The sequence below is a fragment of the Streptomyces sp. NPDC020681 genome, from assembly GCF_044334895.1.
Classification (GTDB): Bacteria; Actinomycetota; Actinomycetes; order Streptomycetales; family Streptomycetaceae; genus Streptomyces.
The window spans coordinates 115344-173014 of record NZ_JBIRTX010000011.1 but is presented as its reverse complement, the minus strand read 5'-3'; the positions used below and the strand labels follow the sequence as shown (position 1 = coordinate 173014).

General features: G+C 67.4%; 32 protein-coding genes and 7 pseudogenes (2 of these 39 cut by a window edge). 13 read left to right on the top strand and 26 right to left on the bottom strand.

The window, feature by feature from the left end; all coding sequences use genetic code 11:
- The 5 genes and pseudogenes from ACH4YL_RS25285 to ACH4YL_RS25265 form a co-directional block, all read right to left on the bottom strand.
- On the bottom strand, window positions 1-252 hold the beginning of the coding sequence (locus ACH4YL_RS25285; protein WP_398509706.1) for a hypothetical protein. 273 nt of this gene lie to the left of the window's left edge; 252 of the gene's 525 nt are visible here — the first part of the coding sequence; its start codon is at window positions 250-252; its stop codon lies off the left edge, out of view.
- Window positions 189-1718, bottom strand: a complete 1530-nt coding sequence (locus tag ACH4YL_RS25280) for an NAD(P)/FAD-dependent oxidoreductase (RefSeq protein WP_398509705.1) — start codon at window positions 1716-1718, stop codon at window positions 189-191. The genes ACH4YL_RS25285 and ACH4YL_RS25280 overlap by 64 nt, the downstream gene beginning before the upstream one ends.
- Before the next feature lie 422 nt (window positions 1719-2140).
- Entirely contained in the window at window positions 2141-2371 is a 231-nt protein-coding gene (locus ACH4YL_RS25275) for an anti-sigma factor family protein (RefSeq protein ID WP_398509704.1), read from the bottom strand.
- Complete coding sequence (locus tag ACH4YL_RS25270; RefSeq protein ID WP_398509703.1) at window positions 2358-3038, bottom strand: RNA polymerase sigma factor; 681 nt, start codon at window positions 3036-3038, stop codon at window positions 2358-2360. The genes ACH4YL_RS25275 and ACH4YL_RS25270 overlap by 14 nt, the downstream gene beginning before the upstream one ends.
- Before the next feature lie 219 nt (window positions 3039-3257).
- Window positions 3258-6562 (bottom strand): annotated as a pseudogene (locus tag ACH4YL_RS25265) (S8 family serine peptidase).
- A gap of 461 nt (window positions 6563-7023) precedes the next feature.
- On the opposite strand from ACH4YL_RS25265, the gene ACH4YL_RS25260 reads away from it, so the two are divergent.
- The 4 genes and pseudogenes from ACH4YL_RS25260 to ACH4YL_RS25245 form a co-directional block, all read left to right on the top strand.
- A complete protein-coding gene (locus ACH4YL_RS25260) occupies window positions 7024-7578 on the top strand; it encodes an RICIN domain-containing protein (RefSeq protein WP_398509702.1) in 555 nt (184 codons plus the stop codon).
- Between the two features lie 237 nt (window positions 7579-7815).
- On the top strand, window positions 7816-9279 hold the full coding sequence (locus ACH4YL_RS25255; RefSeq protein ID WP_398509701.1) for an amino acid permease: 1464 nt from the start codon (window positions 7816-7818) through the stop codon (window positions 9277-9279).
- 103 nt (window positions 9280-9382) lie between these two features.
- Entirely contained in the window at window positions 9383-12241 is a 2859-nt protein-coding gene (locus tag ACH4YL_RS25250; protein ID WP_398509700.1) for an AAA family ATPase, read from the top strand.
- A gap of 13 nt (window positions 12242-12254) precedes the next feature.
- Window positions 12255-12470, top strand: a pseudogene (locus ACH4YL_RS25245) (acyl esterase); the annotation flags it as partial.
- A gap of 34 nt (window positions 12471-12504) precedes the next feature.
- Here ACH4YL_RS25245 and ACH4YL_RS25240 read toward each other — a convergent pair.
- From ACH4YL_RS25240 to ACH4YL_RS25215, 6 genes and pseudogenes are all read right to left on the bottom strand, one after another.
- Window positions 12505-13107 (bottom strand): annotated as a pseudogene (locus tag ACH4YL_RS25240) (amino acid ABC transporter permease); the annotation flags it as partial.
- Window positions 13028-13399, bottom strand: a pseudogene (locus ACH4YL_RS25235) (amino acid ABC transporter permease); the annotation flags it as partial. The pseudogenes ACH4YL_RS25240 and ACH4YL_RS25235, both read right to left, overlap by 80 nt.
- A 10-nt stretch (window positions 13400-13409) precedes the next feature.
- Window positions 13410-14318 (bottom strand): glutamate ABC transporter substrate-binding protein, encoded by a 909-nt coding sequence (locus ACH4YL_RS25230; RefSeq protein WP_398509699.1) that lies wholly within the window; start codon window positions 14316-14318, stop codon window positions 13410-13412.
- Window positions 14319-14338: 20 nt separating this feature from the next.
- A pseudogene (locus ACH4YL_RS25225) lies at window positions 14339-15083 on the bottom strand (amino acid ABC transporter ATP-binding protein).
- Window positions 15084-15212: 129 nt separating this feature from the next.
- Complete coding sequence (locus ACH4YL_RS25220) at window positions 15213-15656, bottom strand: DUF6278 family protein (RefSeq protein ID WP_398509698.1); 444 nt, start codon at window positions 15654-15656, stop codon at window positions 15213-15215.
- Window positions 15657-15746: 90 nt separating this feature from the next.
- Entirely contained in the window at window positions 15747-16160 is a 414-nt protein-coding gene (locus ACH4YL_RS25215; RefSeq protein ID WP_398509697.1) for an ATP-binding protein, read from the bottom strand.
- A gap of 137 nt (window positions 16161-16297) precedes the next feature.
- Here ACH4YL_RS25215 and ACH4YL_RS25210 point away from each other — a divergent pair.
- Both ACH4YL_RS25210 and ACH4YL_RS25205 read left to right on the top strand, forming a co-directional pair.
- Window positions 16298-16537: pseudogene (locus tag ACH4YL_RS25210) on the top strand (Scr1 family TA system antitoxin-like transcriptional regulator); the annotation flags it as partial.
- A complete protein-coding gene (locus ACH4YL_RS25205) occupies window positions 16534-16761 on the top strand; it encodes a DUF397 domain-containing protein (protein WP_398509696.1) in 228 nt (75 codons plus the stop codon). The pseudogene ACH4YL_RS25210 and the gene ACH4YL_RS25205, both read left to right, overlap by 4 nt.
- Here ACH4YL_RS25205 and ACH4YL_RS25200 read toward each other — a convergent pair.
- The gene (locus tag ACH4YL_RS25200; RefSeq protein WP_398509695.1) at window positions 16742-19789 is read right to left on the bottom strand and encodes an amino acid adenylation domain-containing protein; all 3048 of its coding nucleotides are present in this window, start codon (window positions 19787-19789) and stop codon (window positions 16742-16744) included. The two genes, ACH4YL_RS25205 and ACH4YL_RS25200, sit on opposite strands and share 20 nt — an antisense overlap.
- 248 nt (window positions 19790-20037) lie before the next feature.
- Between ACH4YL_RS25200 and ACH4YL_RS25195 the strand changes: the two genes are divergently transcribed.
- A complete protein-coding gene (locus ACH4YL_RS25195; protein WP_398509694.1) occupies window positions 20038-22899 on the top strand; it encodes an ATP-binding protein in 2862 nt (953 codons plus the stop codon).
- Between the two features lie 107 nt (window positions 22900-23006).
- Here ACH4YL_RS25195 and ACH4YL_RS25190 read toward each other — a convergent pair whose 3' ends face one another.
- Complete coding sequence (locus ACH4YL_RS25190) at window positions 23007-23447, bottom strand: LuxR C-terminal-related transcriptional regulator (protein WP_398509693.1); 441 nt, start codon at window positions 23445-23447, stop codon at window positions 23007-23009.
- 175 nt (window positions 23448-23622) lie between these two features.
- On the opposite strand from ACH4YL_RS25190, the pseudogene ACH4YL_RS25185 reads away from it, so the two are divergent.
- Window positions 23623-24669: pseudogene (locus tag ACH4YL_RS25185) on the top strand (SGNH/GDSL hydrolase family protein); the annotation flags it as partial.
- Window positions 24670-24764: 95 nt separating this feature from the next.
- Window positions 24765-25289 carry a CAP domain-containing protein gene (locus ACH4YL_RS25180; protein ID WP_398509692.1) on the top strand — a complete coding sequence of 175 codons (525 nt, stop codon included), beginning with the start codon at window positions 24765-24767 and terminating at the stop codon, window positions 25287-25289.
- 56 nt (window positions 25290-25345) lie between these two features.
- Here the strand turns inward: ACH4YL_RS25180 and ACH4YL_RS25175 are convergent, their stop codons facing one another.
- A complete protein-coding gene (locus tag ACH4YL_RS25175; RefSeq protein ID WP_398509691.1) occupies window positions 25346-26554 on the bottom strand; it encodes a hypothetical protein in 1209 nt (402 codons plus the stop codon).
- Between the two features lie 446 nt (window positions 26555-27000).
- Window positions 27001-27657 (bottom strand): hypothetical protein, encoded by a 657-nt coding sequence (locus ACH4YL_RS25170; protein WP_398509690.1) that lies wholly within the window; start codon window positions 27655-27657, stop codon window positions 27001-27003.
- Window positions 27658-28014: 357 nt separating this feature from the next.
- Between ACH4YL_RS25170 and ACH4YL_RS25165 the strand changes: the two genes are divergently transcribed.
- Both ACH4YL_RS25165 and ACH4YL_RS25160 read left to right on the top strand, forming a co-directional pair.
- Entirely contained in the window at window positions 28015-30153 is a 2139-nt protein-coding gene (locus tag ACH4YL_RS25165) for a hypothetical protein (RefSeq protein ID WP_398509689.1), read from the top strand.
- Window positions 30154-30454: 301 nt separating this feature from the next.
- On the top strand, window positions 30455-33604 hold the full coding sequence (locus ACH4YL_RS25160) for a lonely Cys domain-containing protein (RefSeq protein WP_398509688.1): 3150 nt from the start codon (window positions 30455-30457) through the stop codon (window positions 33602-33604).
- 63 nt (window positions 33605-33667) lie between these two features.
- On the opposite strand, the gene ACH4YL_RS25155 is transcribed toward ACH4YL_RS25160, so the two are convergent.
- From ACH4YL_RS25155 to ACH4YL_RS25120, 8 genes are all read right to left on the bottom strand, one after another.
- On the bottom strand, window positions 33668-36526 hold the full coding sequence (locus ACH4YL_RS25155; protein WP_398509789.1) for an AAA family ATPase: 2859 nt from the start codon (window positions 36524-36526) through the stop codon (window positions 33668-33670).
- Between the two features lie 190 nt (window positions 36527-36716).
- Window positions 36717-37046 carry a hypothetical protein gene (locus ACH4YL_RS25150; protein WP_398509687.1) on the bottom strand — a complete coding sequence of 110 codons (330 nt, stop codon included), beginning with the start codon at window positions 37044-37046 and terminating at the stop codon, window positions 36717-36719.
- A 310-nt stretch (window positions 37047-37356) separates the two neighbouring features.
- Window positions 37357-40206 carry an AAA family ATPase gene (locus tag ACH4YL_RS25145; RefSeq protein WP_398509686.1) on the bottom strand — a complete coding sequence of 950 codons (2850 nt, stop codon included), beginning with the start codon at window positions 40204-40206 and terminating at the stop codon, window positions 37357-37359.
- Between the two features lie 111 nt (window positions 40207-40317).
- Entirely contained in the window at window positions 40318-41532 is a 1215-nt protein-coding gene (locus tag ACH4YL_RS25140) for a pyridoxal-dependent decarboxylase (protein ID WP_398509685.1), read from the bottom strand.
- Window positions 41533-42476: 944 nt separating this feature from the next.
- Window positions 42477-43469 (bottom strand): RimK family alpha-L-glutamate ligase, encoded by a 993-nt coding sequence (locus ACH4YL_RS25135; protein ID WP_398509684.1) that lies wholly within the window; start codon window positions 43467-43469, stop codon window positions 42477-42479.
- 96 nt (window positions 43470-43565) lie between these two features.
- Window positions 43566-43766 carry a ubiquitin-like protein Pup gene (locus ACH4YL_RS25130; RefSeq protein ID WP_398509683.1) on the bottom strand — a complete coding sequence of 67 codons (201 nt, stop codon included), beginning with the start codon at window positions 43764-43766 and terminating at the stop codon, window positions 43566-43568.
- A gap of 388 nt (window positions 43767-44154) precedes the next feature.
- On the bottom strand, window positions 44155-45594 hold the full coding sequence (locus ACH4YL_RS25125; protein ID WP_398509682.1) for an amino acid permease: 1440 nt from the start codon (window positions 45592-45594) through the stop codon (window positions 44155-44157).
- Window positions 45595-46241: 647 nt separating this feature from the next.
- Complete coding sequence (locus tag ACH4YL_RS25120) at window positions 46242-46697, bottom strand: hypothetical protein (RefSeq protein ID WP_398509681.1); 456 nt, start codon at window positions 46695-46697, stop codon at window positions 46242-46244.
- Between the two features lie 830 nt (window positions 46698-47527).
- On the opposite strand from ACH4YL_RS25120, the gene ACH4YL_RS25115 reads away from it, so the two are divergent.
- Together ACH4YL_RS25115 and ACH4YL_RS25110 are read left to right on the top strand one after the other, a co-directional pair.
- Window positions 47528-49792, top strand: coding sequence for a BTAD domain-containing putative transcriptional regulator (locus ACH4YL_RS25115; RefSeq protein ID WP_398509680.1), 2265 nt, complete (start codon window positions 47528-47530; stop codon window positions 49790-49792).
- A gap of 120 nt (window positions 49793-49912) precedes the next feature.
- A complete protein-coding gene (locus ACH4YL_RS25110; protein WP_398509679.1) occupies window positions 49913-51004 on the top strand; it encodes a type VII secretion system-associated protein in 1092 nt (363 codons plus the stop codon).
- Between the two features lie 135 nt (window positions 51005-51139).
- Here ACH4YL_RS25110 and ACH4YL_RS25105 read toward each other — a convergent pair whose 3' ends face one another.
- From ACH4YL_RS25105 to eccCa, 3 genes are all read right to left on the bottom strand, one after another.
- A complete protein-coding gene (locus tag ACH4YL_RS25105; RefSeq protein ID WP_398509678.1) occupies window positions 51140-54451 on the bottom strand; it encodes a right-handed parallel beta-helix repeat-containing protein in 3312 nt (1103 codons plus the stop codon).
- Between the two features lie 123 nt (window positions 54452-54574).
- Window positions 54575-55777, bottom strand: a complete 1203-nt coding sequence (locus tag ACH4YL_RS25100; RefSeq protein WP_398509677.1) for a S8 family serine peptidase — start codon at window positions 55775-55777, stop codon at window positions 54575-54577.
- Window positions 55774-57671, bottom strand: partial view of a type VII secretion protein EccCa gene (gene eccCa / locus ACH4YL_RS25095; protein WP_398509676.1) — the 3' portion only. 2080 nt of this gene lie beyond the right edge of the window; the window shows 1898 of its 3978 coding nt (coding positions 2081-3978); its start codon lies off the right edge, out of view; its stop codon occupies window positions 55774-55776. Before eccCa ends, ACH4YL_RS25100 begins: the two co-directional genes overlap by 4 nt.

The following is a 57671-nucleotide window of genomic DNA, read 5'->3' as shown; positions in this document are numbered from 1 at the left end:
GGGGCCGAGGAACCACCACAGGAACCCGTACGCGAGTCCCCAGAGCAGCAGCTCCTGCTGGCGCGCCACGAGCACCCCGAAGATGGCTCCGATCACGGCCGCGATCAGCAGGTGGACTGCGAAGCCCAGAGCGGGTGAATCGGCGCGGACGAGGGCGGCGACGGTGGGCAGGAAGCCGATCTGCGCCATCACCGCGCCGAAGACCAGACCTCCGACGAGGCCGGCGAGCGCTCCGAGTGCGGCGTTACGCATGACGGTTCTCCTTCACAGGAACAGCGGTTTCCAGCCTGGTTCGAGGGCTCGGCGCCGGCCTTGGTCGACAGGGCGATGTCCCTGGGGAAGGCGAGATCGAGCGCCCAGTCGGCCATCACCCGCAGCCGCTTCTCCACACTCGGCAGCTTGCTCAGATAGACTGAGCGCCACAGCGCCCAGGCGAGGAACCCGGAGACGCGCCGGCCGAAGATCTCACCGGCCGCGGTGCGGTGCCCGAGCGAGACAAGGACCCCGAGCCCGCCGAAGCGGAACGGGGAGGGACGGCGTCCGCCGAGGACCGCGGCGATGTTCCCGGCGACCGCCTTGCCCTCGCGGAGCGCGTGCTGTGCAGTCGGCGGGTAGACGCCGCCCGTGGGGTCGGGGATCTTCACGCAGTCGCCGAGCGCCCACAGACCGTGGACTCCGGGCACCTGCATCGTCGCCTCCACGGTGAGAGGCGGCGGCATGACCTGCTGCACCAGCGGGTTGGGCCGGTTGCCCGCGGTCCAGGCCAGGGTGCGCGTGGGGATGGTCTCGCCGGAGGTCAGCGTGATGTCCTGGGCGGTGGCCGTGGCCACTCGTACGCCGAGGCGTACTTCGATGCCGCGTCCGCCGAGTTTGCGCTGTGCGTACAGACCGAGGCTCGCCGTCAGTTCCGGCAGCAGCCGCTCGCCGGGGTGCACGATCACGAAGCGGGGCTCAAGACCGTGCAGCCGCGGATAGAGGTGCAGCACGTCGTGGACGAGGTCGAAGAGTTCGGCGGCCAGCTCGGTCCCGGCGAATCCGCCGCCCGCCACGACAAAGGTGAGGAGCCGGACCTGCTCGGCCGGGTCCGGTTCGAGGTCCGCGCGCTCCAGGGCACCGAGGACGTGGTTGCGCAGGCGGGTGGCGTCCTCGATCGACTTCAGCGGGAAGGCATGCTCGCCCACGCCTGGCAGGTCGAAGTAGTACGGCACCGCTCCGACGGCAAGGACCAGCTGGTCGTACGGGACGCGCAGCATCCCCTCGCGGCCTGCGGAGACGTAGGCGTTACGGGTCTGTGGGTCGATGCGGGCCACGCGCCCGTGCAGGAAGTTGACGTGGTCGAGTCCCGCGCGTACCGGGGCGCTGACGTGTCGGGCCTCGACCGTGCTCGATGCGACGCCGACCAACAGGGGCGTGAACAGAAGGAAGTTGGAGTCGCTGATCAGCGTCACATGAGCGTCGAGCCCGCGGCCGATCCGTCGGTCCAGCTCACGCGCCGCCCCCACACCGCCGAAGCCGCCGCCGACGATCACCACATGGGGCTTGGTCCGTGCGGGCGCCGGCTTCGGTGGCCGCCACAGCGCGAGGGCGTGCAGGGTGAGCCCGGCGAGCGCGCCGGACAGGGCGGCGCCTACCAACTCTTCGAAGTGCGCGACGGCCACGGCGATGGTCCAGGACGACTTCTCGGCCTCGAGGGCGGGGGCGAGCGTGAGGGTCCACACGACCCAGTCGAGCAGACCGATAAGGAGCCCGACGGAGAACGCCGACCCGTTGCTCTGCCGATGGTCTCGAAGAGCAGGCCGAGGAAGGCCCCGAACACCACCGTGTGCACGGCCCACATCACCCACTCCGGACCGGTCACGAACGCGACGAGCGCGCCGGCGGGGAGTGCGGCGACGACGCCGTACAAGATTTTTCTGAGCACAGTCATGAGGTCTCCGGTAGCCGCATGGCCTCCACCCCGCGGGGAGTGGGGCGAAGGCCATGCGAGATCTGAGGGCTCCAGCGCCCGCTTCCGAAGAATCAGTGCGCGCAACCCTGCCGAGCGTTACAAGTCCCCTGGGAAGGAAATGGAGTCGGCTCGGTGAGAGGTCCGGAGAACTTGAGTGAGGAATATCCGGAGAAGAGGAGCAGCGAGGCGGAATTACTGTCGCTGCCAGTCCCGGAACGCGCTGAGCAGCTGCTGCCTGGCGTCCGGGGAAATGCTGTCGGGGGTCAGTTCCCCCGTGGTGGCGATGGTCTGCCGGAACTGGTCGAGATAGTGCTCGCAGCCGGAGCATTCGGCGAGGTGCTCGATGAAGCGCCGCTCGTCGTCGTCAGGCTGGGCACCATCGAGGAAGCCGGTCACCAGCTCCACGAAATCAACGCAGTCCATACCCGCCCCCTCCCGTCGCGACGTCCTGGGCACCCGACAAGTAGGCCTCCAGCTTACGACGAAGGAAGGCCCGGGCCCGATGCAGGAGTACACGTTGGTTTCCGGGCGAGATCTCAAGGAGGGAGCACACCTCCTCCGACCCGTATCCGTCGACGTCACGCAAGGTGACCACCGTCCGCAGCCGCGGCGGGAGTTCCTCCATCGCTTCAGCGATCACTCCTCGGACTTCACCGCGCAGGACGTGTTCCTCGGGGACGTGCCAGTTGCGGGGTTCCTGCCCGACGGCCCAGTGCCCGGCGTACTTCTCACCTTCCGGCCGGAACCATGTGGCGTCCGCTGTCGGCCCCTCGTCCTCCTGCTGCAGGCTGGTGAAGGGAAGGGTCTTCTTCTCTTTCACACCACGCGCCTTGGCGGTGTTGACGAGGATCCGGTACACCCACGTCTTGAAGGAGGAACGGCCTTCGAAGTCGTTGATCCCCTTGATGACCGCGAGCCAGGTGTCCTGCACCGCCTCCTCCGCGGGGGCTTTGGTCGACACGAAGGAGAGGGCGAGCCGGAGCATGCCACCCGACCAGGAGTCGAGCACCAACGCGAACGTGTCTTCGTCGCCGTCCCGCAACCGCTGGACCAGAACCTCGTCCGGCGGCAGTGGTCGCACCCCCGCCATCCGTCTCCCCCTTGCTCCACACCGATTCGAGGGCTCAGCCTAGGGCAGCCCCGGCCCGCGAAGGGACGGGCGGCCGCGACGGTAACACCTCGGTAAGACTCTGAACTCAGCGACAACAGCCGGGTTGAGGACCAAGTCCCCCGCACAAGGTCATACGAAAGGGCGGGCGCCCGAACGCGAGCACCCGCCCCTCACTCGCAACCGATCAAACGCCGCCCGCTACAGGACGACCTTCGCGATCGTCACACTGCCCGAACCGACAGCCGTGCCCTTGCCGTTCAGCACGCGCACCTCGCCGAAGAGCAGTCGTCCGGCAGGCGCGGGAACAGCGGCGACGACCTCGGCGGCAATGTCCGTGGACGCACCGTTGTCCAGGTGGAACCGCGCGGAGCTGTCGACCTTCAGCTCGCCCAGGGCCGAGGCGTAGTACACATCGAGGTAATCGAACTGTGTCCTCCCGGTAGGAACGTAGTAGCCGACGACCACGATGAAGTACTTGCCCGCACGCGGGTTGCTCAGCGAGATCTTCTCCTCGGAACTGGCGGTGAGGGCCTCGGCGAGGACCTCGCCATTGCTGTAGATCAAGGCCAGGTCGAGGTCGGCCGATCTGACCGAGGGGTTGCCGATCTTGATGTCGAGCCGTTCGGCGCCGGCCGGAACCGTGACGGTGTGGATCGACTGCCCGTTGTGAATGATGGTCGGACGCGCCTGCTTCGACGAACCCAGCGCGCCACCGACGAGCTTGCCGCCGGTGATCGGAGCAAAGTCGTTGCCGACCTTCCAGTCCACAGTGGCCGGCGTGCCGATCTTCGCCTCGGCGACGGTCTGGACCGCCGGGTCGAAGGTGACACCGAGCGCGGAGACGCCGAGCTCGTACGGGTTGTCGAGCAGCGGTGACGTACGACGGGCCTCGACCTCGATCTCCCACACACCCGGCTGCGGGTTCGTGTAGGAACGCACGTCGGAGCGGCAGGTGTTGGCCGGGTTCTCGTAGTTGGCGTAGCAGAACGGAGAGCCGGAGTCATCGACCGGGTAGCCGTAGGGGTGGATCGAGATGAAGCGGGTCTGGCTGCCCGTGTTCAGACCGCCGAGTGCGACCTCGAGGACCTTGGTCCCCTTGGGTACGGTCACGAACTGCGACTTGTGACTGTTGCGCTGCACGGAGCCGAAAGCCTTGTACGTGTACGAGGGGTTCGCCAGATCGTCCGCCGCCACGACGGTCGTCATGATCTGACGGTCGACACCTTCGGTGCGCCGATCGTCCAATTCCAGGATCGCGCTGTGTATGCCCGCAGACCTCGGCTGCGCGGAGACCTTCACCGTCCCCGGTCGAGCGGCAGCCACCCATCGTCGTCGCCGACGATACGGAACGTGCCGTCGTTGTTCTCCAGGTCCAGCTCGTGACGGACCGAGCGGCTGGAACCGGACATGCGCGTGACGGTGATGTCGTACGTCTTGGATGCGCCCGCCTTGAGGCCGCCTTCACGGTCGTACAGGCCTGTGCCGGTTCCGGGCACCTTCAAATACTGGTCGATCGCGGTGTCGACCGGCGCGGAGACCTTGTAGTCGTGGGCCGTCGCACCGTCCTCGATGGACTCCCACGCGTCCTCGATGTCGATGAGACCCGCACCTTCCTCGTGCGCCTTGACGCCGGGGATGTGGTGCGCGGTCGAGGTGAGCGCGGTGCGCAGGGTGAGCGCCGAGAGCTCGATCTTCCGCTGCTTCGCGGCCGAGAGGAGCAGCGCCGAGGCGCCCGCGGCCTGCGGGGACGCCATCGAGGTGCCTTGCAGCATCGAATAGCCGGCCGGCAGCGTGTAGCCCGCCCCGGGGACCGCGCTGCCCGGCAGCCAGGTCGGCGTGGTGTTGATCGACGCACCCGGAGCCGTCAGGGTCGGCGTGAGGCCGCCGTCCTCACGCGGACCGCGCGAGGAGAACGGCATCATGGCGTACTTCTTCTCCACGCCCGAGCCGTAGTTGGCGGCCCAGGTCTCCTTGGAGACGGTCGCGCCGATCGAGATCGCCTTGTCGGCGAGCGCGGGGTCGCCGATGGTGTTGGTGCCCGGGCCGAAGTTGCCGGCGGCGATGACGAACTGGATGCCGTACTCGTCGATGAGCCGGGTGTAGAGCACGGAAGTGGCGTCCTGGCCGTCGTTCAGCAGCTCCAGGCCGCCGATCGACATGTTCACGATGTCCACGCCTCGGTTGGTGACGAGATCGATCATGCCTTCGGTGAGCGCTACGTTCGTACAGAGGCCGCCCCATGTGCACGCTCTGGAGGAAACCAGCTTGGCGCCCGGCGCCGCACCGTTCATCCGGCCGCCGAACAGCGAGTTGGCCGCGGTGATGCCGGCGACGTGGGTGCCGTGCTCGGACTCGATGAGGCCGATGTTGACGTAGTCGGACTTGTCGCCGGCCGCGTTGTAGACGACGTCCTTGCGGATCTCCGCCACGAACGGGACGCGCTCGGTGACGTCGGTCGCCGGGTCGTCCGTGCCGAGTTAGCCGACCTGGAAGCCGTCCTTGTACGGCTTCATCGCTTCGTCGTTGGTGAAATCGGCGTCATCGTCGAGGTCGACGCGTACCGTGCCTGCGGCCGCGTCGTAGAGCACGCCCCAGCGGTCGGTGGTGTCGCCGTCGCGGTTCAGGTCGCCTTTCGCCTCGCCGTAGGTGGCCGTGGACTCCCAGAACCATTCGATCCGGTAGCTGCCCTCGGGGGCGGTCCAGGTGCGGTCGCCGAAGGTGAACGTCGGTCCGGAGACCGCGTTGTCCATCTGTCGCCAGGTGTTGTCCCCGTCGATGACCGGGTCGGTGGCGGTCACCCAATCGACGATCTTGCGCTCACCCGTGGTGGTCTTCTGCAGTGCGGGGTGGCCGAGGTCGACACCCGTGTCGAGGATGCCGATGGTCACGCCGCGGCCGTCGGCCTTCGGGTTGTCCTCGACGAATTCCACCGCGCCCGTTTCGAAGGACGGGTTGTACGGGTTCTTCGCGGGCGTCCGCTTGTCGGGCGCCGGGTACTCGCCCGGTGCCGTGTTCCCGTGGTTCCTCGCGCCCTTGGCACGGTCGCCCGCCGGCGTCGGGTCGTCCAGCTCGATCTCCCGGAGCAGGTCGACACCTTGGACCGAGCCGAGCGCGGTCACGTCATTGATGGCAGCTTCCGCGCTCGCTGTCGGGATCGTCGCGCGGACATAGCCGAGCTTGTCGTTCGTCTTGCCGACCACGGCGCCCTTGACCTCGTCGAAGGTCTTGGCCGCCTGCTCGGTCGCCCCCTCGGTGGTGGCCACCATCACGGTGACCGTCTTCTCACCCCCGACCTCGGCCTGGGCCAGCAACTTGGCATCGTCGGAGCCGAGCTTCTCGGCGGCTGCGACGCTCGGAGTGGGTTCACCGTCCGCGTAGGCATCGGCGGCGGGGGCCTGCAAGGGTCCGGCGGCGCCGAGCACCGCAACAAGCCCTGCCGACACAGCTATTCGGACCGCGCGTCTTGCACCCGGTCTTGGTGCACGCGGAGATTCGAGCGTCATGGGAATCCCTGGACATTAAGGACGAGGAGTCACGAAAGGCCGGTCATCGAATTCGAGGACCGGAGGGCCGCTCACACTGACGCAAGTGCCTGTTACTTGAGGAGAGCTTGTCCCGATACACCTATGGCGTGGCGCATTTCCGCCATACGCCATCGGTGACGGGTATGGGCAATCTCGACCAAATTACCCTCGCTCAGACCAAATTGATCAGCTGTCAGTTCACGCACATGTGCGCCCAGTGACGAATTACGGGACACGGCGCGCAGTCGCGAGGAACGAAAGCAGGGTTCCGACAAGCCCCGACAGGCGACGCACAAGAAGGCCGTGTTCGGCCGATCGCAGACAAGCGGGCAGGGGAGGCCCGTTGAACGATGACGGTTCTCTTCAAGGTCGAACTCCGGCCGCAACCGATGCGTAGTCGGCGGTGCCGATCAACCCCACGACGAGAGGATCACCCACACATGAAGCACGTCCGCCCACGGAAGTTCGGGCGTATTGCGGCAACCGCCGCCGTCGCCGCCGCGGTTGGCATTGGAATCTCGGTCACCGCCCCCGAGTCCGCCCAGGCTGCCACGGTCAGCGGCCTTATCAAGAACCACGCCACGAAGCGGTGCCTCGACTCCGATACCGCCGGCAAGGTGTACATACGCGGGTGCCAGAAGGGCAACCCACATCAGACTTGGGAAATCTCCAGCGACCCGGTCCCCTCGCACGCACGCACCGCCCCGGACGGGCGCTCGCGATTCCAGATCCGCAATCGAGCGACCCAGATGTGCCTCTACATCGCGGCATCCGGCGGCGTGAAGGGCATTCTCGGAACCTACGACTGCGCTTCGGCTCGACCCGAGACGATCTGGATCGACGGTGCCGGCACCAGCTTCAACAGCGTGCACTGGCGTGGATGGCATGGCTTTACGGGCGATCGCCCGTTCTGTGTCACCAGCTACACCCACGCGGCCACCGTCGAGCGCTGCAACTACTCGGCCGCCAAGCAGCGGTGGAGCAGGGTCGCATGACCTCAGGTTGATCCCTCACCGAGGTCCGGTGAAGGCGGTCCCGACAACGACGCGGGCGCACCAGAGCGCGCCCGCGTCGTTGTTGCGTCGTCGATCGATCGCGGCACGGGTCCGTGTCCACCGGCACGGCAATTACGGGACAACCAGTCAGAAATGGCGCAGATTCGAACTGTCATCCCTAGCCGTCCAGGCGATTGAATGCTAGGTCACAACGCCAAACTCCCTAAGGAATTGCCGATGACCTCGCAGCCACGCCTATCGAACGAAGAAGGCCACTCCCCCGTCCCAGGGGACTTCGACTCACCCCCAGGCGCCACGGCGGCTCCCGCCCCGGCCGGCGGCGGTGACGAGTTGAAGGCCGGACTCAAGAACCGCCATCTGTCGATGATCGCGATCGGCGGTGTGATCGGCGCCGGTCTCTTCGTCGGCTCCAGCTCCGGAATCGCGACCGCGGGTCCCGCCATCCTCGTCTCCTACGCGATCGTCGGCGTGATGGTCGTGCTCGTCATGCGGATGCTCGGCGAGATGGCCGCCGCGAACCCGACCTCGGGCTCCTTCTCCGAGTACGCGGACCGTGCCCTCGGCCGCTGGGCGGGCTTCTCGATCGGCTGGCTCTACTGGTTCTTCTGGGTCGTCGTCCTCGCCGTCGAAGCCACCGCCGGCGCGATCATCCTCGAAGGCTGGATACCGGCCGTCCCGCAGTGGGGCTGGGCCTTGATCGTGATGGTCGTCCTGACCGCCACGAACCTGGTGTCGGTCGCCTCCTACGGCGAGTTCGAGTTCTGGTTCGCCGGGATCAAGGTCGTCGCGATCGCCGCGTTCGTCGTGATCGGCTTCCTCGCCGTCTTCGGCATCCTGCCCGGCTCCGACAACCCCGGCGCGGGCTTCGCCCACCTCACCGACGCCGGCGGATTCCTGCCCAACGGCGCCGACGCGATCCTCACCGGCATCTTGCTGGTCGTCTTCTCCTTCATGGGCAGCGAGATCGTCACCCTTGCCGCCGGTGAATCCTCCGATCCGCAGCGCGCGGTCACCAAGGCCACCAACTCGGTGATCTGGCGTATCGCCGTCTTCTACCTCGGCTCGATCTTCGTCGTCCTCACCCTGCTGCCCTGGAACGACAAGTCGATCGTCGAGAAGGGCTCCTACGTCGCGGCCCTGGATTCCATCGGCATCCCGCACGCCGGCCAGATCATGAACGTGATCGTCCTGACGGCCGTCCTGTCCTGCCTCAACTCGGGCCTGTACACCGCCTCCCGTATGGCCTTCTCCCTCGGCAAGCGCGGCGACGCACCCAAGTCCTTCGGAAAGACGGACGCGAACGGCGTGCCCCGGGCCGCGATCCTCGCCTCCGTGGTCTTCGGATTCGTCGCCGTCTTCTTCAACTACGTGTGGCCCGAGACCGTATTCGCCTTCCTGCTGAACTCCTCAGGTGCGGTCGCCCTGTTCGTATGGCTGGTGATCTGCTGCACGCAGCTGAAGATGCGCGGCATAATCCAGCGCGAGTCACCGGAGAAGCTCGTCGTGAAGATGTGGCTCTTCCCGGTACTGACCTGGGTGACGATCGCCGCGATCTCCTTCGTGCTCGTCTACATGCTCTTCGACGATTCGGGCCGCGAGCAGGTGCTCCTCTCGTTGCTGGTAGCCGCGTTGGTCGTGGGGATCGCGGTCGTACGTGAGCGGGCCTCGGCACGACCTTGATGCGCGCCAGGCGGCAATGGGGGCCACGCTCTGTGCACGGGCGTTGTCATTTCGTTAGTCCGCTGTCTGGCTCGGCCATCGGGCTGCCCATAGGATCCGCCGTATGGACAAGAACCAGCCGCGCCCTGGCCCGATCGGTGCGATAGTCGGCCGCCCGAGCTGGGTGGGCCGGACCTGGGAACTGGGCGTGCTGGACGACATGTTGACGTCCCTCAGGGCCGGTATGGGCGGATGCGTCCTGGTCGAAGGGCCGCCCGGGATCGGCAAGACCTCGCTGGTGAGCGAGGCGGTACGGGCGGCCGATTCGGACAACGTGCTGGTGTTGCGCGGGAGCGCGGATGAATTCTGCGTCAGCCTGCCCTTTCAGTTGATCACCGAAGCGCTGCGACCGGTCCAAGGGGTGGAACCGGCGCAGGAAACCGGGTCGCTGTGGGGCGCCGGTGCGCGCGATCCCCTCGCCGCTGGCGTACAAGAGGCACTGGCACGAGTGGAGCGTGCCTGTGCCACGCAGCCGGTGGTATTGATCGTGAGTGATCTGCAGTGGGCGGACGAGGCGAGCCTGACCGTTCTTGGGTCACTGATTCGGTTGACCGCGCAGATGCCTCTGCTCCTTGCGGGAGAGCTGACGACCGGGTCGACGCGCGACGAAGTGCATCAACTCCGGCGGGCCATCACCGCCCGGGGCGCGGCGACCATCACGCTCGGGCCGTTGAGCGATGACGACACCGTCCTGCTCGCGGAGCATTTCCTGGCCGCGCCGGTTTCGGACGACGTGCGCGCACTGACGCTGGAAACGGGCGGAAATCCCTTGTTCGTACGGGAGCTGATCGCCGCCATGGTGCGCGAACGGCGCATCGGTTTGCGCGAGGGATCGGCACATCTGGTCGGCGGTGAGACCGAGGGAAGCCGGCTGCCGAGCTCGTTGGGGGCGGCGATCGCAGACAGGGTCGGATACCTGGCGAAGGACACCTTGGAGGCGCTCCGCGCAGCCAGCATGCTGGGCACCACGTTCGAAGCCGGGGAGCTCTCCACAGTGCTCGACTGGCCGGTCGAGCGGGTCATCGAAGCACTCGACGAGGCGACCGCCACGGGGGTACTGAGAGACGCCGGCATCGCGACCGAGTTCTATGCACCCCTGCTGCGGCATGCTGTGTACGCATCGATACCGCACTCGGTACGTGGCCTCCAACACCGGCATACAGCACGCAAACTCCACGAGGGCGGCTGGCCAGTGGAACGGGTCGCCGCCCACCTCGCCCTGGCCGGCGGCGTCGCCGATGAGTGGACCATCGACTGGCTGTGCGCCTGGGGAACCGCACTGCTTTACCGCGCTCCCAAGCTGGCCCGGGAGGTAATGCAGCATGCACTCGAGGCGCTCGGCTGGAACGACTCGCGGCGTGAGCCACTCGAATCGGTCCTCGCCATGGCCGCGTATCTGCGCGGCGATCCCCAGGAGAGCGAGGAACTTGCACGGCGGGTTCTGGCCCGTGCAAAGGACGTTGACCATGCGGGAGAAATGGCCTGCATCCTGGCCTACATGCTGGCGAACCAGGCCCGCACGGCTGAGGGACTCGATTTGGTGACCAGCGTCACACAACGCTGGGAACTGCCACCGGCTTGGCAGGCCCGGCTGGGCTCGTTGCACGGATTGATACTCGTGCTGTCAGGCACATGGGACGAGGCCGTCCTGAGGCGTGTGAAAGAAGCGCGGAAACTCGGCCGAGAACTGGGCGATGCCCGGGCCATCGCGTATGCATGGCATGTGCTGAGCCTGTGCTACGTGCGGCAGGACCGCTACGCGGAAAGCCGTGCCGCGATCGAGGCAGGACTGGTCGCCGCGGCCGATGATCCGCAACTCACAGACATCCGTCTCATCCTGCTGTGCAATGTGACGACGGAGTACGCCGATGCCGACGAGCTCGACCGAGCCTGGGAGAGTGCACGTACGGCCCGCAAGATCGCGATCGAGACAGGCACCACCCGACTCCATTCGGTGCTGAGCCGGACAGCGATTCTCGCGTACGACAGCGGAGCCTGGGACGAAGCACTGGCAGACCTTGAGACAGCGGGCGAAGCGACCATGGTCGAGTACCTTGCCGTGCCCCTGTACGGACTGACAGCGTTGATCAAGTTGCGTCGCGGCGAGCTGGATGCAGCACAGGTGTACCTGGACCGGATCGGCGAGCCGGGCCAATTGAAGCCCCCTGTCTCGTTCGCTGCAGAGGACATCTGGCGCGCACGGCTGATATGGGCCCACATGGTTGGGCGACAGGACGAAGTGCGATCGATCTTGCGCCGCGCGTGTGACGACGCGTTCCTGAGCGAACTGGAGGACTCCTTCAGGCTGTTGGCACCCGGAGTGCGGCTTGCTCTGTCCATGGGGAAACAGGACCTGGCAGCGGATCTGGTATCCGCGGCACACCGCAAGGCGGAGCGGGACAGCCGCCCGAGAGTGCACGCCACCGCGCTCGTGTGCCAGGGACTGTTCGACTCCGATCCCGGCCCACTGCACGAAGCGTTGGCCTACTACCGAAGCGTCGGAAGAGTCGCCAACGCGGCTGGCTGTGCCGAAGACCTGTCGGTGGTACTGGCCGGAAGCGGGGACATGGGGGGCGCGAAGGCGGCGATGCGCGAGGCGGCAGAGGGCTTCCTCGCCCTCGGAGCTGCCGGTGACCTGGACCGGGCGGATGCCCGATGGTGTGCAGTGGGCCTGCGGCGCGGCGCTCCGGGCCGCAGACAGCGGCCGACCACCGGCTGGGATTCGCTCACACCCACCGAGCAGCGCGTCGCGGAATTCGTAGCGGACGGGCTCTCCAACCCCGACATCGGCGAACGCCTCTTCTCGTCACGACGCACCATCCAGACCCATGTCACCCACATCCTCGCCAAACTGGGCCTGCGCTCACGCAACGAAGTCGCCCACGCCATCGCCGGCCGTCCGCGCCCGGCGACAGCCTCCTGACCGGCAGAAGGCCACCGTGAACAGCACGAAGCCGAGCGGCACCCTAGTCGCATCACTCCACGACGTGGGGCCGCTCGGCGTCGGCAAGCTGGTCTCCCAGGTGCCGGGCAGTTTCCACAACCAGGGACGACCGCTCTCCATCGAGCACAGCCCGACCGGCGCGCAGCTGACCTCCTCCTCTCCCGCGGCCGACCCGCCGAACGCATCGGTCCCGCTGCGCGAGAAGTGATCTCCGGCTGCTGCCGGTTGGAGCCTGCTCGTTGCTACTGCCTCCCCGGCAGCAGCGTCCCTGGTTCGGCCGGTGCGACTTCCACGGCCTCGACCTTCGGGTTGCGCTGCTGCCGTTTGGACACCCAGGTGGCGAACCAGGACAGAAGCATGCACATCCCGATGTAGATCGGCGAGATCACCATCACCACGGGGATGAACGGCAGATCGTAGTCGAGATTCGACGCGATGAGCTTGCCCGCTTGGAGGAATTCCTCGTAGGTGATCAGGTATCCGAGCGAGGTGTCCTTGAGGGCCACCACGAGTTGGCTGATGATGGCAGGCAGCATCGCCCGCACCGCCTGCGGCCCGAGCACGTAGCTCATCACCTGCGTCTTGCGCATTCCCAGTGCGTACGCGGCTTCGCGCTGGCCGCGCTCCACCGAATTGACGCCCGAGCGGAAGACTTCGGCGAGTACCGAGCCGTTGTAGAGCGTCAGTCCGGCGACAAGGGCGGGCAGCGGCTGGACCGTCAGCGCCACGAAGATGAAGAAGATCATCACCAGGACCGGCATGGCCCGGAAGAACTCCACGATCAGCGTGGAGAGCCAGCGCACCGGCCGGTGCTCCGAAAGCCGCCCGACGGCGAGCAGCGCGCCGGGAGCGCAGCGCCTCACAGATGAACGCCGAGGTGTAGCACCCGAGCGCCAGGATCGCGAACACCTTGAAGGGCAGCACGCAGCACCGCGAAGAACAGCAGCGTGAGCGGGGTGTTGCCCAGGACGGTGACCCACACGGTGCCGAAGATCCGGAAGGAGCCGACCGGCGAGACCCGGAAGGACGCCATGAGGAAGCCGAGGACGAGCGCCAGGATCGAGGCGTAAACGGTCAGTTCGACGGTCCCGAGGAAGCCCTCGCCGTAGGTGGAGAATTTTCCGTCAGTACGTTCATGCCGGCCCCCTCAGCTCGCCGGGTAGCGGTCGATGGGCGGGGGTGTGGGCGCCGGTACTCCGGACAGGCCGAGGGTCGCCTCGTACGCCTTCTTCCAGGTGCCGTCCTTCTCCAGTGTCGCGAGCGCATCGTCGATGGCGAAGCGCAGTGCGTTGTCGCTGCGCGGTACACCGATGCCGTAGGGCTCCTGAGAGAAGGGTTTGCCGACCATCTTCAGCTCGTCGGGCACCTTCGCCGCATAGCCCTGCAGAATCGCGTCGTCGGTGGTCACGGCGTCGACCTGGTAGGTGAGCAGGTTGTCGACGCAGATCGAGTAGGTGTCGTACGCGACGAGCGTGGCCTTCGGGTAGTCGGCCTGGATGCGCTGGTAAGGGGTCGAACCGGCCGCCGAGCAGACCTTCTTGCCGACCAGATCCTCCGGCCCCTTGATGTCCTCCTCGTCCTTGCGTACGAGGAGGTCCTGGCCCGCCATGTAGTACGGGCCGCCGAAGCCGACGAGCTTCTTGCGCATGTCGTTGATCGTGTAGGTGCCCACGTAGTAGTCGATCTGGCCGTTCTGCAGGGCGGTTTCGCGGTTGGCCGAGGCGATCGTGCGGAACTGGATGTCCTTCGACGCGAAGCCGAGGGATGCGCCGATCATCTTGGCGATCTCGATGTCGAAGCCCGAGTAGGTGCCGGTCGCCGGGTCCTTCTCGCCGAGATAGGGCTGGTCCTCCTTGGCGCCGACGATCAGATGCCCGCGGCGCTTGGCCTTGTTCCAGGTGCCGGAGTCGGGCAGCGAGAAGGCGCTGTCCACTTGGTACTTGGGCAGGTCCTCGGGCTTGGGGCCCTTGGTGGGCGGGCTGCCTTCCTTGCCGCACCCTGCTGTTGCAGCGAGCACGGCGAGCAGCAGCGCCGCGAGCACACGTGAGTTACGCATTCCTTGAATCCCGTCCCCCGTCAGTGCTTCAGGATCTTGGACAGGAAGTCCTTGGCACGGTCGCTCTCGGGGTTGTTGAAGAAGTCCTCCGGAGCGCGGTCCTCGACGATCTTTCCGTCGGCCACGAACACGACGCGGTTGGCGGCCGAGCGCGCGAAGCCCATCTCGTGGGTGACGACGACCATCGTCATGCCCTCACGGGCGAGCGACTGCATGACCTCGAGGACCTCGTTGATCATCTCGGGGTCGAGGGCCGAGGTGGGCTCGTCGAAGAGCATCACCTTGGGATTCCTGGCGAGTGCGCGGGCGATGGCCACGCGCTGTTGCTGACCGCCGGAGAGCTGCGCCGGGTATTTCTCGGCGTGCGCCTCGAGCCCTACCCGGTCGAGGAGTTCATGCGAGCGCTTGTCCGCCTCGTCCTTTCTTGCGGCCGCGCACCTTGACCTGGGCGAGCGAGACGTTCTGCAGCACCGTCTTGTGTGCGAAGAGGTTGAAGGACTGGAAGACCATCCCCACCTCGGCCCGCAGCTTCGCGAGGGCTTTGCCTTCTTCCGGGAGCGGCTGCCCGTCGAGGCTGATGCTGCCCGACTGGATCGTCTCCAGCCGGTTGATCGTCCGGCACAGGGTCGATTTGCCCGAGCCGGGCGGCCCGATGACCACCACCACCTCCCCGCGTCCGACGGTCAGGTCGATGTCCTGGAGGACATGAAGCTTCCCGTAGTACTTGTTGACGTCACGCAGCTCGATCAACGGATCGACGGCCATGTACGGACCTGCCCGCTTATCGCTGTTGAGTCCGCGCAAACTATTCAGCGCAATATGGGACTTAACAGTCGACACGCGCGATTCTGGCATAAACCGTATTTAGGCAAGACTGCGTTGCGGGTTCGCTACTCAGGCCTCAGAGGCCTCCGCGTACACCTGCGACAACTCCGGTGCGCCGCCCACAGCCCAGTCCAGACCTGCCTCGACGACCTGGATCTCGCGGCCGGAGCCGAGCCTGACCACGGGATGACCGCCGGGCCAGACATGCCACGTGGCGCCCGGCACCGTACGTACGACGACGGTGCCGAGGTAGAGACCGGCGTCGTTGCCGAGCCAGGGCAGCAGCTCCGGATCGTCGCGCCAGCGCGGGAGCAGCTGGTCGAGCGCCTCCGAGGAGGTGGGAGAGTCGTCGAGTTCGAGGCCGGCGCCCTCCGCCTGTGAGCGCAGCAGTGCGCATTCGGAGAGCAGCTCGGCCACGCCTTCGGGGTCTTCCTCGAAAGCGGCAGCGAGGGGTGCATCGCCGCGGTCGGCCGCGTGCTTCCTGCGCCACCTATCCACGAAAGGGATATTCATGGGCCAAGACTCGCATCCGTTGCGGCTAGGCACCACAGGGCACGCAGGCTCCGCCAAGCAAGTCAGGGGCGAGGAACTGCGCCTCACCCCTCAGATGGTGAACTCGCACCAGACGATCTTGCCGGGATCGCGCGGACTCACGCCCCACTTGTCCGCAAGCGTCGATACGAGGAGCAGGCCTCGGCCGTCTTCCACCTCACGCTCCGGCCTGAGGCACGGCGGCACGCATACGGCATCGACGCCTGGGCCGCTGTCGTGCAGCTCGATGCGCACGGCATCGGCGTGCCGGTAGAGGTGGAGCCGGAAGCCGCGGCCGGGTGGGACACCGTGCAGCAACGCGTTGGTGGCGAGTTCGCTGATGCACAGCAGGATGTCGTCGGCGCGGCCGGCCACCTGCCAGTCGGTGAGTGCTTGGCGGCCGAAGAGGCGGGCTCGGGGGATCGAGCGGCGGTCGCGGGGGTAGAACGCCTCGCGCAGGTAGGGGAGTTGAGGTTCCTGGTTCATGCGGCCACTGTCACCGTGGGTGACTATCGTGGGGCAGGGCGTCAGGTCGTACATCTTGTTTGTACGAGTTGTGTACGGGCGCGAGCGGTTGCTGTGGGGACCATACCGATGGTGTCCGTCAAAGCGGAACAAGCTCAGGACTGCAGATCATGCCCATGACTAGAGTGCCACATGCGGGACTAGCTGGCCCCATGATCCTCCTGGAGACACCCGAACACGATCACGTGGCTTACCTCGAAGTACACCGCCTTAGCTTCCCCGTGGACGATCCGGACGAGGTGAGTGTGTATCAGCTCAAATATGCGATGCTGCGTTCGCAGGCGCTTTCGACCGACCAGAGCGCGAGCCTGCTGAACGACCTCCTGGGAGAGTCATGAACTGGTTCAAGTCGAGCTACAGCAGTGACGAGGGCGGCTCCTGCATCGAAGTCGCCTACAACTGGCGCAAGTCCAGCCATAGCGGCGACGAGGGCGGCTCCTGCGTAGAGATAGCCGCCCACCCCGCCGCCATCCACATCCGCGACTCCAAGATCCCCGAGGGGCCGACCCTCACCGTCTCCCCCGCCTCCTGGACCGCTCTCGTCAGCCTTGCCGCCCGCTAGACCCCGTGGCCGGAGCAAGCCCGATGCGGGCGAGTGCGTCGACGCAGGACGACAGCAACTCCTCTGAGGCCGCCGGCTCTGGCGGGCCACCCGCAGCGGCTACCGCGTCCCACGACTTCGTACAGGACAAGACAGGCATGTTCTCCTCCAAGTAGTGCTCCAGAACCGTCAGTTGCCGCGGAGGCCACTGTTCTGTGAACAGAGGGGTGAACGGTGCGATGGGGGATTCCGGTTGGCGTGCGCAGTGATCGGCCAAACGCTCGATCCACTGCTTCAGGGGCAGCGACTGCACTTGGTAGCCGGCCGAGTTGAGGTGGTCCACCAGTCGAGGAAGCAGCGCGTAGCGCGGGTTGTTCAGGTGGAAGGCTTCGCCGATCGCCGGGCGCTGCAGGGACAGGATGACGATCGCCGAGGCCACGGTGTCCACGGGGATGAAGTCCAGGGGGAGGCCGCAGTCGGGTGCGGCGCCCACGTCCACGAAGGAACGGAACAGGCTGATGAGGAAGCTGCTCGTGTTCCAGGACCCGGTTCCGGAGTGACCGCTGATGTCATGGGGCCGGTAGATGGTCAGCGGCATTCCTCGGCTGGCCGCCTGGCGTAGCAGCTCCTCGGCGACCCATTTCGTCTCCGGGTATCCCATGTGGAGCAGTTCGGGATGGGCGGGGGTGGAGTGCTCATCCACCCGGTGTTCTCCGCGCACGCCGTGTGAGGAGAACACCGCCTGGGTCGATACGAAGTGCACGGGTGCGCTTCGAGCGGCGGCCGAGAGGCGGATGATCTCGCGGGTGCCCTCGACGTTGACACCCTTGAGCAGCTCGTAGGGGTAGAGGAAGTTCACCCATGCGCCGTTGTGGTAGATCACGTCGACGGCGTCGACCAGTTGGGCATAGCGGCCGGGGACAAGGCCGAGGCGAGCTTCGCCCAGATCGCCCGCGAGGCCGATGATGCGTGAAGCGTCGGCGTCGGACAGGGGAACCGCGTGCTGATGGGCAGCGGTCAGGATCCTGTCGTGCGCGTCGGCATCGTTCCGGGCGCGGGCCAGGCAGTAGAGGGTGGCGGACGTGCGGTCCAGGAGTTCACGGACGAGGTGTACGCCGAGGAAGCCGGTGGCACCGGTGAGGAGGATCGCCCGCGGCATGCTGCCTGTGGGGCGGGAGCCGGGGGTGAACCGCAGACCAGGGTCGAGGGCACTCTCGGCGGCAAAGTCCGGCACGGCCCGCGGGGCGAGCCGGACGCCACCTTGGGCCGACGCCTTGACCGCTGCCCGCGCCTCGGCCGCCAGTGACGACACATCCGGAGTGGCCAGCAGCGTGCGCATCAGGCGACCCACATGGCCGTTTCCGAGGCCCAGGTCTGCTGCGAGCCTTGTACACAGGCGCGCTGCCAGCATGGATGTACCGCCGGAGTCGAAGAAGTGGTCGCGGGCGCCGACACTTTCCACGTTCAAAACATCGGCCCATATGTCGGCTACACGACGTTCCATGGCATCTCGGGCAGTCACGTCTCTGCGGACCGTCTGCGCCAGTTGCCGGGCCGCAAGCGATTGCCGGTCCACCTTGCCGTTGGGCGTCCGGGGCATGGTGTCGAGTTCGACGAGGAGGGCGGGGACCATGAAACCGGGAAGTGCCTTCTCCAGTGCGCGCCGTAGCGCGAGAGGCTCCAGCTTCATCGGGGCCGTGCCCACCACATAGCCCACAAGTCGCTTGTCGACGGACTCTCCGTGGGCCACCACCACGGCCTGCTTCACGTCGGGCAAATCGGTCAACGCGGCCTCGATTTCGCCGGGTTCCACCCGGAACCCTTGCACCTGGACCTGCTCGTCAGCTCGGCCCATGAAGGCCAGCGATCCGTCAGCGTGGCGGCGCACCAGGTCGCCGGTGCGGTACATGCGCCGGCCAGGTTCTCCGAACGGGCAGGGGACGAAGCGTTCCGCGGTCAGCGTGGGCCGGTTCAAGTACCCGCGGGCGAGTCCGGTGCCGGCCACGTACAGCTCCCCCACCTCACCGTCCGGTACCGGCCTGCGGTTCTCGTCGAGCACATAGCAGTCCGTCCCTTCCACAGCGCGGCCGATCGTCGGCGGGTCAGCGGCTCGTACGGGGTCGCTGATCGTTGCGCACACGGTGGTCTCCGTGGGTCCGTACGCAATGATCATTCTGCGATTTCGCGACCACTTGGCCACCAGGCTCTGAGGGCACACCTCTCCCCCGACGGCGAGGGTACGTACGGTGGGCAGCTCGTCCTCGCGCAGCAAGGCCAGCATCGCGGGCCCGAGGAAGAGGTGCGTGACGCGCTCACGTGCGCATACCTCGGCGAGTCCCACGCCGGGCAGCGCGCGCAGCGTCGGCGCCACGACGAGCGTCGCTCCCGTCAGGAGGGCCATGCTCAGCTCCCAGAACGCCGCGTCGAACGACGGGGAGGCGAAGAGCAGAACCCTGCCGGCCGGTGAGAGGTCGAGTCGCTGCCGGCTCGTCTCTGCGAGGTTCTCGATGCCGTGATGGGTCACGACAACGCCCTTGGGTGTGCCGGTCGAACCGGACGTGTAGATCACATACGCCGGATGGTCCGGTCGCAGAGGAGCAGAGCGGTCGGCATCGCAGAGGTCCTGACCGTCCTGGCTCTCCAACCTCTCGACGGTCACACGGTCGTCCAGGACGAGTGGTCCGTCCTCCTCGCCGGCCACCGGCAGGGCGTCGCGGTATCCGCTGCTCGTGACCACCAGGACCGGACGCGCGTCGGCAAGCATGTATGCCGTCCGCTCCCGGGGGTAGTCCGGGTCGACCGGCAAGTACGCGGCGCCCGCCTTGGCCACCGCGAGCACGGCCGTCACCAGGTCGATGCCGTGCGTCAGGGCGAGGGCGACAATCCCCTCCGGGCCCGCCCCGCGCGCCACCAGCAGGCGGGCCAGCCGATTTGCCCGAGCGTTCAGCCGGCCGTACGTCAGCCTGCCTTCCGGCGAGGTCACCGCCAGGGCGCTCGGATCCCTCCGCACCTGCCGCTCGAACAGCGTCGACAGCACCGGACCCCTCACAGGGGATACCTCGCACGCATCGACAACTCGTCCCTGAATGTCCACTTGAGCCCCCAATGCTCTCGCGTGCCACATGACATATTCACGCCACGCACGCCACGGCTCGTCGACCGGATGCCTCAGTATGAGGGGCAGCGAAACGGGAGAACCCTCCTGCCGGCCGCCAGGGTTCACCTCGCCCAAGTCGACTGTGGCAATTTCAACCACGCCCGGCTCCGGTCAGTGACCTGCGTCGTACAATCCGTCGCATGGATGAGAACCGGCCACGCCCAGAATCGATCAGCTTGCCTGCTCGCAGTCAGGGCTGGGTGGGGCGGTCCGCCGAGCTGGCGGTGCTGCGCGAGCTGCTGACGTCGCTGGGGTGCGGTATGGGCGGTTGTGTCCTGGTGGAGGGATCGCCGGGGATCGGGAAGAGCGCGCTGGTGAGTGAGGCGGTGCGGTCGTCCGCTGCGGGGGATGCGCTGGTGCTGCGGGGCAGTGCGGATGAATTCTGCGTCGATCTGCCCTTCCAGATGATCACTGAAGCTTTGCGGCCGGTGCGCGGTGAGGCTTCCGCACCAGCGGCGGGATCCTTGTGGGGTGCGGGCGCACGCAATCCGCTGGCCGCCGGCGTGCAGCAGGCTCTGGCCCAGGTGGAGCGGGCGTGCGCGGTACAGCCGGTGGTGCTGGTCGCGAGTGATCTGCAGTGGTCGGACGAAGCGAGCCTGACGGTCCTGGGCGGACTGACACGGTTGACCGCGCAGTTGCCGCTGCTGCTGGTGCTGGAGTTGACGACTGGTTCCACCCGCGATGAGGTGCATCAGCTTCGTCGCGCGATCCTCTCCCGAGGGGCGGACGCCATCGCCCTGGGACCCTTGAACGCCGAGGAGACTGTGCTCCTCGCGCAGCAACTGCTCGGCCTGCCGCTGGCCGCCGACTTGCGTCAATTGACGCTGCAGACGGCCGGAAATCCGCTCTACGTGCGGGAATTGACGGCCGCGATGGTGCGCGAGCAGCGCCTCACGGTACGCGATGGCCACCTGCACCTGATATCCGATGGCACGGCCGGCGCCGCCGAGCGACTGCCGGGGTCACTGGGTGCGGCGATCGCGGACAGGATCGGACATCTCGCCAAGGACACCTTGGAGGCGTTGCGTGCGGCCAGCATGCTGGGCACCACCTTCGCTGCGGGAGAGCTTGCAGCTGTGCTCGGCTGGTCGGTCGAGCGAGTATCCCACGCCTTCCACGAAGCAGTGGAATCAGGGGTGTTGAGTGACCAGAGGGCGGACACCGCGTTCCATGCACCGCTGTTGCGACAGGCACTGTACGAGTCGATGCCGCCGACGGTACGCAGCTTGCGGCATCGACAGACGGCGGAGGTCCTCAGCGCGGGTGGTTGGCCGGCAGAACGTGTAGCGGCCCACCTCTCTTTGGCCAAGGGCACGCCGGACGAGTGGACCATCGCGTGGCTGGGTCAGTCGGGCACTGATCTTCTGTACCGGGCTCCGGAGTTGGCGCGTCAGCTGTCACAGCGTGTGACGGAAGCCATGGTCTGGGACGACGAACGACGTGAGCCCTTGGAAGCGGTGCTGGCGATGGCCGCGTTCCTGCGCGGCAAATCCCAGGACTGCGAGGCCATGGCCACCAGGGTCCTTGCCCGCACCCAGGATCCCTCACGCGCCGCGGAGATGACGTGGCTCCTCGCCTATTCACTGCTCAATCAGGTACGCGGGTCCGAGGCCATTGAGACGGTGGCCTCGGCTCCGAAACGCTGGATGCTGTCATCGGAGTGGGACGCCAGACTGCGCGCGCTGCACGGCCTGTTGCTCTACTTGATGACCGGCCCGACCGACGAAACCCGACAAGTGCTGAACAAGGCGCTGGAGTCCGGCCGCACCCTCAACGATGCTCAGACCATCGCGTATGCGTGCCATGCCCTGCGGGTGTACTACTCGGGGCTCGGTCGGCACAGCGAGAGCACCCCCTACCTCACCGAAGGCCTTGCCGCAGCGGCCAGCGACCCGCAGTTGACGGACGTCCGGCTGCTCATGCTGGTGAACAGTGTCGCGGCCTGGGAAGATCTCGACCAGATCGACCGGGCCCGGGACAGCAGGCGCACCGCACTCAAGCTCGCGATGGAGGCAGGCACCGCACGGCTCCATAACGTGCTCGTGATGAGCGCAACTGTCGCGTACAGGTTTGGATCCTGGGACGAGGCGCTCGCCGACCTCGAAGCGGCAGAGGAAGCCCCCATGATCCACTACACCACCGAGCTCGGATACGGACTCGCAGCGGTGATCAAGTCGCATCGCGGCGAGCTGGATACCGCGCGGGACTACGTGGAAAGGATCGGCGATCCGGAGAAACTTGCCCCCAGCGCCTGGATCGCGTCCGAGGACATTTGGCGTGCGCGCTTGGCAGTGGCAGACGCGGACGGTCAGCAGGAACAAGTGCTCGCGATCCTGCACCGCGTTTGCGGCGACAAGTTCCTGACCGACTTGGAGGACTCGTACCGCCTCTGGGCCCCCGTGACCCGTGTAGCCCTGCGCTTGGAGGAGCGAGGTCTGGTGGCCGGCCTCGTGGCCACGGCGACCCGCGAGACGGAACGGGACGCTCGCCCCAAGGTCCGGGCAGCGGCGCTCCACTGCCAAGGAATGTTGACCGCCGACCCGGAGCCGTTGCGCGAGGCGCTCGCCTACTACCGCCGGGTCGGACGGGTCGAATTGGCCGAGTGCGCTGAGGATTTGTCGGTTGTGCTGGCCACCGCGGGAGACACCGCGGGCGCGAAGGCGGCGATGCGGGAAGCGACAGACAGCTTCCTCGCACTCGGAGCAGTTGGCGATCTGGACCGTGCCGACGCACGGTGGCGCGACGTGGGATTGCGCCGCAGCACACGCGGCGGCCGGAATCGTGCGGCACACGGCTGGGAAGCTCTCACCCCCACCGAACAGCGGATCGCGGAACTGGTCGCCGAAGGCTTGTCGAACCCGGACATCGGCGAGCGCCTCTACAGCTCACGCCGCACCATCCAGACCCACGTCACCCACATCCTGGCCAAGCTCGTGCTGCGCTCACGCAACGAAGTCGCCCGCGCCATCGCCGACCGGCCCGAGTCGGCTGGGGTGTCCTGAGGACCGTGGAGAGGCTCGGCCCGCTGCCGGGTCGGATCAGTACGCGGCAGTGAGGGTCAGCACGAAGACCAGCGCGGCGATCATCAGGCAGAGCACGACGGCACGCATCACACCCCCGCTCGTTCGTGTCCCGGTGCGAGCAATCCCTGCTGCCACGCCAACGCGATGGCGTGGGCGCGGGTCTTGGCGCCGAGCCGGTGATACATGCTCCGCACAGTGGTCTTCACCGTCTCGATGGAAACCCCTAACTGCTCGCCGATCTCCGCGTTGGTCGCACCGGATGCCAGCCAGCAGAGGAACTCGAAGCGACGCGCTGTCAGGGTTACCGGCGGACGAGGTTCCGGGGTCAGTCGAGTGAGGAGCCTCTTGCGGTAGGCGTAGTCCACGAGCGCGGCATGCCGGTCGGTCGCGTCGATACGGGCCGCGCGTGCGGCCCGTACGAGCTCCCAGCGCACTGTGTGCACACTCAGGTCCAGCTCCTGGGCGATGGTGTGCCGGGTGTGGCCGCGGGCAAGGCCGGCGATGATCTTGATCTGTTCCGGGGTCATACGGAGGCTCCGATGTCAACGTGGGGGAAGCGCGGGTCACTTCGGTCTACGTCCCGCCGACCTCCTGTGGTTCGGAGCTGGACACCGGAGATGCGATTTCGCCCGTACGGCCTTGAATTCAGGGCGAGTTCAGGCCGAGGCCATTGACGCGCGTCCCTGCCGCCTCCCTAGCTTCATGGCGCATCCTTCGTCACGCAGCCAACGGGAGGGGACCTTCGTGCGCCCAGGTCTATGGGGTGGGGTCGTGATCCTTGCGCTGGTGGCCGGCATGGCGCCGGCGGCCGGCGCGGTCGCGGCGGAACGGAATGCTCCTCGGCCGCTTGAGCGGTTCTTCGACAATCGTGCGATCAGCGACGATTCCGCGCCGGGCGAGGCGGACTTCGACGGTTCCGGGGCGTCTCTCTCGGCTCAGGATCTGGCCGCGGCCGGCTGGACGCCCGGCCGTTCGCTCTCCGTCGACACGACGCGGCTGCGCCTGCCACGCACCGAGCCAGGCGAACGGGACAACGTGCGTGCCGATGGGCAGTCCGTACAGGTGCATGGCCGAGGCGAGATGTTGTCGTTCCTCCTGGCGGGCACGGGTGGTGACGCGAGTGGATCGGGGCGGGTTCGGTACCGCGACGGGTCCTCCTCCACGTATCGACTGACCGCACCGGACTGGCGCTCGGGGCCTCTTGCGACCAAGTCGGTGGCGCTGCCGCATGTGAACACCCCGGACGGTCAACTCACCGAGAAGGCACGCCTGTACGTGGTGTCGGTGCCGTTGACGCGCGGGCGCGAGGTGGCCTCGGTGGAGCTGCCGCGCGATCCCGGCATCGCCGATCTGCATGTCTTCGCCCTGTCCGTACGGGAGACGGCGCGCGGCTGGACGGGCAGCTGGTCCGCATCGGCGGCCGGATACACGGCGGTCGGGCCATGGACGGACCGGACGCTGCGGCTCGTGGTGCACACCTCGGTCGGTGGTCCGCGGGTGCGGATCAACCTCGCCAACACCTTCGCCGGTACGCCGGTACGCATCGGATCGGCAAGCGTGGCCGTGCAGGACGCCGGCGCAGGGGCGCGATCGAAGCCGGTGGACCTTGAGTTCGGTGGCGGGCGCGGCATCGAAATCCCCGCCGGCGCCCAGGTCTTCAGCGATCCGCTGGACTTCGACGTGCCCGCCGACACCAGTCTGCTGGTCTCCTTCCACCTGCCCGGCACGGTGAGTGCGGCACCCGTACACACACGCCACAGGGGCAACACGACTCCCGGCGCGCGACAAGGAATTCGCAAGCGCGTCCCGGAGGATTGACAGGGGTGACAACTCCAGGGGGTTCGATGGACGTGCGCCGTTGGCGTCGGGCGGACGACGCCGAGGATCAGGAAGACGCCTGGGACTCGCAGTGGGGTGGCGGGCTGCAGTTCTACGGTGCCGCGGGCGCGCCGCCGGACAACAGGCCGCTGTTCCGGACTCCTCATCAAGCGCTTGAGGACGCGGTCGTCTCGATCGTGAACCAGGAGCGGGCCAAACACGAGCTCGGTCGGCTGCGGATCGAGGAACGGCTCCGCACCTCGGCCCGGCTGCACAGCAGGGACATGGCCGAGCACGAATTCTTCAACCACGTGACTCCTGAGGGCGTCACGCCGGATCAGCGGATGGTGGCCGCCGGGTACCTCCTGCCCGCCGCCGAGAACATCGCCATCTACGGACTCGACCCGCTAGGTGTCATGCGCGCCTGGATGAACAGCCCGCCACACCGTGTGAACATCCTGCGCCCGCTGGTGCGCTGCATCGGCGTGGGGATCCATCAGGATCCCCATGAGCCGATCGCCTGGTGGACGCAGAACTTCGGCTATCTCTGAGCCGGCGCTCAAGACAAGGTTTACGCAAGGGTGTTGAGGTCCTATGTACGTGTCCGTCAGCACAAATGGCCCGAAATTACGATGCGTGTGGGGTGGATCGATGATGGCTCGGCGCCCTCGACGCGCGCGCGTCCACCGCACGCAGTGCCACGTGTGTTCCTCCGTGGGGAATGATGGCGGCGAGTAATGGTGGCAACGGCAGTGTTTCGGATGGCGGCTCGGGTGGGTCGATTCCTGGTGATCTGACGTTCACCGAGGAGGAGAAGAACACCTACTACGCGTTGTTGGGTGAGAAACCGCCGAAGGCCAGCGAGACGATGGCGTTCAACAGCAGCAATCCGATGCTGGACGCCGCGAACGCGATGCTCGAGATCGCGTACATGCTCCGCGACTCCTACGGCAAGGCCCGCGAGGGGCTGCCGCAGTCCGCGTACGACCAATATGCCGCGGCGATCGGTCAGTTGACCGGTGAGGGCGGCACCATCGACCAGCTGGAGCGGTTCAAGCGGAACCTGGTCGCGATGGCGGACGGGCAGGTCGAGCAGGCCCGCAATGTGCAGGGTACGAAGTGGCAGTTGATCGCCGAGTTGATCGCGTTCGCGATCGAGTTGTCGTTTTTGACGTCGGTTCTGGCGTTCACCGGCGGCGCGTCGATGACCGAGATCCTGCTGCTGAAGATGCGGACCCGTTTCGCGCTGCTGCTCACCGTCTGCCGGATGCTGACGCGGGCGAATGTGCTGCCGGCGTTCGATGAGGGCATTCAGGAAGTGTTCATCGAACTCTCGGTGCAGGGCGCGCAGATCAACTTGAACACCGGGCGGGCCAAGCCCAAGGGCATCGACGGCATCGACGTCGCGAAGTCGTTCGTGCTGGGTCTGGCGGCCGGGTATGTGGCGAGCGGTATCGCCGACGGCATCGCGATCGGGATCAAGAGCCTCTATAAGGACTTCTTCGACCACAGCAAGTTCGGCAGCGAGATCCTCCACGAGTTCGGCACCATTCCCGGTGAGGGCATCGGCGAGGCCACTGCCGGCTGGTTCGTGAACGGTGCGTTCGACGGCAACTGGACCAAATTCGAGAGCGACCAGATCCTGGGCGGCATGGTCAGTGCGGCCACCACCATGCTCGTCTTCGGCGCCGGCATGGCGCTCGGCGGCTACCTGTACAAGGCGCACTTCAAACCCCGCCCCCACTTCGGCTCCCACCAGCTCAACAAGAACTTCCCCTTCGGCAACGGGTTCGGCAGCGGCTTCGGAAGCAACCACAAGTCCCCCCACACCGAGCACACCGCCGGGCTGCAGGACTCGCCGTACGACCCGCCGCCCCTCTACCCCCGGCCCCCCGCGTACACCTCGCAGCCCGAGACGGTCGGACCACCCGACTTCGCGGACCTCGACCCCTTCCCATCGGAGTCGGAGGGCAACGGCAACATTCCGCCGCCGCTCCCATCCCTCTCCCCGCCCCAGACCAGCATGGACCCGAACCCATCGGGCACGGAGCCGGATCCGGACACCACCGGGCCCGACGACGGCACCCTCATCAACACCTCCACCAACATCAGCCCCACAGACTCCAACCCGAACCTCGAAGAGACGAACTCGGAGCTCAACGACGGCGTCTTCAACAGTCCTCTGCACCTCACCAACAGCCCCCACCACCGCCACTCACCAACTCCCCCCTCTCACTGCTCCATCTTCCCCAGGGCGCCACCTCACCCGATCCCGCCCACGCCTACTTCACCGCGGACGACGGCGGGCCACTCTTCGGCGACACCCCCTACGAACTCACCAGCATCGTCCCCGAGTCCACCGCTGCCGCACCTGCCACACCTGCCACCATCCCCACGACGGCACACATCACCACCAACCCCCTCCACGCCCCTGCTCAAGCGTGGATCAACACCCTCAACTCCCCTCACCTCGACCTCGGCGTCCCCGACACCCCCGAGGAATTCATCAACTGGCTCGCCCAGAACGTCACGTCGGCCGACCTCCCCACCACACACCCCCTCCTCACCACACCCACGGTCGAGCAAGCCGATCGGCTCACCGACTACGGACTCACCCCACGCCGTAACACCGAGATCTCCCCCACCGCCCTCTTCGGGGAGCTCCTCACCACCGCAACCAGCACCGCAAGCCAGACACCCGACACCAGGTCGGAAACCGGGACCGCAACCCCCGAGCCCGACCACACCAACATCACCGACGTCACCGGCCTCCCCCACCTCCTCGCCACCACCGCCGCCTCCGTCGTCGCCCGCATCCACGACCTCACCCTCAGCCTGGTCAGCACCGACTTCGCCACCGGCACCACCACCGAGACCAAGTTCGGCGCAGACCCGCTCCCCCACGCCGCTCTCATCCACGACGGCTCGGCTTACAGCACCGCCATCCCCAGCACCACCTACGGCAGCGGATACGACACCTCATACGACACCAAATCCGCTCTCGGGGAGATCGAAGCCGCCGGCCCTCTGGCTCCCGACACGTTTGCCAACGCGGCACCGGACGTGTGGGACGAGCCCTCCGCAACCGTCGGTTCGTCCCCACCAGAAGCCGGCCAGGCCGCTCAGACTGCTCCAGCCGATCCGGATCCGACCGACTCGAGCCCTCAACCGCCGTCTCCGCCGAAGTCCCTGGACTTCCTGCTGCAGGACGACACGCTCCTGCGCGACAGCAATGGCCGTCCTACCGGGCGCACTTGGGGCAGGCTGCCCGCCGACATGGCCGGCGCGGTAGACACCTCGATGCAGCACTGGTACAGGCTCGGCGACGACGGCGTCCTCTATCCGACCGATCTCCTCACACCCCCCGTCTGGGGACATCGGGGCGCATGGGTCATCGCTGCCGAAGCCGATAACGAGGGAAACCTCATCGACGCCTCCGACAACCTTCTCGGCAGGCACGAGGACATCGCCGAAACCATCTTCAACGACCCGGAGCGCCGAGAGCACGCAGCCGGACTCCCGGTCCTCTTCGCCATCGGCTACATCGCCAGAGGCAATCAGAACCTCCAACGCGCCACCGCCACACGCCTCGAAGACCCCAACTACGGCCTGTCAGGGTTCGGCGGATTGCACATGATCCAAGAGGGCGACAAGGTGACCACGGTCGTCAGTCTCGCGGACGCCGCCCCGGTGACCTCGCCACATGGAAACGTGGTCCGATTCGACGAACCCGCACATATTCTCCCCGACCAGGAGCGCGAAGCCTTCACCGCCCGCGACTCGGCGGCTACGGTCTCCCGCGGCGATGTGGCCTACACGCGCGTCGGCGACGTGGAGGACGGCACGTCCGGCCTCGTCATCGCGACCGATCTCTTGCGCGAACGAGAACGGGATGCCGCGCGAGTACTGTCCTGGCTGAGAAACGGGGCATGGCACCGGCCCACCGCGCTCGTCGAAGGAAAAGCACGCGATGCCGGGGGAGAGATTCACGTCCCGCCGCTCGACGCCGACTACCGCATGGTCATGGTCCACGGCCTGCCCGGCCTGGTGTGCGTCCCCGTGCCGCCCCGTACGCACATTTGGAGCGCCAAGGACGCCGGCCGATTCTTCGGGACCCTTCGTGAGCTCGCCGAACAGCCTGGCCATGTCCGGATCTGGCTGCGCAGCTGCTATTCGGCCACCGCAGGCGACGACCTCGGCGACTGGCGACCCCACAGTGGAGCCGAGCCGCCGCCGGTGGACGATCCGCTCCGTACCCTCGCCTTCGCCCAGGAGTTCGCCAACGTCAGCCGACGCAAGGTCATCGGCGACACAAAGGAGTCCGGAGCGACCACCGAGGGGCCGACGCTACGGCAGGGGATGAGGGGGGAGCGGGGTGAGTATGTGTTGTTCCTGCCTGAGCCGCTGGGCGACGAGCTTGACCGTCTCGCCCAGGACACGGGCCTGTACGCCACGCATGGCGATAGTGCCCGGGAGACCATGCTGGTCCTCATCCGCGCCCTGCGCCAGATCTACGGTGCGGAGGTCGCGCAGCGGGACGACTACCACGACCTCCTCAACAAGGTCGTTGCGCTGGAGCAGGCCCATGCCAGGGATGTGCTGTCGGAGCTCACCTTCCAGTTCCGTATCGACCTGTGGAATCACCTCGCCAACCACGTCAAGTGGAACGGCTTCAGCCCCGACACCCCGGACACCGCCCCCAAGGCACCCGGACCCATCGACCCCCACACCGCAGCACTCAACTGGGCCTGGACCAAAGCCAAGAAGGACCACCCGGACCCGCTGCACACCTGGACACCAGGCCTCAGCGCACTGCTCGATGCCACCGGGGCCCCCCGCCGTGACCTGCTGCCCTCCGCTCTGGGTGACTTCCCCCGCCCCGGCCGCGCCAAGAACGTCCCCATGCCGCCGGAAGTACGTAATGCACGGGCAGCATGGGCGCTGGCAGACGCCGAACTCTTCCTGCAGTCCTCCCCCCACGAACCCACCATGGCGGCCTGGGGACGACGCGTGCTCCACCTCGATCCGAAACTCTCCTGGGACCCCGCCGTCCACCGCGTACTCCTGCGCAATCTGATCGCCAAGGCATACGAACAACGCCACGACCCCGCCGACTTCGCCCTCCTGACAGCCCTCCACATCTGGCAGGACAGGTTCCGGACCACCTTCCCGCCCCTCGATCCGGATACGAGCAAGCACCTACAAGATGTCCAATGGGACCTCTCGGGCGGCGGCATCGCCCGCTATCTCGGGATGGACATCGGGCGCTACTTCCAACAGCACCCGAGCGGCGATACCGCGCCGACCGAACAAAGGCCACCCTGGTCGACGGACATCCCTGACCGTCCCCTCGTCATCAGGGCGGCACGGGATTCCACCATGCGCATCAAGGTGCGTCTCGGAGCAACCACCTAAGCCCTGGAGGAGGACGAACTCGTCCACCTCCTGGTCACCCTCGACCGGACGCTCCGCGGACAGGACCAGAAGCGCCCCTTGCTCCTCGTGATGGAGAAGCCCGGCGGCCTCCCGCAGAAACTCGCCGACGCCACCGGACGGGCACCCCAGGCCACAGCACCACCTCCAGTGGAACCTGACCGGACATCGCCTCTCCGGCCTGAACACCACCGAGTTCGTACGCCACGACCAGCAGGATGGCGTCAGCACGCAGAGCACCGAACAGGCTCCCTGGCCGACGGATGTCCAGCCGCTCGTGATCATGGCGGAGCCCAATCCGGACCAGACCATCACCGTTGACATCCGCGGAGAGACGTACACCGTCTCCGAAATCCAGCTCGTCCATCTCCTGATCAGGCTCGATTCCACCCTGCAAGGCATCCACCAGAAGCACCCCATCGTGCTCGTCATGAAGAATCGCGGCGCCCTGCCGCAGAGACTCGCCGACGCGACAGGACGCCTCGTCTACTTCTACGACGGACCCCTCACCTTCAAGCCGAACCCGAGCGGTGGCCCGTCCCGGATCCACTTCCTCGAACGCACCGACGGACGCCCGCAGGAGTGGCTCCGCGCCGCGTGGCACAACATCGAACTGGCCCCAAAGGTCAAGGGGGCGCTCGCAGCTGTAGGCGAGCCCTCCATGACCGCAGCCCCGCCAACGCCATCTACCTCAGCCCCAGCAACCATCCCTGCCAGTGGCCCACTTGCCAGTCCGGCCGCCGGCATCACGCCCGGAAAGGTCCTCCGGGAACTGCTGAGCCACGACAGGCTCCTGCACGATCCGAACAATCAACCCACCGGGCGCCGCTGGACATACAAACCGGCCGACGCGCTCAGGACCATCGACACATCAACGCTGCACCACTACACGGTGTACAACCCCGGAGGCCACCTCCAACTCTCCCGCATGGACGAGCCACCGTGGGGCACTAACGGTGCCTGGGTCATCGTCGCCGTCATCGACGAGCACGGCCGCATCCTCGGACCGAACGGCGAGAAGCTGAGCCACGAGGACATCGCCGAGACCATCGCCGCAGACCTCAAAGACCGCCCGCACCTCCCCGTGGTCTTCGCGATCCCCGGCCTCGCCAACCGCAGCCCGGGACTCCAACGCGCCACAGCCAGACGCCTCAAGGCAGCCAACTGGGCCCTCGCCGGCTCCGCCGGGCTCCGCACCAACCCCTTCAAACCCACCACCTCATCCATCGCCCTCGACGACGACCCCCGCAACGAGCAGAAGCCCGTCGGCAGCGTGATCCGCTTCGACGAACCCGCAAAGACCGTCGCCGACCAGGACGACGAAGAGTTCACTGATATTTACGGCGTCACCTTCACGCGCAAGGACGTGGCACATAGCAGGGTCGGCGACCGCCACGGCACGCCAGCGCTCGACCATGAACATGTTCCAAGCCGGACGGACACGAAGCGTCTGCAGCACTTCAGGGAATTCACGACAGAGCAGCCCATCGTCCATGTAGCCGGTGTGCCATGGCATGTCGGGGAAAGGAGAACGGTCGATCCGATCCCTTCGGCCGTCCGGATCCTCTCCCTCCACAGCGGCGCAGGCATCGCCAAGCTCACGGTCCGGGGCCGAACGACAGTTCTGAGTGCGGCGGAGGCAGGCCGCTACTTCGGCACGCTCCAGGAGTTCGCCGAACTGCCCGATGGCGTGGCCATCTGGCTGCAGGCGTGCCTCGGCGATCAGCCCGGTGAGATATCCCGGTACTTGGGATCGGCGGCTGGTCGGGGGAGCCGGCCGGTGGACGACCCGCTGCGTACCGTCTCCTTCGCGCAGCACGTCGCCAACCACAGCAGACGCTACGTCAGCGGAGCCGACCGGATCACCGGCTACGGCGATACGTTCCGAGTCAACGAATTCCTACCCGACGGCAGTGTGATCGGTGACCGCAGATGGGTGCGGCCCGAACCCACCCAAGCCAAACTCGACGCCCTGGCATGGGAATACGGGCTCCACGCCGACAAATACTCCGAAGTACCGGATACCACCCGCGAGACGGTACTCGCGCTGTTCCGCGCCCTGCGCATCCAGTACGGACGGGACATCGAGGACGACGAACCCCGCTTCAACGAACTCATGAACGGCATCGTCGCACTCGACACACTCCGCGCCTTGGACCCCCTCGGCCAACTCACCCCCTTCCGCCTCGACCTCTGGAACCACCTCGCCCGCGAAGTCCAACGGACACACCCCACCATCGACAACCCCCACACCGCCGTCCTCCGCGTCGCCCTGCGCCGGATCAAAGAAATGCGGGGCGACCACGGACTGCGCGGCCTGTCACCCTCACTCGACTCACTCCGTGGCCCAGGCGGCAACAGCACCCCGAGCAACGGGCATCTCCAGATCGCACTCGGAAAGTTCGAGCGGCCCGGGTATGAACTGGGCAAGTCGCTCCCCGAGGAGGTCGTCCGGGCCCGGGCGCTGTGGGCCCTCGCCGACGCCGAACAGCTGCTTCGTACCACCTGGGGAGCGAACATCGCAGCCTGGGGCCCTCAAGTACTGCACTTGGCACCCGGCACCCCGATAGAAAACACCCACCGCGCACAAATCGGCATCCTGATCGCCAAAGCGATCGAGCAACGCCTCCCCGCGACCAACCCCACCGTGCTCGCCGCACTCCGCGCCTGGGAGAACGGCATCGCAAGCAGGATCTACTCCGCCATCGCGTTGAATCGGCCCGGCATCGTCCACTGGAACCTGGTCCGCAAGCCGGACCCAGAGCCACAGGACGCCCACCGGGTCCTGAAGGCCGCAGCCGGTGAACTACACGATCAGCCCGCTCCGTGGGAATCGGGCGACAAGCCACTCTTCCTCTGGGCCGAACGCAACGACGACGGACAGATCCCCTTCCCCAATGTCAGCACGCACCCAAACTGGATCACCGACGACGAACTCGTCGAACTCGTCACCACTATCGACGAGACCCTCGCCGCCCACCACCAAAAGCACCCCATCGTCCTCGCCATGCCCAACCCCGGCACCATCCCCCAACGCATCGCCAACCGCACCGGCCGCCACGTCCACTACTACGACACCACCACACCCCAACCCACATGGAAGAAGGCCATCTGGCACCGCTTGACCGAGAGCAAGCCCACCCAGGCAACTACAGCCCACACGACCACCCTCGGGGAGATCGACGACGACGTATCCGACGCCGAAACCGAGGACAGCGGCTACGTAACCGGCGACGACACCGACACCTACACCCAGTACGAGGCAGAAGTCCTCCCCGAACTGTTCTCGCTCGCCGAGCTCAAGGCCGCCCAGATCTACCTGGCCCCCGAGATCGAGATGTACGCCGAGCTCGTCGCCGCCCCGCTCCCGGCCGGCGACCTGAAGCTCACCGAGGAGCAGCTCGGCCTCCTGCGCGCCAACCGCGCCCGCTAGGCACCGCCCGGCGTGGATCCTCCCGGCATCTCAGCTTGATCAGAGGCCCATGAGCCGGCCCCATCAGCCCAACGCCGCCGCACTCGGATCCCGCCCCGCGATCTCCGCAGCCACCTCGCCCCGCGACCGCAACCCCAACTTGGCGAGAATATGGGTGACATGGGTCTGCACGGTGCGCCGCGAACAGTACAGACGCTCACCGATATCGGGGTTGGACAAGCCGTCCGCCACCAGTTCCGCGATCCGCTGCTCGGTCGGCGTCAGTGATTCCCAGCCCGCGGCCGGCCGCTTGCGGCTGCCGTGCACTCCACGCCTGAGGCCGGCCTCGCGCCAGCGGGCGTCGGCACGGGCGAGCTCGCCGGCTGCGCCGAGTTCCTGGTAGCGCTCGACGGCTACGTGCATGTGCTCCTTGGCCTCTGCCAATTCCCCTGCTGAAGCAAGCAGTACGGCCAGGTCCGCGGCGCAGGAGGCCTCGTCCAGGACACGACGGGCCCGTTTGAACAGCGCGAGCGCCTCACGCATCGGCTCGGGATCTTCGTTGTACAGACCCTCGCAGTGGAGAGCCACGCCGCGCACGACGGACCGTTGGTCCTTGACGGCCTGGCGTTGCGCGTCGTCGAGCAGATCGGCGGCCACCTCTTGCTCTCCGAGGCGCAGCGCGAGGCTCATCCCGGGGGCGAGCAGCCGGTAGGCGTCCTCGACAACCGTGTGGAAATCCTCACTGCGGACGCGGTGCAGTATCGCCTTGGCTTCATCGGTCGCGCCGCGCACCTCGGCCAGCGCGAGCCGTGCCTGCCAGACGGTGCCCAGGACCATCCATCCGCTGGGGGGCAGGTCATCCGGGTTGCCGACCTGAGCCAAGTACTCCTCCGCGAGCGACAAATCGCCGCGTTGCACGCTGATGAGTGCAAGGACAGCCTGCCTCAGCAAGGTGAGGTAGGGCGCGGCCGGCATTTCACCGGCCAGCTCCAGATCAGCCAGTGCCTCGTCCCAGAGGCCGATCGAGTACGTGAAGGTCGAGCTGGCGGTGAGCACGCCGCCGAGGCGTGCCGTGCCTGCCTCCAGGGCGAGTTTGCGCATTTGCCGCAGGCGTTCGTGAGCGCGGTCGACCTCGTCGACGGAGCTCTCCAGGTGCAGGGCATTGGCCAGGAGCAGGAGTTGTACGTCGGTCAGTGCGGGGTCGGTGCCTGCGGCGTCCAGTCCGATCTGCAGCAGGCGGCGTCCCTCGTCGTACCGGTGCTCGCGCAGGTAGCGGACCACAAGGGAGTTGGTCGTGTACGCGATGGTCTGGGCGTCGCCGAGAGCGTTGCCCAGTTCCATCGCCCGCTGGAGTACCGGCAGTGACTCCTGACAGGTCAGATCCTGGTCCACCGCGGTGAGGATGAGACCGTGCAGGGCGCAGAGCCGGGCTTCCCAGACGGGGGTGAGCGCCCAGCGTTCACCGGCGGAGGTCACGGCTTCGATGGCCTCGACCGGGCGGGACTGCTGCAGCAGGGCGTAGCCGAGGATCCAGGTCATCTCGGCGGCGCGGTCCGGGTCCTGGGTATGGGCGAGTAGTCGAGTCGCGATGACCTCGCACTCCGGGAGCTTGCCGGTGAGGTAGTCGGCCATCGCGTAGATCGCTTCGAGCGTCTCGCGCCGTTCATCGCCCCAGGGCAGCGCGTCGGTGGTCCCGCGCAGCAGGCGCCTGGCCAGTTCCGGGGCGCGGTAGAGGAGCGCCGTGCCGGAGGAGGCGAGCCAGGCCAGGGTCCAGTCGTCGGCCGTGCCGCCGACGAGGCCCAGTTGTGCGGCGATCCGCTCGGCCGGCCGGCCATGGGCATCAAGTACCTGGGCGATCTGCCGGTGTCTGAGGGCACGCACCGGGGTCGGCATCGACTCGTACAACGCACGCCGCAGCAGTGGCGCCTGGAACTCGATCACCTCACCTGTGTCCCGCAGCACTCCGGTCGCCGAGGCCTCTTCGAGCGCCCCGGCGACACGCTCGGTGGGCCAGTCAAGGACGGCCTTGAGCTCGCCGGAGTCGAAGCTGGCGCCGAGCATGCTGCAGGCTCGCAGACCTTCCAGGGTGTCCTTGCCCAGATGGCCGACGCGGTCGGCGATCGCGGCTCCGAGCGAGCCCGGCAGGCGCTGCTCGGCTTCCGCTCCGGGGATGAGGTCGGCCCGCCCTGCCTCGATCGAGACGAGATCCTCCCGTACGAGGTGTGCGATCAACTCCCGTACATACAAAGGGTTTCCGCCGGTTTCCTGGCAGAGCTTGCGCAGCCGTGGGGCCAGGGTCGCGCCGAGAAGTTTCCCGCCGAGCGCAGCAGTGTCCCTGGCGGGCAGCGGACCCAGCGTGACCACGTGCGCGCCCCGGGCCAGGATCGCCCGGCGCAGCTGAAGTACCTCGTCCCGGCTCGAGCCGATGGTGAGCTCGCCGATGAGCAGTAACGGCACCTGCGCCGTGAGCCGCATGAGCGAGCCGAGCACGGTCAGACTCGCGTGGTCCGCCCACTGCAGGTCGCTCGCGATCACTACCACGGGCTGCCGGGCGCACTCCCTTTCCACCCGCGCGAGCGCTTCCTGCACTCCGGCGAGCTCGGGGCTGCGGGCGCTCGCTCCCCACAACGTGCTGACCTGCGGGGCGGGATCGACGCCGCGTACCGGGCGAAGGGCTTCTGTAATCATTTGGAAAGGAAGACTGACGCAGAATTCGTCCGCGCTTCCGCGGAGAATGAGTGCGTCGGTTGCGCCGGCGACCCGTACCGCCTCGCTGACCAAAGCGCTCTTGCCGATCCCCGAGGTGCCCTCCACCAGGACACAGCCGCCGACTCCTCTTCGGAGCGCCGTCAGAAACCGGCCGATGGACGAAAGTTCCTCGGATCTCCCCACCCACTGCGGGCTGCCCGCTGACGAGCCTCTCACCACGGGGGACCGCTCCATTCCGTCCATACCTAATCCTATTCCTGCCATCACTGCCCGGGACTTCCCGCGAGCTGACGAAACGATGACGTCGCTGCGACGCTCTTCCCGGGCAAGCGAAAGCCCCCGGCCACGGCCGGTCTCCTGACGGAAGACCTGCCGTGCTGCCAGGGGCTCTACGCCGGTCAACGTGCCTGCGGGGCTTGGCCGTTCACTGGGTGCTGTACGGAACGAGCGCGGTGGGCTTGGTGCTGTACGGAACGAGCGCGTTCGGCTGAGGCTCCTTCGCCTTTGTGCCGGTCTGCGTCTGCGTTCCGTACGGGTCGGCGACGTAGGTGCGGTAGGGCACCAGCCGCTGCGGCTTGGATTCGGTGGATCGGTCGGAGTCGAGGTCGGCGCCGGCGGGGTCGACGTCCGTCTCCGGAGTGGTGTGGTCAGTGCCGTTGCCGCCCTGTACGGCTGCGGCGGAGGTGGCACCGAAAGCCAGTGCCGAGGCGACTGCGGCGCCACCGACGAGTGTCCGCAAGAATTTCCGAGTCACGGTCGTTCCCCTCCGGGGGTGAGGTAAGGCGTGGGGAGTGACGAATCACCTGCACGGTACGGAGATCAACACAAGTCGGCAAACCGCGAGCACCCAAGACAACAGGCGAGAGGGGTCATTCCCACATGGCTCTGGTCTGCACCATCCCCGGCAGAAGCCCGGTGCCCTCGTACCGCGTCAAACAAGCAAGTGCGGCCAATTATGACAGGGGCACTTCATCGTGCGATTGCGGGTCGAACCAGGCACGAAAACGGCCGACATGGGTCCGGACGGTGGGGCATGAACAGGACATCCGGCGAGGCCGAAGCGATCAGCTCGCGGCCTCGCCGGCCGACCGGTCCGCGCGCATACGGGCCACCTCGTTGCGCGAACGCAGACCCAACTTGGCAAGAATGTGCGTGACATGGGTCTGCACGGTGCGCCGCGAGGTGTGCAGCCGCTCGCCGATGTCGGGATTCGACAGGCCTTCCGCGACCAGCTCTGCGATCCGCTGCTCGGTCGGCGTCAGCGACGCCCAGCCACTGGCGGGACGCTTCCGGCTGCCCTGCACGCCACGGCGCAGGCCGACTTGGCGCCAGCGCGCGTCCGCCCTGTCAAGCGCACCGGTCGCGCCCAAGGCGAGATAGCCCTCGGCCGCTTCGAGCATCGCAGCCCGTGCGCCTTCGGTCTCGCCGGCCTCGGCGAGCGCCACCGAAAGGTCCTCGGCGCACTCTGCGGCATCGACCGGACGTGTCGCCGAGCGGAAGTACTCCAATGCCTCGCGCAGTGCATCGGGGTCCCCCTCATGGATCCCTTGGCACTGCTGAGCAGCGGCGGCCATGACCGCTCGGCTGTCCTCTTGGCGTGCTGTGCGCGCCATGGCCACCAAATCGGCTGCCAAGTCCGCCTCTTCGAGTCTCACCGCGATACGGACGGCGGCAGCGAGGAGACGAGGGTGGCCTTCCGAGACACCCGCGAAGTGCCCGTCCGCAATAAAGCGCAGCATCGCCAGGATTTCGTCCCTGCGGCCTTGCACGACGGCCAGTTCGAGCCGAGCCCGCCACTGGTGACTCGAGTTCAGCCGGGCGACGGGAATCATGGCGTCCGGGTCGCCGATCCTGTCCAGATTGGCCTGCGCGGCCGCGAGTTCACCACGCTGCATCTGGATGACCGCCGCGGTTCCGTACCCCATGATGTTGGCATAGCGGTCGGGCAGCTCACCCACCATCTCCAAGTCGGCGATCGCCTCGTCCCACTCGCCCGTGGAATACGCATAGTCGGCAGTGCTGACGATCACGACGCCGAGGCGGGCCGTGCCCACTTCGACCGCCAGCTTGCGTGCCTCACGGGCGCTCTGCGCGGCCAGGTCGACTCGGTCGACGTTGCGCCAGTGGTAGATGCTGTTGCACAGCAGCAGCAGGCGCACATCGGCCACTTGAGGGTCGGCACCCGCCGCCGCAAGGCCCTCTTCGAGGCATCGCCCGGAACCCTCGAAGTCATGGGCCATCGCCAGCCGGACGAGCTTCGCGTTGCAGGTGTACGCGATGGTTTGGGCGTCGCCCAAGGCGCGGCCGCGCTCAAGGGCCTCGCGGGTGACGGCTTCCGCGGTCTCATCACTGACGGCGTTCAGGATCACGCTCTGCAGGGCGAGGAGCCGGGCTTCCCAGACCGGCGGCAGATCCCAGCGACGGGCTGCCGCGGTGACCGCCTCGACTGCCTCGGCCGGACGCCCCTGGTGCAGCAGGGCGTATCCCATGATCCAGGTCATCTCGGCGGCATGTGCGCCGTCCTGCGTGCTCGCGAGCACCCGGGAGGCGAGCGCTTCGCACTCGGGCAGCTTGCCGCGCAGGAACGCGGCCATCGCAAGGACCGCCTCCAAGGGTTCGCGGCGTTCGTCTCCCCAGCTCAGCTGATCGGTGGCGCGCTGCAGCAGATCGCGGGCGAGCTCCGGCACGCGATAGAGCAGCGCCGTGGCGTGCGAGGCGAGCCAGGTGAGCGTCCACTCGTCAGGGGCGCCGCTCGCTGCCGCGAGGTGGGCCGCGACGCGTTCGGCAGGCCAGCTGCCTTCGCTGAGGACCTGAGCCGTACGCCGGTGCTTGAGGCCGCGAACCGAGGCCGGCATGGACTCGTACAACGCGTGGCGCAGCAGGGGTGCGTGGAATTCGGCGGCAGTTCCGGAGTCCCGCAGCACGCCAGTCGCGGCAGCCTCGCCAAGCGCCTCGCCGACCCGTTCGGCACTCCAGCCGACCACGGCCGCGAGCTCTGCCGACTCGAAGGTGGTACCGAGCATGCTCGCGGTCCGCAGGACCTCGTACGTGTCCTTGGACAGATGCCCGATGCGGCCCGCGATCGCAGCGCCAAGAGAGCGGGGCAGTTCCTCGTCGCCCTCGGCTCTCGCAGCGAGCTCGGCGCGCCCCTCCAGGATTTCGATGCGCTGCTCACGTACGAAGGAGGCGGTCACCTCCCTTATGTACAGTGGGTTTCCACCGGTCTGAGAAATCAGCCTGCGCAGGCGGGGCGCCAGAGGAACGCCGAGGAATTCCTGCGCGAGCCGCACGGTCTGCTTCGGGTCCAATGGGCCAAGGCGGAGGCCGTGGCCGCCACGGGACCGGATCGCGCGCCGGAGCTGATGGACCTCTTCGCGGGTGGACCCGCTCGTCAGCTCGGTCAGCAGGAGCAGGGGCAGCTGGTCCGTCAGCCGCGACAGCCCGCCGAGCACGGTGAGGCTGGCCTCGTCGGCCCACTGCAGATCGCTCACGACGAGGACCACCGGCCGCAGCGCGCAGGCCCGCTCTACATATGCCAGCGCCTCCTGTACGCCGGCGGCCAGCGGATTGCGGGCGCTCGCGCCCCACAGCGATCCCTGCTGCGGCAGGGACTCGGACACCCGCACCGGCCTCAGTGCCTCGGAGATCAGCTGAAAGGGCAGACTGACGCAGAATTCGTCCGCGCTCCCCCGCAATACCTGCAAGGCGTCCCGGCTCGCTCTGCTGAGGGCCTCGGTGACCAACGAGCTCTTACCGATGCCGGGCGGGCCTTCGACCAGAGCGCAGCCGCCCGTGCCACGGGTCAGCGTAGTCAACAGCTCCTGCAGCAGCGTCAGTTCGGCCTCCCGGCCGACCCATTGCGCACTGCCGGACCGTGCCTGTAGCGACCTCGGGTACGACTGCTTCTCGTCCATAGCACCGGATCATAGGCTGGCTTCACACCATTTGAGTTAGGTCCTGCTCTAACGAAACCATGACATTGAGTCCGTCTCATGTGGCGCTTCACACCCACCTCAATGGTGGTGTCAAGCGGCAGGCTCCACGACAACTTCACCTCGTGCGTCGTACTCCGCCTCAAGCTCGCCCACGAACTGGTCAATCGCCGAGTAGGTGACATGCCCGAGGCACACCACGCCCACCTGGTCGCCCGACCCCGCCAGATGCCACCTTTCAGCGAGGCGGCTGCTCGGCCGTGGCAGGGTCACGGTCAGCGAACCTGGAGCGCGGCGCGGTGCCGCGCCCGCTTCGCTGAGCCGGCGCTGGGCGTAGACGGCCGTCTCCAGACATCGGTTGACATACGCGGCCACACCGGCCCGGCCGAGCCGCCGCAGGGCGGCCCACACCAGAATCGTGGCGAGGGCCAGCTGCGTCCTCGGCCCGAACAGGCCCTCTGCCGTGGTGTAAGGGCCGGCGGTCGGGGACGTCGAGATGCTCGTACGGGAAAGAGTGAGGCTCCACGGCAGCGGCAGTCCGAGGAGGCGGTGGGCCGATAGGGACACGGAGTCGGCACCGTGCGGGAACGACCAGGCCGGTTCGGACGGGGCGTGGGCGGCGACCATGCCGCCCAGGGTCGCGTCAGTGTGGACGTACACCTTGCCGGCCGCGGACGCGGCGGTGCGCAGCGCCTCGATGTCGTCGACCGCTCCCGTGGCGACCGTGCCACACGTGGCGAGCACGATCGCACCTTCCCGTCGGCCTCGATCGGCGCGCGAGAGCACGGCTCGGCGCAGCTCGCCGGCGTCCATGGTGCCGTCGGGCCGAGTGGGTACCGTCACGAGCTCGGCGCCGAGCTCGACCGCGGCGGCAAGCACGGCGTGGTCGACGCGGTCGCCGAGGTAGACCGGCGCGTGCTGCAGGCGCCGGACGGCGGTGGCGAGGCCGAGCAGGACCGCCTCCGGCTCGTTGGCTGTCACCTGGGTACGCACGAAGCGCGGTGCCCGGGTGAGTTCCTTGAAATACTGACGTACGCAGTCGTCGAACAGGGCCACCCGGTCCTGTAGTTCGACGGAGGGGGTAGTGTCGCTCACGTTGCACAGGAACGCCGCGAGAATCGGTGTGAGATGCTCCACGCCGCGCTCCTGATTGGCGGCCAGACCCAGCGAGTGGCCCCGGTCGGCGCCGAGATGTTCCAGCATGTCGAGGAGACGCAGGGTGTCGACTTCGGTGACCACGGGCTGGGCCCCGATCGCGAGGGCTTCGTACTCGATCGGCTGCGCTTCGCTTCCGTTTCCTGCGTCCACTTTCTACCCCCGTCGGGTATTGAGCGGCCGCTGCTTGCGGCCTGGGGTCTGTGGTGTTGCCGCAGACTGCCCTCGTCTACGCGGGGGCGGATCGCAGGGTTCAAGTGGGTGGCGGGGCATCTCCTGGAGGTTGTGTGTACGGAAAGGTCCCCTGGCGTGGAACACGGCCAGGTGGCTTCGTTCGGAGTTGTGAGGTCACTTGTCGATGGGTTTGGGAGGCACCGGATCTCTTGCCAGGGCAGCATCGGGATGCTCCTGGTGAAAGGCGCTGGTCATGCCGCGAATGTCGAAGGGTCGAGCTGTACTCGGCGATTCGGCGTGACCACCGTGGCGGCATGTCGATGCGGGAGCTTGAGCGCAAGTACGGCGTGATTTGGCGGACGGTATGGACGGCGGTGGACGCGGTCTGGCCGGGGCCGCGCTAGAAGCTCCAGCCGCGGGCGAGTGTTCTGGACCGTACAAACCGGTGATCGACGAGATCCTGCGGGCGGACCTGGACGCGCCGCGCAAGTAGCGGCACACGGTCTCCCGGATCTTTCACGGGCTGGTCAGGGAGCATGACCCGGACGTCTCTAACGGGATGGCCCGCTACTACGTTGCCGGCCGGAAGCCCGAGACCCTGGTCGAATCCGGCAAGGCAATACCGGCTGACAGCTGTCCACGAGACAGGCTGCTGCAAAAGAGCGGGCCCGGTTGTGGAAATCGCCAGAAGGCCACAACCGGGCCCGCACGTGGAGGCGCCGGGAATCGAACCCGGGTCCTACGAAGCCTTTCCAGTCCTTTCTCCGTGCGCAGTCCGCTCCTGGACTTCTCGGCCCTTGGTGATCGCGCGGACCCGTCACCGGTGGGCTCAGCTGCTGCTGCGTGTCCCTCGGCGTCCCGTAGCCGGACACCAGGCGGACCCTCCTCATTGATGCCACGCACCGGGGTGCCTTTGCGATTGGTCACGCGTACCTGCGTCTAGCCCTTCTCCTGCTTGGCGGGCTGGCACTCACCACAGTCGAGAGCTTCGCGCGCAGGTAGGAGGAGTACGCACGGGTCTTCTCCTCAGCGAAGGCTCCGGTGCCGAGGGCAGGGCTAGAGGTGACCTCAAGCAGGTACCACTGACGGGTCTGCCTGTCCTGCACCAAGTTGACCCCCGCGACCTCGCACCCCATCAGGTCAACGGCCCGCACCGCCATGTCCAGAACGTCGGCCTCGAAGGTCTCCACGTCGAACAAGGTGGCGTGCCCGCCCTGATCTGTGTTGCTCAAGTGCGATCCGTTGGTGGTACAGCGGTGCATGATGATCGGCACGTCCCTGCCGAACACCAGGGTTCGGAAGGTGCCGTTGTTGGGGATGAACTGCTGGGTGAGGAAGTCGACCTTCGCATGCGCGGGGTCCTCGACATGCCGAAGGAAGTCGACCTCGGACTCGATCAGGAAGTTCAGCCGTCCGCCGCTCGCATTCATCGCTTTCAGCACGAACGGCAGCCCCAGCCGGCCGGCGAGGTCTGCGAAGGAGCCGTTCAGCAACCGCCTCGGTAGATGGAACGTGGCGGGCACCGGCAGCCCATCCTGCGCAAGGACCATCAACTGGTAGAGCTTGGTCGGCGCGCTGATCGCCGCCGTCTTGGCCGACGGCCGCCGCCGGTGCTCCAGGTAGGCGGAGATGGAACTGAGCAACGTGGCCGTCGGGCGTGGGTACGCGGCGATCTGGATCAGCCTGAACTCCGCCAGGTCCCGGCCACAGGTCGTCTCGTACACACGGGTACGTCCGGTCTCCACCGAGAACGCGATGTCGTCTATCCCGCAGAAATACGCCTTGACCTCACCCAGCTCCAGACCGGCAGACGCCCCGTACTCGGGCTGGAACGCCTCGCCGTTGATGACCAGCAGATCCTTGCCTGGCTCTACCCGCCCCGTCGCTGTGGAGTCCCGGCCCAGGGCGCGACGCAAGCAGCCCATCAGCCGGCGGACGATTCCGACCGGTAACGGGGACGGCAGCCCTCGTGACACAGTTCCCTCCCTGCGAGCTTCCGGGGCTGGCAAGGGCTACTGGCCGCCCTTCTGCACGTAGCCCTTGACGAACTCTCCAGCGTTTTCGATCTCGTCGAGGAGGTCATCAACGTCTTCGAGTAGCTCGGTGGCCTCGGTGGAAACCTTGGAACCACTCGTCGCATCCTGGTCAGCGACCTCAGCCGATGCCTCCTCGCTGGAGTTTTCCTGACGGCGGTGCTCTTCTCGACGCTGCACGGCTCAGTCTCCTTCGCCTCAGACAGACACAAGGCCCCGCCATCGGCATCAGCCACGGCGGCTCCACGGCGTACTACGCGACGCCGTGCACATTGGTTCACCGCTCCTGACACACCGAACAAGGCCCCCCGGCTGAACAAGCGTCACGGCGGCAGCATGGTCCGCCGCCGACTGCCCGCGTTTGGGGCCACAGGGAGCGCCGACAATTCTGCTCGACGTACACGAGCCCATCGATCGCCAACTGCCGCCGGAACACACGAACAATCGCTGCCCAAAGGATGAACGAAGTCAGCCAGGGGACCCTCGTGACAGGACGGGACTCTTGCCCGCCCCTCGCTTGGTGCAACAAGCGCTGTGGTTCAGCGCTTGTTGCAGCGGGCGCTGTGGTTCAGCGCCGCGCGGAGTCCGACCGTCGCTCGGCTATTTCAGGGTTGCGTGCCTTGAGCACGGCCCAGCCGATAGCCAGGGCCACGGCCCAGACGGCACCCACGTACAGGCTGATCCGGCCGTCGGGATCCAACGCGATCATCACGGAGACGCAGAGCAGAAAGACCACCGCGATCCAGCTGCCGATGGTCCCGCCCGGGGCCGGGAACTTCGACGCGGGCACCAGACCGGCTGCAAGCGCGCGCTTGTAGCGGATATGGCTCAGGACGATCATCAGCCAGGTCCAGATGCCGCCGGCGGTCGCGATGGCAGTGACATACGCGAACGCTTTTTCCGGGACGACGTAGTTGAGGACGACTCCGATCCCCATGAAGGCCACCGAGATCCCGATGCCGACGGCCGGGAGCCGCCGCGCCGACAGCAGCCCGACGGCCTTGGGCGCCTCGCCGTTGGCGGCCAGGTCGCGCAGCATCCGGCCGGTGGAGTACATACCGGAGTTGCAGGAGGACAGGGCCGCCGTCAGCACGACGAAGTTCACGATCGCCGCGCCCGCCGGAATGCCGATCTTGGCGAAGGCCGCCACGAATGGGCTTAACTCGCCGCTGAACTCGGTCCACTTGACCACGCAGAGGATGACGGTGAGCGCACCCACGTAGAAGAGCGCGATCCGCCACGGCAGGGTGTTGATGGCCTTGGGCAGGGTCTTCTCGGGGTCCTTGGACTCCCCGGCGGTGACGCCCACCAGCTCGACGGCCAGGAAGGCGAAGAGCACGCCCTGCAGGGTCAGCAGGGATGAGCCGATGCCGTTCGGGAAGAAGCCGTCGAACTCCCAGAGGTTGCTCACCGCGGCGGTGTCACCGGCCGCGCTGAAGCCGAAGGTCACCACGCCAACGCCGATGACGATCATGCCGAGGATCGCGGTGACCTTGATCATCGAGAACCAGAACTCCAGTTCGCCGAAGAGCTTCACCGAGATCAGGTTCAGGCCGAAGAGCAGCACCAGGAAGACAAGGGCGCTGACCCACTGGGGTATTTCGGGGAACCAGTAGTTCATGTAGATGGCGGCCGCGGTGAGTTCGGCCATGCCGGTGACGACCCAGTTCAGCCAGTACGTCCAGCCGGTCACGAAGCCGAAGACCGGGCCGAGGAACTCCCGGGCGTACTCGACGAACGAGCCGGAGACGGGACGGTAGAGCAGGAGCTCGCCGAGCGCCCGCATGATGAAGAAGACCACGACGCCGGCGAGGGCGTACATAAGGATGAGGCTGGGGCCGGCCTTCTCGATGTTGGCCCCGGCCTTCAGAAAGAGCCCGACACCGATGGCGCCGCCGATGGCGATCATCTGGACCTGTCGGGCGCCGAGCCCTCGCTCGTATCCCTCGTCCTGCGACGCCTCGGCTTCCTCGCCTCCGCCTGGGTTCTCAACCTGTACTGATGTCATGCTGTGCCCTTTCTGCCTGCCCTGACGGGGAGTTGAAGCCGGTCGCCGACGCCGACGCCGGCGCGGTCGGTCCCGGCCGCATCGCGTCCGCGATTGACGATTTCTGCCGCCCGCGCGGCGAACGGCCGCGGACATGCCTGTCCGGCTGAAAGGTGCATCCGGGAGGCGGGCGAAGATCTATCACGTCGCGGACGGAAGTCATTCACCGCAAACTGGGCAAATGCATACACGGGCAGAGGACTAGGTGACTCGGGCAGTCATGACACGTGAAACCTCATGGATGGCTTATCAAGGTGTCGACGCGGTGCGAGACATGTACCGTACGCCGTTCACCCGGAAGGTGTCTCACCTCACATGCGTGGCATAGTCGCTGACCAGGGCGGGCGGTCTCCTTGCACCGTTGACACCTACACTGCCGGGCCATTGTCGGGACATGTGTCCGGGCTTCAAGTTGGTGCCATGCCGAGGGAGCGAGAGCAGCCGACCCTCTGCCGCACAGTCAGCCTGCCCATGCCTGACAGGCGCTCGCGCCGCACCCTCGCGCGCCATGCCACCGCTGCGCCATTCCCCCCGCCACACGGTGGCGCTCACACCAAGGTCCGCTCCTCACCCCCCCGGAGAGTGGGCTTTGGTCGCGTGAGGGCAGCTTATGAGCGAGGGCGCTGGCCGGGAACCTTGAGCAGGGCCGCAGCCTCAAAAACCCCGACCGCGACCCCGACACCCCGCCGCGACGAGTACTCACGCTCCCCTTCCACGGAGCCGCCGAACGGCGTGCTGTTCGAAAGTCGGCGCCATGCACGGCGTGCCATATACGCATCCTCCGGGGTCACCTCCGGGCGTGGACTGACGAGTTGCCAGCGGCACCACAAGGCCCACTCGACGTCATGCGAAAGCAGAGCCAGCAAGGTGAGGGCGCTCTGGACCTCGCCCTCGGCGCTGGGAAGTTCGTGGTACATGAGCGTGATCGCCAGGACATCGTGGGCGGACCGGAACTCCAGGCTATGCGGGTGCCACTGCGGCCGCCGCTCGCTGATCAAGGTATGCGCGGCGCGCTGCGCCCGCTTCCAGGCCGATTCCAGTTTCGCTCCGCGCTCGCGTGACATGATTCCCTCTCGGACTCATCAAGACGCTAGCCCACGTCAACACCGCGCTACATGTGTTGATATTCATTCGGTCAACTGGACCGTCAATTCGGACAGTTGCTCGACACCGAGTGCCATCTCACCTTCCTCAGCACCGGGCCCAGGAGGGGCGAGCGGTCGTACACCACACGTGGATTCCATCGACTCGGACAGGATGGTGAAGGGCTACTCACACGTCAGGTCATACCTGCCGAAAGCGCGACACCTGCCGGGCCCTTGTCACGTATATCGTCCCTCACGCCCCGCTCGCGCTGTCCTCCTTCTCTCCCCGGATGGATGCGTGTGGGACGGCAGCCGGGTTGTCCTCCGTTCAGTCGGAGGGCGGGAGTCAACCCGGTGACCTGCTGCACGCCTGTGGGGGGCTCAGCAGGGTGTTCCCGGGCCGGAAGGGCTGTCACCGGCCCGGGAACTGCAGCCGGACGTGGGAGTTACGGCAAACGACGCACGGCGCACATACGTCCGAGAGAGGGAGATGCGACGCCCATGTCCCGCTTTTCAGAACTGTGTTGATCCCTGCGAGGCGTTCGCACGTAGAGGGGGAAGCCGGTACGCAGCGCCCCCTGAGGCGGATCGGCCGCACAGTGTCAGGCGGTACGACCCGGCACAGTGCGCGGATGAGGGAACAGGTGAAGAGAGCCGAGGCCGACACCGCATTGCCACACCGTCGGCTTCGGCTCTCGCACATCGGCGGGGTGCGAGGCACATCGCGGAGTACCGCCGGCCCACCCTTTTCCGGTGCCCACTCCGAGTCGCTGCCGTCGCCCGGCACCGCAGAGCGTTGTGGAGGATCAGTGAACGGCCAGCGTTTCGTCTTCAGCCTGCTCGGCCCACTCGAAGTCCGGCGTGGCACCCAGCAGATCGACGTGGGACCGCGCAAGCGGCGCATCCTGCTGACCCGACTGCTGCTCAGCGCTGACCGCACCGTGTCCGTGAGCCAGCTGTGCCGGGACCTGTGGGAAGGACAGCAGTGCCCACCCGGTGCGGTGTCCTCGGTCCACTCGCACATCAGCCGGCTGCGCGCGGCCCTGGAGCCGGACCGGTCCCGGGACAAGCGGTCCCGATTGCTCGTACGGGAGTCCAGCGGCTATGTACTCGCCGCCGACGCGGGCGACTTGGACATTCGTGAGTTCGAGGCGGCGCTGCTCGGAGCGCAGGAGTCCAAGGCCGCGGGCGATCTGCTCACTGCGAGCCGGGCCCTGAAACGAGCCCTCGGCCTGTGGCGTGGACCCGCGCTGCAGGAGGCCGCAGAGTACGGGTTCGCACGGCAGGAAGCGGCCCGTCTGATGGAGATGCGGCAGCTCGGTGAGGAGTTGCTCGCCGGCGTCCTGCTCGAGGAAGGACAGGTCGATGCCGCCATCCAGCTCACCCAACGGCTCACCAAGGCGGCGCCGTTGCGCGAAGAGTCGTGGGAGATACTGCTGCACGCCCTGTACCGGGCGGGCCGCTCCGGCGAGGCTCTTCACCACTACGCGCAGCTCCGTACGATCCTCGCGGAGGAGCTCGGCGTCGATCCCGGTCCTGCCCTGCGGGAACTGCACCTGGCGATCCTGCGCCACGACCAGGGCGCCCTCGGCTCGGCCAGGCCGATCTCTCCCACCCTGCATCGCACGTGGCGAGACGCCCCTTCAGGAATCGTGGTTACGCGGCCTCCGCGCGGCACAGGACGACCGGGTCCCACGGATGACCTCTGCGATGGTGGTCACCTACCGGGCAGGCAGGCGGAGTTCGCGCTGCTGACCGAGTTGATCGACAGTGCCGCCCGGGAAGGGACCCGGTGGGCGGTCGTCAGCGGCGAGTCGGGCGCTGGCAAGTCGTCGCTGCTGCAGGGCGTGGCCTCGTATGCGAAAGCACAGGGGTACCAGGTACGCCGGCTCGACTGCCAAAGGGGCCGTGGCAATGACTCCGCGACGGTCAGCGAGGGCGTGCGCCCGGGGTGCGGCAACGGCGCAGCCTCCGTCCTCCTCCGTCGGCCGGACGAGCAGCCCCTGCTCTTTCTCGCCGACGAGCCGGATGCTACCTGCTCTTCCTGCCTGGCGCTGCTGCGCAGGTTGGCCGCACAGGTGCGGGACGAGCCGGTGGCCGTCGTCCTGTCCGTCAAGGACCCCAAGCACTCTGCGCTCGCCGATCTCATGGCAGATCTCGCCTACTTGGGCGCCGAGCGCCTTCGCCTCAAGCCGCTCCATGTCACCGACATCGAGCGCATACTCGCCGCGCGAGAACCCGAGGGTGCGATGCGCAGCAGTGCGGACCTGAGGCAGGAGGCGACCGCATTGCACCAGCGGAGTGAAGGCAATCCGTTCCTTCTGCGCGAGCTTCTTAGACTGCCGCCCGAGCAGCGCAGTGGACGGCAGGCACGGCTGCCGCTGTCCGTCGAGACGGTGCTGTTGCCACGGGTTGCACAACTGCCGGGGCAGGTACGGACGTTGCTCGAGTACGCGGCCGCGCACGGCGAGGTACTCGATCTACCCTTGCTGGCCGCCACGCAGTCCCTGGGTGCTCCCGCGCTCCTTGCGCTGGTCGATGAGGCGCTCGCGGCCGGTGTGCTGTTCTGGCAGTCGGCCGACGGCGGCACAGCGGGTGGGGAGACAACAGGAGATGAGACAGCGGGAGGCGAGTACCGCTTCCGGGGCCCGATGCGGGACGTGGTCCTGGCAACGCTGTCCCCGGCGGCCAGACAGGCGCGCCATACCGTCATCGCCGACGCATTAGAGGGACTCCCGAACCCCCACCTTTCTGCCCTGGCACGCCATTTGGCCCGCAGCGGCCCCTGTGTGTCGCAGGAGCGCCTGGGTCTCGCGCAACTGCGCGCCGGCCGTGAGGCACAGCGCCTGCGCCGGGACAGAGTGGCTCGCAGCTGGTACCGGAAGGCCGCCGCCACAACGAGGCATCGGGCACCCGCCGTGTTCCGCGAGGCGATGAGCGCCCTGCGCAGACTTGACGCAACGGGCTCCGGTGCCCCTGCCGATCACCCGCCGGTCCAGCCGATCAAGCCTCGGGACACCCGTGCAGTGGTGCTACGGCTCCCCCATGTCGTCGCGCAGAGCAGGGTCGGTTGAACACCGGCCGGGACGCCCGCGATGTCCGAATGCACCTTGTCCAGAAGGCCCAGAAGGCCCAGATGTTCCCTATGTTCCCCCTGTTTCCAGACAGCACAGTGAAGGTGACGGAGTACCCAGATGAGCACACCGCCCAACCTGCCCGATGCGCCGGAGCGTTCGGCGACTCAGAGCGAAGAGATCGCGGCCGAGAACACCGTCGCGGAGGTTTCCGCACCGGGTGCGGATGCCCCCCTCGTGGGCGATGTCGCCCCCGACGACACTCCCGCTCCCCCAAAGACGACTCGTCCGGGAGAGCCTGGGTATCTGACCCCGCCCGACGACATCGTGGCCGGCGCGAAGGTGGCTCCCGACCACTGGCTGACCATGATCGACCCCAACTGGGTGGGCGAGGAGGGCGAAGATCCACCGTCGTGGGTCCGGATCGGCCGCTGGCGCACCGACAGCGAGGGCGAGATCGTCGAGTGGGAGCGCAACGAGGAGTACCGTCCCTCGCCGGACACTCTGGATTGGCCCACCCCAGGTAGCCCGCTGGACTCCGCGCTGCAGCTGACCGCGACCGGCTATATGGAGGAGGACGTCTTTCACCTGGTGCTCGCCGATGCCGAGGTCGCGGTGTGCACCGAGCAGGACGGCTCGTTCAAGTTGACCGCGGTGCCCGACGGTCCTGCCACAGTGCCGGTCTTCCCGCCGTCCGCCAGGATGGATCCGGACGAGGTGCCGCCGCACACGCTCATGACCATCCCCGATCTGCTGCAGGAGCTGGCCAAGGACGACCCCCGGCAGATCCTGGTCCTCTCGTCCACCGCGCCCGTCGGCCAGATCGTGCAGCCGGATGTGCTGCGGGTCGCGTACGCGGACCTGCAGAAGTGGAGGAAGGAGAACCCGGAGGACTTCGCCGAGCTCGACGCGTTGCGCGAGCGTGTCGATGCCCGGGGCGCGGATGACGCCGATGAGATCGTCGTGTCCGACGATCTCGATTCGCTCACCGAGCTGGACGTCGACGGCGGCGACATATCCGAGGACGACGAGGCCGATACCGACGTCGCCGTGGGAGTTGCTGGCGGATTGGGCGCGACCGACGGGAACGCGGACGGCGAGCAGGCATCCGACGAGGACAAGGCGAGCAAGCCTGCGGGCCGTGCCCCGAGGTCCGCGAAGCGGGGCGCCAAGAAGCCGGTGCAGGATGTGGAACTGCCCGCCGAGTCGTAGGAGGCTGCTCAGCTCACAGGCACCGACCAACGGGCAAGCGTCCGGCCGGATTCCGGCCGGGCGCTTCGCTGTGCCTGCGTACGTGCCTGACTGCACACCTGTCGGCGTACGCAGCTACGTCCGTACGTCGCGGGCTCACACCAGAGTGGTGCCCGCCTCCACCACAAGGTCCTCTGGCACCAACGCCCGCAGTTCAGCCACCGTTGCGTTCGGGTGCCCGGCGAGCCGGCGCGCCTGCCGCGTGATCATGGACTCCAGGAGCTTACGGGCCAGGCGCGCATTGCCGAACGAACGGTCGCGGGGCAGCTCGTCGATATGCGCCCGCAGCACCTCGACCGTGCCCGGAGCGCACTCGTACCCGGATGTCTCCGCGTGCCGCTGGACGATGGTGATCAGCTCGTCGGTGGTGTAGTTCTCGAACTTGACCTGGCGGGCGAAGCGCGAGGCGAGACCGGGGTTGGAGTCGAGGAAGCGGCGCATCTCCTCGGTGTAGCCTGCCACGATGACGACCACCTCGTCCCGGTGGTCCTCCATCAGCTTGAGCAGGGTGTCCACGGCCTCGCGTCCGAAGTCGTTGGTGGCACCCTCCGGCGTCAGGGTGTACGCCTCGTCGATGAACAGGACACCACCCATCGCGCTGCGAAACACTTCCTGGGTGAGCTGCGCGGTGTGCCCCACATACCGGCCGACGAGATCCGCTCGGGCCACCTCCACGAGCTGCCCCTTGGGCAACACGCCTAGGGTGTGCAGGAGTTGGGCATAGAGCCGGGCCACTGTGGTCTTGCCGGTGCCGGGCGGGCCCGTGAACACCAGATGCTGGCTGACCCTGGTCACCGGCAGCCCGGCCGCCTCGCGCTGCGCCGCGGCGCCGAGGAGGTTCACCAGATCGGTGACCTCACGCTTGACGGCACCCAGCCCGATCATCGCCTCCAGCCTGGCCAGCATCGACTCGCGGCCCTCGGCCGCATCGGCTGCGGAGGCGGTCTCGCCGACATCGTCGGGCATCAGCAGGGTCAGGTCGCTCTCGGCCAAGTCGGCCACGGAAGCGAGGCGGAACGACTGACGGTCCAGCATGTTCTCGAAGACGCCGCGGGCCGCCCGGCCATTGCCGAACGTGGCTCCGCGGTCCATCCCCTCGAAGTGGAGAGCGAGTGCCTCGCGGGTACCGGGCCCGAGTTCGTAGCGGTGCTTGGCGCACATGCCCTCGGTGATGGTCACCAGTTCGTCCACAGAGTAGTTCTCGAACTCGATGGTGCGGGTGAAACGGGAGGCGAGACCCGCGTTCGCGGACAGGAAGCCCTCCATGTCGCCCGTATATCCGGCGGCGATGACCACCACGTCGTCGCGGTGGTCCTCCATCAGTTTGACCAGGGTGTCGATGGCTTCGCGGCCGAAGTCGGGTCCCGAACCACCGCCGCCCTGGCTCAGGGTGTACGCCTCGTCGATGAACAGGACACCGCCGAGCGCCTGGTTGAACGCCTCGGTGGTCTTCAGCGCCGTACCACCGATGATCGAGGCGACCAGGTCCGAGCGGGACACCTCGACCAGGTGTCCCATGCGCAGGATGCCCAGTTCGGCGAGGATCGCTCCGTAGAGACGGGCCACTGTCGTCTTACCCGTACCCGGCGGTCCTGCGAAGATCAGATGCCGGCTCATGGTGGCGACGGGCATACCGAGCCGGTTGCGGCGCTGGGCCAGCTGGTTGAGGTTGACGAGCGTACGGACCTGGTGCTTGACGCCTTCGAGTCCGACCAGGGTCTCCAGTTCGTCCAACGGACCCTGCTGGACCGCCTTTTCGGCGAGCTTCGGGGGGCCACTCGAGCCGAGCGAGGCGCCGAAGCTCGCACCGTACTCGTCGGGTATCGCATTGCCGGTACTCGCCAGATCCTCGACTTCGAGCCGCGGCCCGGGCCGGGTCTGGCGCAGTCCGGCGCCCCGGTTGTCACGTACCGAGCAGCCGTTGACCTGGACCGGGTCCATGGAATCCACGCGAATGCCGTCCCCCACACTGCCGGCGATCTCGCAGGCCTGCAGCTCGGCCCGGCCGCCCTCGGCAACCAGTACGCCGTGTGCACCGGCCGAGTTGATCCTCAGGCGGGTGAGCGAAGCCTCACCACCCTTGGTCACGGTGATGGCGGAAGCACCGCTGGTGTCCACCTCGCTGTCGCGGATGGTGGCGCTGCCGTCCGCGCCGATCTGGATGCCCGAGTCCTCGACGGCGCGGATGACACTGTCGCTGATGTGGGTGCTCGCCCCGTCGGCGATGGCGATTCCGGCGCCTCCCGCGCGGTCCACCGTGCAGTGCTCAAGACGCCCGCGGCCGCTGTCGCCGATATCGACACCGATGCCCTTCGGCGCGGTGATCCGGGCCCGGCGGATGAGCGGATTGGCCTTGGAGCGGATGAGGACACCGGTGCCGGCCGCGTCGGCCACTTCGAGCCGGTCGAACTCCGCCGCCGACTCCTCCGCGAGGAGCACCGCTCCCGCCACATGCGCACAATCACGTACGACGGTACGGATGAACGATGGCGAACTGCTGCCCACCACCCGGATCGCGGCCTCACTCGCGCCGTTGAACTCGCAGTCCTCGAAGGTGCCGCGCGAACGGTCGGCCACGTACAGGCCATGGCTCTTGGAACGGTCGGTGCGGCAGCGGCGCACCAGCGGGTCCGCGCCGTCGTAGAGCGCGAAGCCGGGACCGCTCGAGGCCTCGACGGAGACCTCTTCGAGCACGGGACGCGAGGCGCTGGTGATGTAGACCCCGAACGGCACATCCCGCAGTGTGGTACGCAGGATCTGGGTGCTGCTGTTGCCCTCCAGGGCGATGCCCGGCTTATGGGTGCCGGAGATATGGCAGTCCTCGACGGTGCCCTGGGCCTCGCCGTTGGTGAGGATGCCATTGGCGCGGGCGTCGCGGATCCGGCAGTTGCGCACCATGGAGCGGGCCTGTTCGCCCAGGACCACGGCCGAGGTTTCCACGTTCTCTATCAGGCAGTCCTCGATGACACTGCCGGTCGGCGAGGTGTCGACGATGCCGGCGCCCTTGCCGTTGGTGACACGGCAGTTGCGCATCGCCAGCGATCCCGTATGCCGGGCGAGCACCGCCGTCCAGCCGGAGCCCACGATGGTGCAGCCCTCCATGGCGACCTGTCCGCGCGCCGCGTCGACCACGGGCAGATCGTCCCCGCCGCCGCGCAGGGTCAGATCAGTGACCATGACCGCATCGGCCACAAGGATCAGGGCCGAGCCGGTGCGCGGGCACACCTCAACATGGCCCGCCTCGCCTTCGGCGACGAGGGTGACCCGGGTCCTGACCGTGAGGCTCTCCGCGTACCGGCCGGGGCGCACCCTGATCACCGCTCCGGTGCGTGCGGCGGCAAGGGCTTCGCCGATGGTGGTGTAACCGCCGGGCTGATCCGCGGAGACGACGAGTACTTGCCGTGACACGGTTCGGTCCTCCTGAGGGTGTCGGATGAGCTTGTACGGAGAGCAGGTGGGGTGTACGGGCAACAGGTGGGACCACTGGCAGCCGGCTGGGCTTACGGGTGTCGCCTCGCCCGGAGGCGTACGTCAGGTCCCCGCGCCTCGCCACCGACGGGCTCTGCCCCGGGGAATGACCACCGCCGCACCACCGACCAGGACCACCACGGCGAGGGCGCCGCCGGCGACGAACAGGGAGGTGTGCAGGGGGCGTTCGGACGCAGCGCCCGCGAGCTCGGCGGGTGGTTCGCGCGGGTCGCCGGTGGGACTCTGGACTCCCGGCACCGCAGCGAGAGCGGCATAGGTGTCGAGATGGGGCACTTCTCCCGGGTAACCCGTCTCCATCAGGCGCTCGGACAACTGCTGTGGGGTGAGCCCGGGTTCACGTGAGAGGACGAGGGCCGCTGTGCCCGCGGCGTACGCGGCGGCGAGCGAGGACCCGTTGCCCAGATAGTGGCCGTCTCCCTCGGGGCCGATGCCCACTACCTCGTAGCCCGGCGCGGAAATGTTCGGGGCGAACGCATCAGGCCCCTGCGGCTCCGGAAGGCCGTCGCGGGCATGACCGGAGACGGACAGGACCGGGGCGATGAACGCGGGGAAGAACGGGCGTGCGGTGCTGTCGGGCCCATTGGGGCCCTGTGGGGGCAGCTCCGGGGTGGTCGGTGCGACGATCAGGACCTTCTTCTTTGCGGCGTACGCGACGGCGGCTTCGAGTTGTTCGCGCCCGTCGAGCCGTGCGCGCGCCACGTAGACGATCTGTGCTCCGCCGTCCACGGCCTGCCGGATCGCGGTGGCCAGGCGCGGTCCAGTGGTGGCGCCGCGGTTGTCCGTGCCGGCGACCGCGAGGATCCGCGCGCCCGGGGCGACCCCGCGGACTTCGCCCTTGGCGCCGGGCGAGCCCGCGATGATGCCAGCCACAAAGGTGCCATGGCCCACGCAGTCCTCGTCGGCGTCTCCGAGCACTTCCACGCGGCCGGCCAGAGTGGGAGCGTCCGGCGAGACACCGGTGTCCACGACGGCGACCGTCACACCTCGGCCGTCGGCGAGCTGGGAGGCCGCGGGCAGCCCGATCGACGCCTCGGCCCAGGGTGGGCTGTCCGCCACCTTCTTCGACTCCTTGGCGCAGCCGTCCTCCCCACCCAACGCCCAGCGCAGCGGGGGTAGTTGGACCGGATCGGCCGCCAGGGCCGGTCCGGTGACAAGGAGCGAAGGCAGCACGGCGATGCACGCCGCCCACGCCAGTGCACGGCGGCGCCGCCCACCGCGTGCACGGACGCTGCCTTGGAGACTCATGACTCGTCCTCCGCCTGGGCCAGTTGGATCTGCACATGCTTGCGGCGGGCGATCCGGGTACCGCGGCCGGGCGGCAGGATGCGGCCCTTCAGATTGCCGAACACGAAGCCTTCGGAGGGCGGGCAGGACAGCAGAATGCTCGGGGTGTTGACTTCCTGGAGGCGGCGCATCAGCGTCTCGTTGAGTCCGCGCCCCGCGCCGGCCGCCGAGCGCGTCACAACGAGATGGAACCCGACCTCGTATCCGAGCGCGAGATGGTCGATCAAGGGCGCGAAGGGCTGGTTCATCGGGCTGTTGCCGACCATGTCGTAGTCGTCGACGAGGATGAACAGGCGCGGCCCCCGCCACCAGTCGCAGGCGCGCATCCGCGCGGGTGCGATCTCGGGTCCGGGAAGCCTCGACACCACGGCGCGAGCCGCACCGTTGACCAAGTCCTTGAGTGCGTCGAGGGAGACCGCGTGCCCGAGCCGGTACTCGTCGGGGATGTGCTCGACGAGCTCACGCCGGTAGTCCACGACCATGATGCGTGCCTCGGCGGGTGTGTACCGCTGCATGACCGCGTCGGCTACCAGCCGCAGCACATTGGTCTTGCCCGACTCGGTGTCACCCACCACGATCATGTGCGGGTTCTGCGAGAAGTCGTGCCAGACATGTGCCAGGTTCTCCTCCTCAAGGCCGATCGGCACCTTGAGGTCTCCCTCCGCGGGGGGCAGTTCGGCGGCGGACAGCCTCGTCGGCAGCATCCGGACGGACGGTGCGGCCGGTCCGGACCACGCTGCCTGCACTCTTGCGATCAGGTCCTGGACCCCGTCGGCGAGATCCTCGGCGGAGGTGCGGGAGTCGATACGGGGCAGCGCGGTCAGATAGTGCAGCTTTCCCTCGCGGGTCAGACCACGGCCCGGCAGGCGTGGCACATTGGCCGCCTTGCGCGAGTCGATATTGGAGTCCATCGCATCACCCATGCGCAGCTCGAGATGAGTGCCGGCCTGGTCGCGGACGGTGGAGGACAGCTCCACCCAGCGGGCCGTGGTCACGAGGAGGTGGATGCCGTAGTTGAGGCCGCGTGCCGCGAGGGCGTTGACGGTGGGCACGTACCGGTCGTAGTCCTGGCGTACGGTCGACCAGCCGTCGATGATCAGGAACACATCGCCATGGGGCTCGTCCGGGAACTCGCCCGCGGCACGGCGCCGCCTGTACGTCGGCATGGAGTCGATGCCCTGGTCGAAGAACATCCGCTCACGGTGCGAGAGAAGGCTGGTGACCTCCGAGAGCGTCCGGCCCACCCGCTCTTCGTCGAGCCTGGCCGCGACACCGCCGACGTGCGGAAGGCCGGCCAGCGAGGAGAGCGTGCCGCCGCCGAAGTCCAGGCAGTAGAACTGCACTTCGCGTGGTGTGTGGGTGAGCGCGAGCGAGGTGATCAGGGTGCGAATAAGGGTGCTCTTGCCGCTCTGCGGACCGCCCGCGATCGCGATATGCCCGCCACCGGCGGCCAGGTCCACGGTCAGCAGATCGCGCCGCTGCTCGAAGGGCCGGTCCACGATGCCGACGGGCACCCCGTTGAGGGTGCCGCGCTGTGCCCAGCCGTTGGGCATGAGGCCGAACTCGCCGTTCTCGACGAGCTCGGGAAGGAGTTGGTCGAGGGCCGGCGGATCGCTCAACGGCGGCAGCCACACCTGGTGCGCGGCCGGTCCGGCGCCCCTCAGCCGCTCGACGGCGACGGAGAGCAGCGACTCGGACTCCTCCTCCGGCTCGGGCTCGGGTTCGGGGGTCTCCTCCGGTTCGGGCAGATGCCGGGGCACCACCCAGCCGGCGGTCCAGGGCACCACCTGGCTGGCCACGCGCGCCGCATTGGCCGCGCTGCCACCACGCTTGTTGTACGGGCCCGAGACATACG

Coding starts and splice junctions, on each gene's coding strand:
- ACH4YL_RS25275 (WP_398509704.1), bottom strand. CDS start 2,371: ATGGACTGCGTTGATTTCGTGGAGCTGGTGACCGGCTTCCTCGATGGT.
- ACH4YL_RS25270 (WP_398509703.1), bottom strand. CDS start 3,038: ATGGCGGGGGTGCGACCACTGCCGCCGGACGAGGTTCTGGTCCAGCGG.
- ACH4YL_RS25260 (WP_398509702.1), top strand. CDS start 7,024: ATGAAGCACGTCCGCCCACGGAAGTTCGGGCGTATTGCGGCAACCGCC.
- ACH4YL_RS25255 (WP_398509701.1), top strand. CDS start 7,816: ATGACCTCGCAGCCACGCCTATCGAACGAAGAAGGCCACTCCCCCGTC.
- ACH4YL_RS25250 (WP_398509700.1), top strand. CDS start 9,383: ATGGACAAGAACCAGCCGCGCCCTGGCCCGATCGGTGCGATAGTCGGC.
- ACH4YL_RS25230 (WP_398509699.1), bottom strand. CDS start 14,318: ATGCGTAACTCACGTGTGCTCGCGGCGCTGCTGCTCGCCGTGCTCGCT.
- ACH4YL_RS25220 (WP_398509698.1), bottom strand. CDS start 15,656: ATGAATATCCCTTTCGTGGATAGGTGGCGCAGGAAGCACGCGGCCGAC.
- ACH4YL_RS25215 (WP_398509697.1), bottom strand. CDS start 16,160: ATGAACCAGGAACCTCAACTCCCCTACCTGCGCGAGGCGTTCTACCCC.
- ACH4YL_RS25205 (WP_398509696.1), top strand. CDS start 16,534: ATGAACTGGTTCAAGTCGAGCTACAGCAGTGACGAGGGCGGCTCCTGC.
- ACH4YL_RS25195 (WP_398509694.1), top strand. CDS start 20,038: ATGGATGAGAACCGGCCACGCCCAGAATCGATCAGCTTGCCTGCTCGC.
- ACH4YL_RS25190 (WP_398509693.1), bottom strand. CDS start 23,447: ATGACCCCGGAACAGATCAAGATCATCGCCGGCCTTGCCCGCGGCCAC.
- ACH4YL_RS25180 (WP_398509692.1), top strand. CDS start 24,765: ATGGACGTGCGCCGTTGGCGTCGGGCGGACGACGCCGAGGATCAGGAA.
- ACH4YL_RS25165 (WP_398509689.1), top strand. CDS start 28,015: ATGGCCGGCGCGGTAGACACCTCGATGCAGCACTGGTACAGGCTCGGC.
- ACH4YL_RS25160 (WP_398509688.1), top strand. CDS start 30,455: ATGGCGGAGCCCAATCCGGACCAGACCATCACCGTTGACATCCGCGGA.
- ACH4YL_RS25155 (WP_398509789.1), bottom strand. CDS start 36,526: ATGGAGCGGTCCCCCGTGGTGAGAGGCTCGTCAGCGGGCAGCCCGCAG.
- ACH4YL_RS25145 (WP_398509686.1), bottom strand. CDS start 40,206: ATGGACGAGAAGCAGTCGTACCCGAGGTCGCTACAGGCACGGTCCGGC.
- ACH4YL_RS25125 (WP_398509682.1), bottom strand. CDS start 45,594: ATGACATCAGTACAGGTTGAGAACCCAGGCGGAGGCGAGGAAGCCGAG.
- ACH4YL_RS25120 (WP_398509681.1), bottom strand. CDS start 46,697: ATGTCACGCGAGCGCGGAGCGAAACTGGAATCGGCCTGGAAGCGGGCG.
- ACH4YL_RS25110 (WP_398509679.1), top strand. CDS start 49,913: ATGAGCACACCGCCCAACCTGCCCGATGCGCCGGAGCGTTCGGCGACT.
- ACH4YL_RS25100 (WP_398509677.1), bottom strand. CDS start 55,777: ATGAGTCTCCAAGGCAGCGTCCGTGCACGCGGTGGGCGGCGCCGCCGT.